The 57,671-nt window shown below is 31.4% G+C and carries 55 protein-coding genes and 1 tRNA gene (2 of these 56 cut by a window edge); 16 read left to right on the top strand and 40 right to left on the bottom strand.

The genetic code is table 11. The annotated features are described in order from the left end of the window. The 13 genes from DZ68_RS0107640 to DZ68_RS0107580 all read right to left on the bottom strand — a co-directional run. Nucleotides 1-1,055, bottom strand: the 5' portion of a protein-coding gene (locus DZ68_RS0107640; RefSeq protein WP_173391319.1) for a DUF4010 domain-containing protein. 181 nt of this gene lie to the left of the window's left edge; the window shows 1,055 of its 1,236 coding nt (coding positions 1-1,055); its start codon is at nucleotides 1,053-1,055; its stop codon lies off the left edge, out of view. After that, the gene (locus DZ68_RS0107635; RefSeq protein WP_024790954.1) at nucleotides 1,052-3,730 is read right to left on the bottom strand and encodes a plasma-membrane proton-efflux P-type ATPase; all 2,679 of its coding nucleotides are present in this window, start codon (nucleotides 3,728-3,730) and stop codon (nucleotides 1,052-1,054) included. The genes DZ68_RS0107640 and DZ68_RS0107635 overlap by 4 nt, the downstream gene beginning before the upstream one ends. Further along, nucleotides 3,730-5,019, bottom strand: a complete 1,290-nt coding sequence (locus tag DZ68_RS0107630) for an NAD(P)/FAD-dependent oxidoreductase (RefSeq protein ID WP_024790142.1) — start codon at nucleotides 5,017-5,019, stop codon at nucleotides 3,730-3,732. The genes DZ68_RS0107635 and DZ68_RS0107630 overlap by 1 nt, the downstream gene beginning before the upstream one ends. Further along, entirely contained in the window at nucleotides 5,016-6,218 is a 1,203-nt protein-coding gene (locus DZ68_RS0107625; RefSeq protein ID WP_024790141.1) for a 2-oxo acid dehydrogenase subunit E2, read from the bottom strand. The genes DZ68_RS0107630 and DZ68_RS0107625 overlap by 4 nt, the downstream gene beginning before the upstream one ends. Then, complete coding sequence (locus tag DZ68_RS0107620; protein WP_024788022.1) at nucleotides 6,208-7,182, bottom strand: alpha-ketoacid dehydrogenase subunit beta; 975 nt, start codon at nucleotides 7,180-7,182, stop codon at nucleotides 6,208-6,210. Before DZ68_RS0107620 ends, DZ68_RS0107625 begins: the two co-directional genes overlap by 11 nt. Next, nucleotides 7,169-8,140, bottom strand: coding sequence for a pyruvate dehydrogenase (acetyl-transferring) E1 component subunit alpha (gene pdhA / locus DZ68_RS0107615; RefSeq protein WP_024788021.1), 972 nt, complete (start codon nucleotides 8,138-8,140; stop codon nucleotides 7,169-7,171). The genes DZ68_RS0107620 and pdhA overlap by 14 nt, the downstream gene beginning before the upstream one ends. Continuing rightward, on the bottom strand, nucleotides 8,130-8,465 hold the full coding sequence (locus DZ68_RS0107610) for a carboxymuconolactone decarboxylase family protein (protein WP_024788020.1): 336 nt from the start codon (nucleotides 8,463-8,465) through the stop codon (nucleotides 8,130-8,132). Before DZ68_RS0107610 ends, pdhA begins: the two co-directional genes overlap by 11 nt. A gap of 60 nt (nucleotides 8,466-8,525) precedes the next feature. Continuing rightward, a complete protein-coding gene (locus tag DZ68_RS0107605) occupies nucleotides 8,526-10,403 on the bottom strand; it encodes an acetate--CoA ligase family protein (protein ID WP_024790953.1) in 1,878 nt (625 codons plus the stop codon). Beyond that, nucleotides 10,400-11,974 carry an alpha-D-glucose phosphate-specific phosphoglucomutase gene (locus DZ68_RS0107600; protein WP_024788019.1) on the bottom strand — a complete coding sequence of 525 codons (1,575 nt, stop codon included), beginning with the start codon at nucleotides 11,972-11,974 and terminating at the stop codon, nucleotides 10,400-10,402. Before DZ68_RS0107600 ends, DZ68_RS0107605 begins: the two co-directional genes overlap by 4 nt. Further along, nucleotides 11,971-12,936, bottom strand: a complete 966-nt coding sequence (locus DZ68_RS0107595; RefSeq protein WP_024788018.1) for a 6-phosphofructokinase — start codon at nucleotides 12,934-12,936, stop codon at nucleotides 11,971-11,973. Before DZ68_RS0107595 ends, DZ68_RS0107600 begins: the two co-directional genes overlap by 4 nt. A gap of 10 nt (nucleotides 12,937-12,946) precedes the next feature. Beyond that, nucleotides 12,947-13,762 carry a lipoyl synthase gene (gene lipA / locus DZ68_RS0107590; RefSeq protein ID WP_024788017.1) on the bottom strand — a complete coding sequence of 272 codons (816 nt, stop codon included), beginning with the start codon at nucleotides 13,760-13,762 and terminating at the stop codon, nucleotides 12,947-12,949. Then, nucleotides 13,752-14,231: a lipoyl(octanoyl) transferase gene (locus DZ68_RS0107585; RefSeq protein ID WP_156919585.1), complete on the bottom strand. Its 480-nt coding sequence runs from the start codon at nucleotides 14,229-14,231 to the stop codon at nucleotides 13,752-13,754. Before DZ68_RS0107585 ends, lipA begins: the two co-directional genes overlap by 11 nt. Nucleotides 14,232-14,304: 73 nt before the next feature. After that, on the bottom strand, nucleotides 14,305-15,477 hold the full coding sequence (locus tag DZ68_RS0107580) for a glucose-6-phosphate isomerase (RefSeq protein ID WP_024788015.1): 1,173 nt from the start codon (nucleotides 15,475-15,477) through the stop codon (nucleotides 14,305-14,307). 114 nt (nucleotides 15,478-15,591) lie between these two features. On the opposite strand from DZ68_RS0107580, the gene glgP reads away from it, so the two are divergent. From glgP to purH, 11 genes are read left to right on the top strand one after another with little or no spacing between them, the layout of a single operon-like run. Beyond that, on the top strand, nucleotides 15,592-17,712 hold the full coding sequence (gene glgP / locus DZ68_RS0107575) for an alpha-glucan family phosphorylase (protein WP_024790951.1): 2,121 nt from the start codon (nucleotides 15,592-15,594) through the stop codon (nucleotides 17,710-17,712). Continuing rightward, complete coding sequence (locus tag DZ68_RS0107570; RefSeq protein WP_024788013.1) at nucleotides 17,684-17,956, top strand: isoamylase early set domain-containing protein; 273 nt, start codon at nucleotides 17,684-17,686, stop codon at nucleotides 17,954-17,956. Before glgP ends, DZ68_RS0107570 begins: the two co-directional genes overlap by 29 nt. 16 nt (nucleotides 17,957-17,972) lie before the next feature. Further along, entirely contained in the window at nucleotides 17,973-20,495 is a 2,523-nt protein-coding gene (locus tag DZ68_RS0107565) for a sugar phosphate nucleotidyltransferase (RefSeq protein WP_024788012.1), read from the top strand. After that, on the top strand, nucleotides 20,483-22,249 hold the full coding sequence (locus tag DZ68_RS0107560) for a glycoside hydrolase family 57 protein (RefSeq protein WP_024790950.1): 1,767 nt from the start codon (nucleotides 20,483-20,485) through the stop codon (nucleotides 22,247-22,249). The genes DZ68_RS0107565 and DZ68_RS0107560 overlap by 13 nt, the downstream gene beginning before the upstream one ends. Then, the gene (locus DZ68_RS0107555; protein ID WP_024788010.1) at nucleotides 22,249-23,979 is read left to right on the top strand and encodes an alpha-amylase/4-alpha-glucanotransferase domain-containing protein; all 1,731 of its coding nucleotides are present in this window, start codon (nucleotides 22,249-22,251) and stop codon (nucleotides 23,977-23,979) included. Before DZ68_RS0107560 ends, DZ68_RS0107555 begins: the two co-directional genes overlap by 1 nt. After that, complete coding sequence (locus DZ68_RS0107550; RefSeq protein ID WP_024791966.1) at nucleotides 23,972-24,895, top strand: hypothetical protein; 924 nt, start codon at nucleotides 23,972-23,974, stop codon at nucleotides 24,893-24,895. The genes DZ68_RS0107555 and DZ68_RS0107550 overlap by 8 nt, the downstream gene beginning before the upstream one ends. Next, nucleotides 24,879-25,595: an ROK family protein gene (locus DZ68_RS0107545; protein ID WP_024790949.1), complete on the top strand. Its 717-nt coding sequence runs from the start codon at nucleotides 24,879-24,881 to the stop codon at nucleotides 25,593-25,595. Before DZ68_RS0107550 ends, DZ68_RS0107545 begins: the two co-directional genes overlap by 17 nt. Further along, nucleotides 25,592-27,025 (top strand): glycogen synthase, encoded by a 1,434-nt coding sequence (locus DZ68_RS0107540; protein ID WP_024788007.1) that lies wholly within the window; start codon nucleotides 25,592-25,594, stop codon nucleotides 27,023-27,025. The genes DZ68_RS0107545 and DZ68_RS0107540 overlap by 4 nt, the downstream gene beginning before the upstream one ends. Next, nucleotides 27,022-28,833 (top strand): 1,4-alpha-glucan branching protein GlgB, encoded by a 1,812-nt coding sequence (glgB, locus tag DZ68_RS0107535; RefSeq protein ID WP_024788006.1) that lies wholly within the window; start codon nucleotides 27,022-27,024, stop codon nucleotides 28,831-28,833. Before DZ68_RS0107540 ends, glgB begins: the two co-directional genes overlap by 4 nt. 21 nt (nucleotides 28,834-28,854) lie before the next feature. After that, nucleotides 28,855-30,228, top strand: coding sequence for a phosphomannomutase/phosphoglucomutase (locus DZ68_RS0107530; protein WP_156919584.1), 1,374 nt, complete (start codon nucleotides 28,855-28,857; stop codon nucleotides 30,226-30,228). A gap of 29 nt (nucleotides 30,229-30,257) precedes the next feature. Continuing rightward, entirely contained in the window at nucleotides 30,258-31,772 is a 1,515-nt protein-coding gene (purH, locus tag DZ68_RS0107525) for a bifunctional phosphoribosylaminoimidazolecarboxamide formyltransferase/IMP cyclohydrolase (RefSeq protein WP_024790948.1), read from the top strand. Between the two features lie 31 nt (nucleotides 31,773-31,803). Here purH and DZ68_RS0107520 read toward each other — a convergent pair whose 3' ends face one another. Further along, nucleotides 31,804-32,694: a YeiH family protein gene (locus tag DZ68_RS0107520; protein WP_084021804.1), complete on the bottom strand. Its 891-nt coding sequence runs from the start codon at nucleotides 32,692-32,694 to the stop codon at nucleotides 31,804-31,806. A gap of 83 nt (nucleotides 32,695-32,777) precedes the next feature. Here DZ68_RS0107520 and DZ68_RS0107515 point away from each other — a divergent pair, with 83 nt between their 5' ends. After that, complete coding sequence (locus DZ68_RS0107515) at nucleotides 32,778-33,995, top strand: IS256 family transposase (RefSeq protein WP_024788002.1); 1,218 nt, start codon at nucleotides 32,778-32,780, stop codon at nucleotides 33,993-33,995. Between the two features lie 72 nt (nucleotides 33,996-34,067). Here DZ68_RS0107515 and DZ68_RS0107510 read toward each other — a convergent pair whose 3' ends face one another. The 6 genes from DZ68_RS0107510 to DZ68_RS0107480 form a co-directional block, all read right to left on the bottom strand. Next, nucleotides 34,068-34,664 (bottom strand): Fic family protein, encoded by a 597-nt coding sequence (locus tag DZ68_RS0107510; RefSeq protein WP_024790947.1) that lies wholly within the window; start codon nucleotides 34,662-34,664, stop codon nucleotides 34,068-34,070. Further along, nucleotides 34,645-34,770 carry a hypothetical protein gene (locus DZ68_RS11245; RefSeq protein WP_255327381.1) on the bottom strand — a complete coding sequence of 42 codons (126 nt, stop codon included), beginning with the start codon at nucleotides 34,768-34,770 and terminating at the stop codon, nucleotides 34,645-34,647. Before DZ68_RS11245 ends, DZ68_RS0107510 begins: the two co-directional genes overlap by 20 nt. A 168-nt stretch (nucleotides 34,771-34,938) precedes the next feature. Continuing rightward, nucleotides 34,939-35,439: a prepilin-type N-terminal cleavage/methylation domain-containing protein gene (locus DZ68_RS0107500; RefSeq protein ID WP_024790946.1), complete on the bottom strand. Its 501-nt coding sequence runs from the start codon at nucleotides 35,437-35,439 to the stop codon at nucleotides 34,939-34,941. Nucleotides 35,440-35,501: 62 nt separating this feature from the next. Further along, complete coding sequence (locus tag DZ68_RS10630) at nucleotides 35,502-37,112, bottom strand: sensor domain-containing diguanylate cyclase (RefSeq protein WP_084021803.1); 1,611 nt, start codon at nucleotides 37,110-37,112, stop codon at nucleotides 35,502-35,504. Nucleotides 37,113-37,209: 97 nt separating this feature from the next. Beyond that, a complete protein-coding gene (locus DZ68_RS0107485; RefSeq protein ID WP_051428213.1) occupies nucleotides 37,210-37,731 on the bottom strand; it encodes a YbhB/YbcL family Raf kinase inhibitor-like protein in 522 nt (173 codons plus the stop codon). Between the two features lie 2 nt (nucleotides 37,732-37,733). Further along, a complete protein-coding gene (locus DZ68_RS0107480) occupies nucleotides 37,734-38,138 on the bottom strand; it encodes a thioesterase family protein (RefSeq protein WP_024787998.1) in 405 nt (134 codons plus the stop codon). 61 nt (nucleotides 38,139-38,199) lie between these two features. On the opposite strand from DZ68_RS0107480, the gene glyS reads away from it, so the two are divergent. Next, nucleotides 38,200-40,173, top strand: coding sequence for a glycine--tRNA ligase subunit beta (gene glyS / locus DZ68_RS0107475; RefSeq protein WP_024787997.1), 1,974 nt, complete (start codon nucleotides 38,200-38,202; stop codon nucleotides 40,171-40,173). Nucleotides 40,174-40,281: 108 nt separating this feature from the next. Beyond that, nucleotides 40,282-40,488: a sulfur carrier protein ThiS gene (thiS, locus tag DZ68_RS0107470; protein ID WP_156919583.1), complete on the top strand. Its 207-nt coding sequence runs from the start codon at nucleotides 40,282-40,284 to the stop codon at nucleotides 40,486-40,488. 93 nt (nucleotides 40,489-40,581) lie between these two features. Here thiS and DZ68_RS0107465 read toward each other — a convergent pair whose 3' ends face one another. From DZ68_RS0107465 to DZ68_RS10190, 10 genes are all read right to left on the bottom strand, one after another. Continuing rightward, nucleotides 40,582-41,088, bottom strand: coding sequence for a DUF302 domain-containing protein (locus DZ68_RS0107465; RefSeq protein ID WP_024787995.1), 507 nt, complete (start codon nucleotides 41,086-41,088; stop codon nucleotides 40,582-40,584). After that, complete coding sequence (locus DZ68_RS0107460) at nucleotides 41,089-42,042, bottom strand: SLAC1 anion channel family protein (RefSeq protein WP_024787994.1); 954 nt, start codon at nucleotides 42,040-42,042, stop codon at nucleotides 41,089-41,091. A gap of 106 nt (nucleotides 42,043-42,148) precedes the next feature. Continuing rightward, entirely contained in the window at nucleotides 42,149-43,045 is an 897-nt protein-coding gene (locus tag DZ68_RS0107455) for a cation diffusion facilitator family transporter (protein ID WP_024787993.1), read from the bottom strand. Then, a complete protein-coding gene (gene truD / locus DZ68_RS0107450; RefSeq protein ID WP_024787992.1) occupies nucleotides 43,032-44,087 on the bottom strand; it encodes a tRNA pseudouridine(13) synthase TruD in 1,056 nt (351 codons plus the stop codon). The genes DZ68_RS0107455 and truD overlap by 14 nt, the downstream gene beginning before the upstream one ends. After that, nucleotides 44,084-44,365 carry a hypothetical protein gene (locus tag DZ68_RS0107445; RefSeq protein ID WP_024787991.1) on the bottom strand — a complete coding sequence of 94 codons (282 nt, stop codon included), beginning with the start codon at nucleotides 44,363-44,365 and terminating at the stop codon, nucleotides 44,084-44,086. Before DZ68_RS0107445 ends, truD begins: the two co-directional genes overlap by 4 nt. A 9-nt stretch (nucleotides 44,366-44,374) precedes the next feature. Then, nucleotides 44,375-45,211 (bottom strand): thiamine-phosphate kinase, encoded by an 837-nt coding sequence (locus DZ68_RS0107440; protein ID WP_024787990.1) that lies wholly within the window; start codon nucleotides 45,209-45,211, stop codon nucleotides 44,375-44,377. Beyond that, nucleotides 45,208-45,756 (bottom strand): PAS domain-containing protein, encoded by a 549-nt coding sequence (locus DZ68_RS0107435; RefSeq protein ID WP_024787989.1) that lies wholly within the window; start codon nucleotides 45,754-45,756, stop codon nucleotides 45,208-45,210. The genes DZ68_RS0107440 and DZ68_RS0107435 overlap by 4 nt, the downstream gene beginning before the upstream one ends. A 76-nt stretch (nucleotides 45,757-45,832) precedes the next feature. Further along, nucleotides 45,833-46,381, bottom strand: a complete 549-nt coding sequence (locus DZ68_RS0107430) for an RIO1 family regulatory kinase/ATPase (protein ID WP_024787988.1) — start codon at nucleotides 46,379-46,381, stop codon at nucleotides 45,833-45,835. 9 nt (nucleotides 46,382-46,390) lie between these two features. Beyond that, nucleotides 46,391-47,218 carry a CoB--CoM heterodisulfide reductase iron-sulfur subunit B family protein gene (locus tag DZ68_RS0107425; protein ID WP_024787987.1) on the bottom strand — a complete coding sequence of 276 codons (828 nt, stop codon included), beginning with the start codon at nucleotides 47,216-47,218 and terminating at the stop codon, nucleotides 46,391-46,393. Beyond that, entirely contained in the window at nucleotides 47,215-48,174 is a 960-nt protein-coding gene (locus DZ68_RS10190; RefSeq protein WP_051428211.1) for a succinate dehydrogenase/fumarate reductase iron-sulfur subunit, read from the bottom strand. The genes DZ68_RS0107425 and DZ68_RS10190 overlap by 4 nt, the downstream gene beginning before the upstream one ends. A gap of 32 nt (nucleotides 48,175-48,206) precedes the next feature. Here DZ68_RS10190 and DZ68_RS0107415 point away from each other — a divergent pair. Continuing rightward, nucleotides 48,207-48,283: transfer RNA gene (locus DZ68_RS0107415), tRNA-Arg, on the top strand. A gap of 72 nt (nucleotides 48,284-48,355) precedes the next feature. Here DZ68_RS0107415 and DZ68_RS0107410 read toward each other — a convergent pair. The 10 genes from DZ68_RS0107410 to DZ68_RS0107365 form a co-directional block, all read right to left on the bottom strand. After that, on the bottom strand, nucleotides 48,356-50,062 hold the full coding sequence (locus DZ68_RS0107410) for an FAD-dependent oxidoreductase (RefSeq protein ID WP_024787985.1): 1,707 nt from the start codon (nucleotides 50,060-50,062) through the stop codon (nucleotides 48,356-48,358). A 104-nt stretch (nucleotides 50,063-50,166) separates the two neighbouring features. After that, nucleotides 50,167-51,348 (bottom strand): TolC family protein, encoded by a 1,182-nt coding sequence (locus tag DZ68_RS0107405; RefSeq protein WP_024787984.1) that lies wholly within the window; start codon nucleotides 51,346-51,348, stop codon nucleotides 50,167-50,169. Next, complete coding sequence (locus tag DZ68_RS10185; protein ID WP_035907229.1) at nucleotides 51,342-52,496, bottom strand: aspartate aminotransferase family protein; 1,155 nt, start codon at nucleotides 52,494-52,496, stop codon at nucleotides 51,342-51,344. The genes DZ68_RS0107405 and DZ68_RS10185 overlap by 7 nt, the downstream gene beginning before the upstream one ends. A 219-nt stretch (nucleotides 52,497-52,715) precedes the next feature. Beyond that, a complete protein-coding gene (locus DZ68_RS0107395) occupies nucleotides 52,716-53,204 on the bottom strand; it encodes a hypothetical protein (protein WP_024787983.1) in 489 nt (162 codons plus the stop codon). Between the two features lie 266 nt (nucleotides 53,205-53,470). Beyond that, the gene (locus tag DZ68_RS0107390; RefSeq protein ID WP_024790945.1) at nucleotides 53,471-55,273 is read right to left on the bottom strand and encodes a primosomal protein N'; all 1,803 of its coding nucleotides are present in this window, start codon (nucleotides 55,271-55,273) and stop codon (nucleotides 53,471-53,473) included. After that, nucleotides 55,273-55,707: a type II secretion system protein gene (locus DZ68_RS10505; protein ID WP_051428208.1), complete on the bottom strand. Its 435-nt coding sequence runs from the start codon at nucleotides 55,705-55,707 to the stop codon at nucleotides 55,273-55,275. The genes DZ68_RS0107390 and DZ68_RS10505 overlap by 1 nt, the downstream gene beginning before the upstream one ends. Next, entirely contained in the window at nucleotides 55,707-56,264 is a 558-nt protein-coding gene (locus DZ68_RS10500; protein ID WP_024787980.1) for a type II secretion system protein, read from the bottom strand. Before DZ68_RS10500 ends, DZ68_RS10505 begins: the two co-directional genes overlap by 1 nt. Nucleotides 56,265-56,335: 71 nt before the next feature. After that, a complete protein-coding gene (locus tag DZ68_RS0107375; protein WP_024787979.1) occupies nucleotides 56,336-56,776 on the bottom strand; it encodes a type II secretion system protein in 441 nt (146 codons plus the stop codon). Beyond that, on the bottom strand, nucleotides 56,769-56,969 hold the full coding sequence (locus tag DZ68_RS0107370; RefSeq protein ID WP_024787978.1) for a hypothetical protein: 201 nt from the start codon (nucleotides 56,967-56,969) through the stop codon (nucleotides 56,769-56,771). Before DZ68_RS0107370 ends, DZ68_RS0107375 begins: the two co-directional genes overlap by 8 nt. After that, the gene (locus DZ68_RS0107365) at nucleotides 56,966-57,187 is read right to left on the bottom strand and encodes a hypothetical protein (RefSeq protein WP_024787977.1); all 222 of its coding nucleotides are present in this window, start codon (nucleotides 57,185-57,187) and stop codon (nucleotides 56,966-56,968) included. The genes DZ68_RS0107370 and DZ68_RS0107365 overlap by 4 nt, the downstream gene beginning before the upstream one ends. A 49-nt stretch (nucleotides 57,188-57,236) precedes the next feature. Here DZ68_RS0107365 and uvrB point away from each other — a divergent pair, with 49 nt between their 5' ends. After that, on the top strand, nucleotides 57,237-57,671 hold the start of the coding sequence (gene uvrB / locus DZ68_RS0107360) for an excinuclease ABC subunit UvrB (RefSeq protein WP_024790944.1). It continues 1,593 nt past the right edge of the window; the window shows 435 of its 2,028 coding nt (coding positions 1-435); the start codon lies at nucleotides 57,237-57,239; its stop codon lies off the right edge, out of view.

The following is a 57,671-nucleotide window of genomic DNA, read 5'->3' as shown; positions in this document are numbered from 1 at the left end:
ATTAACGATAAAATAAACGGGTCTATATCCGTAAATCCCACAATAAATGAAAGAATTTTTAGCCCCAAATTACCATAATGGATTGTTACAAACTTTGTAATTAAAATCATAAAAACAAAAAGAATTGCAAACACAAAAGCTGTACCAAGTTCTAAAGGGTTTCTATCATCAATAGGAGCTTCAATATTTAGATTTGATTTATAAAGAAAAAAAGAAATAATAATTCCAGTTAAAGAAAAAATTAAAAAAGGTATTAAAAGTTTATAAAAAATATTTTGATTAAAGATAAAAGCAATTACTAAAAGTCTTAAATACATCATAGAAGTTGCTAAAATAATGGATGAATTTATAATACTCAGCACATTGTCTTTTGCATTAATACTAAAAGCTTTTTTAGAAAGAACCACCGTTGTGGCGGTGGAAGAATAAAGACCTCCGAAAATACCTGTAATTAAAAAGGATTTGTTTTTAAAAAGAAATTTCTGTGCGATATAACTGAAATATGAAATTGCAGAAATTATTACAACTACAAGCCATATTTTAAAAGCTGAAATACCAATAAACGGTAAAGGATTTTTTGGTAAAACAGGTAAAATAACCGCACTTAAAAGAATGAATTTTCCAAAAGTTTCTATTTCATTTTGATTTATTTGCGAAAAAATATTTTTGGTGTGTGATTTATAATTTAAAATAAATACAATTGAAACAAAAATTATAGCTATAGACCATATATTTTTGGTAGTAAATAAAAGTCCTGAAAAAGAGTAAACAAGTGAAATTACCAAAAAAGAAAGAATTGAAGTTCTTAAATTTTGGTTTTTAAAATAATAATGAATCGCATAAAGGAGAGTTAAAGAAAAATATCCTAAAATATAAAGATTTATATTAATTTTATAAAAAGCAAAGCCTAAAATTCCTATAAAAGTGGAAGTTCTGGCAGAGCCGAAATGGGGCTTTTGAACCTGTTTTGATAATTTATATGTTTTAAGCTCAAGTCCTGTAAGAAAAGAAAAAGACAGAATTATTAAAAAATATAATAAATCTATTGGAATCATAAAATTTCTTCACCTTTCATTTTTCTGTAATATTTAATTACAGCCATTTTAACTGCATCGTTAAAAATAAACCAAACTATTGCATAAATCCATACAAAAAGCCCCCATGCCCATCCGATAGGTGTCATAAGTCCAAATCCATAAATTGAAATAATTGTTCCAATTATTCTTGTTGAAATTGTTGCACCAAAAAGTATTGCGCTAGGATACGGTTTTTTATAAAACCAGTCGTCAATACGCGTATTGTAAATTGTTCCGTGTCCAGCAATTACAAGTTTTGCAAAAAATGCAGCCTGAACAAATCCGAGATAACTTTTAGGATCGTGTATATTTACCCACTCAGGCACCATAGGCATAAAAAATGGAGTGTCTGGATGATATTGTAAATAAGCCATTAAAAGATAAAAAAATAAAAAGCTGCTAAGCACTCCTGCAATTCCAAGCCAGCTGGAAAGAATCAGTATCTCATGCATATCCCAACGTACCGGTTTTTCACGAACTTTTGTATTATCATATGCAATTGCCAAAATTGGAATATCATTCAAAAGGGCTAAAATAATAAGCATTAAAGCTGTAACAGGATAAATATTAAATAGAACAATAGCCAGTGTCATAAAGAATATTACCCTTAGTGTTTCGGCAATTCTAAAAACAGTATAACTTTTCATTCTTTCAAATGTAATTCTGGCTTCCTTAATTGCGTCTACAATAACTTTAAGTCCAGGAGCCATAAGAATAATATCAGCAGCCGCTCTTGCCGCATCTGTTGCACCGCTTACCGCAATTCCAGTATCTGCTTTGCGAAGAGCCGGTGCGTCATTTACACCGTCTCCCGTCATACCTACGATATGGTCTGCTTTTTGAAGCTCATCCACTATAAAATATTTATCTTCAGGAAATACTTCTGCAAAACCGTTTGCTTCTTCAATAATTTTTATAATTTCACTTTCATGTCTTTTAACAGAGCCTTTAACAAGCTTTCTTGATTTTTCTATCTCTTCTTTTACAAGTTTTACTATTTCTTTTACTTTTTCATTAACTTCCTCATCACTTAGATTCATAGCTTTCAAGAGTGCTTTTGAAATTACTTCGGAAAGTATTATATATTCGTCGTTTTTTTCGTTTTTAAGGTCTCTTATAGAATATATATTTTCTCCAATTCCCAAAATTCTTGCTATATATTTTGCTACGGCAACATTATCACCCGTTACCATTTTAACTTCAACGCCTTTTGCTTTTGCTTCTTCAATTGCCTCTTTACTGTCAACTCTAGGCGGGTCAAACAGAGGAATTAGACCTACAAAATTAAAGCTGTTTTCCTCTTTTGTTTTATAGGCCACACCAAGCGTTCTAAATCCATCTTCAGCGAATCCTTCAACTTTAGCGTAAGCTTTTTTCTTCTCATCGTCGGTTAAATTGCACATTTCAATAATAACCTGAGGGGCACCTTTTGTAACTATCATTTCTTTATTATCTAATTTTAAATAGCTTTCTGTTCTTTTTCTTACAGGGTCAAATGGAATAAATTTTTCTAATGTAAATTCTGGAATTTTTAAATTGTTTTTGTCTGCCCATTCAAAAATAGGTTTTTCAATCGGGTCGTTGTTTTCTTTTTTACTTGCCAATACTGCGTAAGTAATCACTTCTTCTTGCGTATGCCCGTCTTCTGTGTAAATATTTCCTACGCTCATTTTGTTTTGTGTAAGTGTTCCCGTCTTATCAGAACACAATACATCCATTCCCGCCATTTCTTCAATAGCCGCAAGTCTTGAAACAATTGCCTGTTTTCTGGCAAGGTTCAAAGCCCCCACTGCCATTACAACCGTTAAAACTGTAGGAAGGGCTACCGGAATTGCCGCAACTGTCAAAACCAGTGAAAATTCAAGCAAATCAAAAATAGGGTCACCCCTTTTAATGCCGGCAAAGATAATAATACCTACTAAAAATACAGTAATAATTATCAAAAAGTTTCCAACTTTTATTACCATCTTTTGAAAATGGCTTCTTTGTTTTTCCTGGGCTTTTTCCACCAGTTTTACTGTTTTCCCAAAATATGTGTTAAGAGCGGTTCCAACTACAATTGCTATCATTTCACCCTGTTTTATAATAGAATTGGAATAAGCCACATCTGCCGGTTTTTTATTTACGGGCAGACTCTCACCTGTTAGGGCAGATTGGTCAACCGAAATATAATCACCTCCGCCTGTTAATTTTACATCGGCCGGGATAATGTCACCTATTTTTATTTTTATAATATCTCCGGGGACCAGTTCTTTGGCTAAAATTTCCTGCCAATTGCCATCTCTGAGAACCAGTGCTTTTCTTGCTAATTTTTTCTTTAATACTTCTATTGCGTTTAAGGCTTTGTGCTCCTGATAAAAATCAAGCCCCGCATTTACAAAAAGCATTATCATAATAATAGTAAAATCTTCCCATCTGTGAACAAGCGCACTAAGAATAGCCGCAATTTCAATCATCCAAGGAATTGGTCCCCAGAATCTCCTGAAAATTCTGTGCCACAGTGGCTCTTTATATTCGGGGATTTCATTATATCCATATTGCTTTAGTCTTTTTTTAGCTTCTTCTTCGCTAAGTCCTTTTTGCAAATCCGTTTCAAATTTTTTTGCTACTTCATCAACACTTAAATTTTTAACTTCATTAACTGGTATGGCCATTATTTAACCCTCCTTAAAACTCTGTCAATTGATTCTGAGAAAGTTGGATGAGGAAATACTGCTTTAAGCAGTGTGTCTTTATCCATCTCTCCTGCAAGGGCAGCACTTATTATTCCTATAATCTCTTCTGCATTAGGCGCTAATATTTCAGCCCCGTTTATAAAATTTTCTTCATCGGTATATAAAATTACCAGTCCGTTTTCACTGTTTAATACAGCTCCGCTTATTCCAAGACGATTTAGTGGAAAAACAGTTTTTTTACCTTCCATTTTCCCGGCAGCTGCGTAATTTAAAGGAATTGTATAGATAAATTTTGGAATATTATCAAGGCTTAGTTTTTCTTTTTTGCCCAAAATCCGGTTTGCTACATTCAGCGCCTCGGCCCTTGCTGCGTGGGCTAGCATAAGTTTTGCATTCACATCTCCAATTGCGAAAACATTTGGCAGAGTAGTTTGAAAATATTCATTTGTATCAATTCCTTTTGAAATTTTTAAATTAGGAGTTTTTATCATCCATGTATTTGGAATTCTGCCGGTTGCAACTAAAAGCAAATCAGCTTCTTTTTTGCCGTTATTCGTTTGAATTTCTACTTTTTTATTTGCAACAGCTTTGGTTATAGATGTGTTAGGAACTAAATTTATGCCTATTAACTTCAACTGCTCTTGTAGTTTTTCAACAATTTCAGGAGCTATTTTTTTAGAAATATTTTCATGTCTATAAATTAAATCAACTTTTACACCAAGTGCTGCAAAATATCCTGCAAATTCAAGCCCAATTGGGCCACTTCCGTATATTGCGATATGTTTTGGCAATTGAGTTAAAGAAAACACTTCTTTTGAAGTGATTATTTTTTTGTTATCAACTTCTATTCCATCAGGTACTCTTGGGTGAGAACCAGTCCCAATTATTATATATTTTGCTTTTAAAATTTCTCCATTTACTTCTATACCTTCATCGGTTACATATCCTTTTGCTTCTAAAACTTCTACGCCTGCGGCTTTTAACTGCATTTTAATAGCCTCAGTATTTTTTTTAATCCTATCAAATGTTTTGTTAAGTAATTTTTCTACATTAACTTTTGCCTTTTCAATAAAAACATCTTCACTTGATTCTAAAACTGTTTTAGCCCTATGAAGCATATTTTTTGAAGGAATACATCCTGCATGCAGACAATTTCCTCCTAAAAAATTTAAATCTTTTTCTATTAACGTGACTTTAAGCCCTGCTTTTGCCAAAACAACGGCGGCTGCATAATTAAGTCCGCCCCCCAAACATATTACATCTCTCATTTTATCCCTTTAATTTCATTTTTAAAATCATTTACAAATTTAGCCGCTTCCACGCCGTTTATAATTCTATGATCAAATGTAAAAGTAACTTTTATTTTTCCGTCAATTAAACTTCCAACAGCCATTATACCGCTATCTTTATCATTTATTAAAGCGCTAAATCTTTTTATATTAAACATTCCAAGATTGCTAAGTCCAAAAGTAGAGTTTGTTAAATCTTCAATAGTAAGTCTTTTTGTCTTAATTTCTTTTAACCATTCATTTATTTCATTTAAAGTTTTTTCTTCTGCTTTTTTAATTACAGCCATATAAAGTCCATCATTTCTACTAACTGCAACAGATATGTTTGAAGCAGGGTAGGTAAGTAAGCTATTGTCTTTTAAAACACTTCTTGTAAGCGGATTTTTTTGCATAGCATTTGCTAAAGCTTTAATTAAAATGGCCGTCAATTTAATGCCTTCTTTTTTTTCAATTTCTATTTCTTCAAATATAAAGAATATAGGTTTTGTAAGTGAATTTTCAACATTTTTGATAACAGCCAACTGATTTGCGTTAAGTTTTATTGTTTTTGCGATATTATTTGTTTTTATATAATTTAATACTTCAGTTTCTCTTATTTTATGGTTTAATTTGAATTCATTTATGTCTAAATTGTATTCATTTATTAATTTAGCTGCTTTTTTTGTAAAATATCTGTTTAGCAAAAATTCGTTAATATCTTTTTCGTGGGCGGGTTTTGGAAGGGCATTTTCATTTTGAAGTTTTTCTATATCAATGTTATACTCTTTTGCTTTTTTCTTTGCCACAGGTGATGCATTGCCGGAAATTGATTGTTCTGAAGAAGAAGTCAGTTCGTTAATTAATTTATCAATATCTATTTCTTCACTACTTGGCTTCTTGGAACTTAAAACTTGGCTACTTGGCTTCTTGGAACTTGAAACTTGGCTACTTGGTTCTTGCCCACTCTTCTCAATTATTGCAATAACGCTTTTTACCGGAACTTCATCCCCAACATTAGCTAAAATTTTTTTAACAACACCGTTTTCGTAGTTTTCTATATCCATGGTGGCTTTGTCGGATTCCACTTCAACTAATTTGTCGCCTTTTTTTACAATATCCCCAACACTAACATACCATTTAACAATTTTACCTTTATCCATTGTGTCGGATAAAATAGGCATTGTAACTTTATATTCCATTTTGGGCCTTCCATTTAAGGATTTTTTGAGTTATTTTATCGGGTGTAGGAATTGAAGCGAGTTCAAGTTTTCTGTTATAAGGAATAGGAACTTCTTCTCCAGCAATTCTAAGAAGTGGTGCGTCTAAATTGTAAAAACACTCTTCTATAATCTCGGCGGCTATTTCAGCTCCCATTCCGCCTGTTTTATGGTCTTCTTCTACAATTACACATTTTTTTGTTTTTTTAATAGACTCTGCTATTGTTTCAATATCTAGGGGTCTAAGAGAATTTAAATCAATAATTTCAGCGTCAATTCCTGCTTTTTCAAGCTCTTTTACAGCTTCGATTACATCATATCTCATTTTAAAATAAGTAAGTATTGTTAAATCTTTTCCCTTTTTTACAACTTCTGCTTTAAAAGGATTGAAGTTTTCAATTTCTTTAAACTCCATATCAACCGGATAAAGCAGTTCATGTTCAAGAAAAATTACGGGGTCGTTGCTGAAAATAGCCCATTTTAACGCATGGTATGCATATGTTGCATTGCTTGCACACAAAACATAAAGTCCGGGAACTGAGCTGAGCATTGTTTCATAATTTTCACTGTGCTGGGCGGCAAGCTGACGAGATACACCCCCAGCCATTCTAATAGTAAGCGGCAGGGTGATTTTTCCCCCGCTCATATATCTGAGTTTACTTGCATGATTTATAATTTGGTCAAATGCAAGAAGCGAAAAATTTTCTGTCATTATTTCGGCTATCGGCCTAAGTCCTCCTATGGCCATACCGACCGCATTTCCCACAATACTGAGTTCCGCTATAGGAGTATCGATTACCCTTTTTTTTCCGTATTTGCTGAAAAGTCCTTCGCTTACCCTGTAACTTCCCCCGTATCTTCCTACATCTTCACCGAGAATAACTATACTTTCATCTTCCGCCATTGATTCGTCAATGGCTCTGTTTAATGCCTCACGATACAACATTTTCACACTCCTTGCAATATACATCTTTATATAATTCATCTATTTCAGGTTCCGGGGAATTAGCTGCAAATTCGACGGCCTCTTCAATTTCTTTTTCTACTTTTTTATCCGTTTGATTAAAATATTCTTTTTCAACAATTCCTTCTTTTATGGCTCTGTTTTTTAGATTTTCAATAGGGTCTCTTCTTTTAAAAATATCTATTTCTTCTTCACTTCTGTATTTTCCGGCATCGCTCATAGAATGCCCTTCGTATCTGTATGTTTGGGCTTCTATAAAATAAGGTCCGAGGCCGTTTTCTATATATTCTTTTGCCTTTAAAACCTCATTATAAACCTCGCATACATCCATTCCGTCAATTCTAACGGCCGGCATATAATTTTTTGCCTTTTTGTAAAGCTCTTCAAAAGGGCTGACCCATCCGATTCTTGTGCCTATTGCGTAGAAATTATTTTCTATAAAAAATATAATCGGAAGTTTCCATGCGGCGGCTAAATTGATACTTTCAAAAAAAGCGCCTCCGTTTGTGGCTCCGTCTCCGCCTATTGCAAAAACCCCTGCATTTTCACCCTGAATTTTCCTGGCATATGCGCAGCCTACAGCCATAGGAAACTGGCCTCCTACAATTGCATCTCCTCCGTAAAAACTGAGTTTTGGCTCGAAAAGGTGCATACTTCCGCCTTTTCCTTTTGAAATTCCTGTTTTTTTACCGAAAAGTTCGGCCATTATGAGTTTAGGCTCCATCCCCCTTGCAACTGCAAGCACATGCTCACGATAATGGGTAAAAACATCACCTTTGTCAAATGCCTGCATAGTTCCGACACTCACAGCCTCCTGACCTATATCAAGATGTAAAAACCCAGCAATATTCCCTTTCATATACTCCTGTTTTGCAGCTTCTTCAAAACGGCGTCCCAGTTTCATCAGATAATAAAATGTTTTTATTTCACTAACTTTCATTTCCAAACTCCTCAATTGCTTCAAGTAGAGGTATCATATACATTAGAGCTGGACCTCCGTGCATTAAAACGGCCTGAAATCCCGCATCTAAAATTTCATCTTTTGTTGCTCCAAGATTTAGAGCGTTTTTTGTATGAAATGCTATGCACCATTGACACTGAGCCGCAACAGCCAAAGATATATTTATAAGTTCTTTGTTTTTAGCGCTAATTGCAGAATCTTTTTCAGCCCTCTGCATAAAATTTAAAAAAGACTGAATCTCTTCGGGTTTGTTTTTTTTAAGCTCTTCTAATAATTTTCCGATTTCCTGTAATTTTTCCTTCATTTTCCCTCCTTAAAAGTTTTATATCTATATTTTAACTCTTCAAACTTAAAATGAACTTAATTATAATATTTTTGCCGCCTCTTCAAGCGAAGTAAAATAGAGTCTGTTTTGATTTTCAAGATAATTTATTGTATCAAGAAAACTTTCTTTTCCAAGCAGTATAGGAATATATTTGTCATTGTTTAAAATTTTTACAATAGATAAAGCATCCGTCATATATTGAGGGGTTATAATTACAAAAATAATATCGCCCAAATTTTTTACTGTTTCAAGGGCTGCTTTGTACCTTTCATCTGTCGCATCTCCTATTACATCGATAGGGTTGTTGTGAGACCAGGTAGGAGGAAGCACTTTATTTAATTTCTCAATTGTTTTTTTATCGAGTTCTTTAATTTTAGCGTATTGACTTACCAAATCGGTAAGAATTGTTCCAGGACCTCCTGCGTTTGTAACGATAATTACTTCTTTTGCCTTATATTCCGGCGAATAAATTAAACTCTCAATAGAGTTTTTAAATACAGCTCCTGCATTTTCACTTAAAATTTTAAACATTTCAAAATCTCCTGCTAAATTTCCTGTATGGGAAAATGCAGCTTTTTTGGCGGCTTTGCTTTTTCCTGCTTTAAAAATTAAAATATCTTTTTTTGAGTTCCTAATAGCTTTTAAAAACTCTTTTCCGTATTGAATACCCTCAGCATAAATTGAAATTGTTTTACAATTTTTTTGATTATTTAATTCATTTATGGCATTTGCAAAATTAAAATCAGCCATATTTCCCATTGAAATAATATGGGAAAATCCTATTTTATTTTGGGCAGCTTTATCCATAATTGCAGTTAAAACCGCACCTGACTGGGAAATAAGCCCTATATCCCCTTTATAAATTGAGCTTTTTGCAAAGGTTAAATTAAGTTCTTTATCAGCGTTGTAAATTCCGAGACAGTTAGGTCCTACAATGTTTAAATCATATTTTATTGCCAGTTCTTTTAATTTTTTTTCAGCTTCAATATTTCCAATTTCTTTAAAGCCGGCAGAAATAATTATAAAATTTTTACAGCCTTTACATGCCATTTTTTCAACTGTGTCTAATACAAACTTGGTAGGAATTGCAATTACAGAAGTATCAATAGGAGGTAGTTCGTCAATTGATTTATAAACTCTTTTGTCAAAAAGGGTGTTTAAATGAGGGTTTACAAAATAGATGTTTGCTTTTGAATTTAGTGCATTTTTGGCTATTGCGTATCCGACTTTCTCCTCTTTGTCGGTTGCCCCAAATATTGCTATATTTTCATTTTTAAAGATTGAGTGTTTTTTAGAATAAAAAGTTTTTTTATTTTTTTTACCTTCTTTTATTCTTACATCAACTGCAATTGCACCTTTTTCATTTACGATTAAAGGATTTATGTCAAATTCTGTTATATTTTTATTGTTAAACATAATCTGAAGTTTTTTAATTACATCTATTACAGCGCCTAAATTATATTTTTTGCCCCTGAACTCAGGAAATATTTTTGAAATTTTTGTTTTTTTAATTGCCTTTGTTATTTCATTTTCATCCGCATTTGTGTCAATATAAGTTATGTCTTTTTCGATTTCTACTAATGTCCCTCCGCTTCCAAAAATTAAAACCTCTCCAAAAATTCCGTCAAATTTCCCGCCGATAATAAGTTCAATTCCTTTAACTTCTTCTTGAATTAAAAACTCACTATTTTCATCAAAAGAGATATCGTGTTTTTTAAGATTATTTAAAATTATTTCTTTTGCTTTTTTTAATTCATCATTATTTTGAATATCTGTAATTACCCCTCCAATATCACTTTTATGAACAGGTAAATCTATTTTTAAAACACAAGGAAATGTATCAAAGCTTAAAATTTCATTTATTTTTACTCTTTTTTCTTTTGGAGTGGGGATGTTATATTTTTGTATTAGATTCATTTTAATTCCTCAAATATTTTTTGCAACTCTTCTTGAATTTCTTTTATAATTGCTTCAAGATGTTCCTCTGATATAAAACTTTCGGCATAAATCTTATAAATATCCTCCGTGCCGCTCGGTCTAAACGCCATCCATGAATTTTTCGTTACAATTTTCATACCTCCGATAGGTTCGTTATTACCAGGTGCTTTTGTATAGATTTTTTCTATTTTTTCTCCGGCGAGTGTTTTTATATTTAAATGTGTAATTGATTTTAAAATTTCTTTTTGTTTCTTTGTAGCAGGGGCGTCAATTCTTTTATAATAGCTTTTGCCAAAATCTGCTTCAAATTCAGAATAAATATCTGCAATGTCTTTTTTGGTTTTTGCCATAATTTCTATTGCAAGGAGATTCATTATTATACCGTCTTTATCACTGCTCCAGGGGCTTGCATCGTATCTTAAAAAGCTGGCCCCAGCACTCTCTTCTCCGGCAAATCCGAGCTGTCCTTCGTATAAACCTTCTGCAAAATATTTAAATCCCACAGGTGTTTCATAAACTTCCACGCCAAGAGAATCTGCAACTCTATCAATCATAGAAGAAGTTACAACTGTTTTTCCTACTTTCAAATGTTTTGGCCAGTTTCTATGTTTAAAAAGATACCACATTGCAACTGTTAAATAATGGTTTGGATTAATAAGTCCTCCTTTAGGAGTTACAATTCCATGTCTGTCTGAATCGGTATCGTTTCCAAAGGCTAAATCATAATTGTCTTTTAGTTTTAAAAGATTTTTCATAGCATAAGGGCTTGAGCAGTCCATTCTTATTTTGCCGTCTTTATCAGAAGGCATAAATGAAAATGTAAAATCAACTTCACCATCTTTTATATCAAAATCGACCCCCCAGATTTCATTAATTTTTTTATATACGGGAATTGCGCTTCCTCCAAGAGGGTCTGCAGCTATTTTTAATTTTGAATTTTTAATTAAGTCCATATCAACTATTTTGTTTAAATTTTTAACATAAGGCGTTATAAAATCGTCTGTTTTTATTTTTTTGAGTGCAATTTCATAATCTATTGTTTTATAATTTTTGTTTTCCAAATAAAAATTTGCTTTTTTTTCTATTGTTTTTGTTATATTTGTTTCGCTTGCGCCTCCGTTTATGGCATTATATTTAAATCCTCCGTCTTCCGGGGGGTTATGCGAAGGCGTTATAACTATTCCGTCCGAGTTTTTATTTTTTTTGTTGTGCTCAATTATTGTGTGTGAAATTACAGGAGTAGGGGTGTAATCGTTATTTATTACAACTTCTATGTCATTTGCGCAAAGTACCCTTATAGCGCTCATTTCAGCCGGAGTAGAAAGTGCGTGGGTGTCTTTCCCTATAAATACCGCTCCTGTAATAGATTTTTCTTTTTTATAATCGGCAATTGCCTGAGCAATTGCAAAAATATGCTCTTCATTGAATGTTTTATTATTTGCACTTCCCCTGTGACCACTTGTACCAAATGAGACTCTTTCATTTTTATCTTTTGGATTTGGTTTTAGATAAAAATAGTTTGAAATAAGTTTAGGTATATTTGTTTTCATTTTTCAACTCCCATTAATGGATATGCTATTTTTAGAAGTTTTTTATCAAGTGAATATGTTGAGCTTTCAATTTCTTCTAAATCTCTTAAAATAAATTTATCATCAAAATAAGTAACAATTTTATTTGGGTTGTTTTTTATATTATCAAGTGCAGTTACTACAAATTCAGAGGCTCTTAGTCTTTCAATTACAGTAGGGCTTCCGCCTCTTTGAATATGTCCTAAAACAGTTAGACGACTTTCAAAACCTATTTCTTTTTCAAACCACTCTTTTATTTTTTCACTTATTTTAAGTCCTTCTGCAATAATCGCTATAAAATAATCTCTTCCGTTTTTTATTTCTTTTAAATATCTTTTTTTAAGATTTTCGAGATTATATTCCTCTTCTGGAATCAAGCACATTTCAGCTCCGTTTGCAACAGCGCTGGTCAGTGCTAAATATCCGCACTCCCTTCCCATTGTTTCTATTACAAAAGCCCTGCTGAATGAACTTGCCGTATCCCTTATATCATCGACGGCGTTTCTTATTATATTTAAAGCAGTATCCACCCCGATGGAGTATTCATTTAAAGGTATGTCGTTGTCAATTGTGGCAGGTATTCCCATAAACGGAACTTTAAATTCGTTATAAAAAACATTCAAAGCCCTGAAACTTCCATCACCCCCCAAAATTACAAGTGCGTCTATATTATGCTTTTTAATATTTTCAAAGGCTTTTTTTCTGTAATTTTTATCATACCATCTAATTGAGCGGGCGGATTTTATAACTGTTCCGCCTCTATATATAATTCCGCTTACATCTTTAAAAGAAGCTTTTTTTATATCTCCATCAATTAAGCCTTCTAAACCTCTGTAAACAAAATATGGTGTAAAGCCTAATTCATAAGAATATTCAACAAATTTTTTAATGGCATTGTTCATACCGCTGGAATCTCCTCCGCTGCATAAAATTGCTATATTCATTTTTTTCTCCTTATAATTTATCTGCATAGTAACTGCTTCTAACTAATTCACCACTTGCAACCGCTTCAAATCCTATTGAGTAAGCCAATTTTTCAAGAATTTTAAATTCTTCATGAGAATAATATTTTTTCACAGGATAATGATGAGGTGAGGGACGAAGATACTGGCCTATTGTAATTTGAGAAACTCCTGCATTTTGTAAATCTATTAATGTTTTTTCAATTTCTTCAAAATCCTCACCAAATCCTACTATTAAAGAAGATTTTGTTATTTTGTATTTTGAATAGAATTTAAGAATTTTTAGAGATAATTCATAAGATGATTTAGGCTTTAGTTTTTTATGGAGTCTTTTTACTGTTTCTATATTATGAGCTAATTTATCTGCACTTGAAGTAGCTAATAAAGATAAAGCCTCTATATCACCTCTGAAATCAGGTGTTAGAGCTTCTATTTTAGTTTCAGGATTAATTTCTTTTATTTTTTCAATTGTCCTGTGCCAGTGAATGCTTCCAAAATCTTCTAAATCATCCCTGTCAACCGATGTTATTACGACATATTTAAGTTTCATTTCTTTTATGGCGTTTGCTACTTTTTCAGGCTCAGCTTCATTGATTTTTTGAGGCTTTCCCTTATTAACACCGCAAAATCTGCAGTTTCTGGTGCATACATTTCCCAAAATCATAAAAGTGGCAGTGCCTCTTGCGAAGCATTCGCTTATATTCGGGCATTTTGAAGAGTAGCAGACGGTATTAACGCCGTATTTATCGATAATGTTTTTTGTAGTTGAAATTACCTCTTTGCTTGGGGCTGTAACTTTAGGCTTCATCGAAAACTTCTTTTATTATTTTTTTTAAATCTTTTTTTACTTCTTCAATTGAAATGTCAATTCCTTCATTTTTAAAGGATGTGGCTTTTATTCCTTTTAAATTGCAGGGATTTATTTTATTGAAATTATCTAAATTTGGATTTATGTGTATGGAAATCCCGTGATTTGAGCGGCATTTTTCATAATGAAACCCGAGGGACGCTATTTTTCTGTTTTGAATGTAATATCCTGGCTTTTTTTTGTCATAAAAAACGGGTTTGTCAAATTTATTGAAAAATTTGTTTAAAACTGTTCTTATTTTTTTAAAAAACAAAGGGGGGTTGTTTACATTAAATATAAAATAAAGCATCAATGTCCCTTCGTCAAAATATGTAATGCTGCCGCCTCTTTTAACGGGGGTGGCAAAAGGGAAAAGTTTTGCTTCTTTTTCTCCAACAGTATATACAGGATAATGTGTTGCAAAAAGCAAAAAATTTTCTTTTAAAGAAGTTAACTTCTCCTGTAATAATAAAAACTTATTATATTTTAGTAATCCTAAATCTTTAAAATTTATTTCTGAGAATTTGTTTTCCAAGTTCCACTCCCGGCTGATTGTATGTATTTATTCCAAGCAGGCTTCCTATGGCGCTTGTTAAAATTTCATAATACATTATTAAATTTCCCGCATTTTTTTCATTTATTTGTGAAATTGTTATTAAATCTATCGGATAATTTTTACTAAGCAGTGCTTCAAGCGTGGAGTCGCATTCTTTGTTTATCAGTTCGTTAAATGTATGGGCATTTACAAAATCTGTTGCTTCTAAATAAGGCAGATTAATATCAGGAATTGTTAATTTGCTTTGAAAATTTTCTATTTTTACAAATGTAAGTGTTTTTTTGCCCATACCTTCCATCAAAAGCTGTAAGAATGAGTGTTGGTCTATACTTCCTATGTGACCTACCGGCATTATCTCTTTGCCGTCTTTTCCCAAAGATTCGCCAAACAGCTGAACAAACCAGTCTTTAAATGAAGAGAGCATATTGGAATAGGCAAACATTACATTTATGGGATATTTTTGATAATTTTGGGCATAAAAGGCGGCTTTTTTGTTTAAATGCCATTCTTTTTTTTGAAAAAATTTTTCCCTGAATTCTTTTGCACCTTCAAGCAGATTTTTTACATTAAGCCCGGCGGCTTTAAGCGGAACAGTTCCCACTGCGCTTAGCACGGAAAATCTTCCGCCTACATTACTCGGGATATGAAATGTTTCCAGATTCCATTTCTTGGCGAATTTGTCAAGAGGAGAATTTTCGTCGGTTATTATTTTTAAATTTTTTGCATTTTTACCTAAATTGAATTTTTTTATTATTTCTTTAAAAATAGAAATTGTTTCTATTGTTTTTCCCGATTTTGAGATAACAAAAAAGAGAGGATTAGTTATTTCTTTTAATTTTTCTTCAATGTCCACAGGGTCCGGATTCTCAAGAAAAATCATTGTTTTCAGTTTTCTTTTAAAAATATTGTAAATAGCTTTCGCCCCAAGGGAGCTTCCGCCTATTCCTATTACAACCACTTCATTATATTCTGCGCCAAAGTCAATATCCAAAAATTTTTGAGAATGCTCAGGCAGACGGTAATATCCTATTTCTCTGCTTTCAAATTCTTTTAAAATATTGTCATACGCTTTTTGCTCCAACTTTTTATTGTCGTAATCAAAAAATAAACTGTAATTCATTGAACGCCCCTTCAATCATATAATTTAAAAATATTATATCACTTATTATAAACTTTGAGTAAATTTTAAGCGAAAATTAAGCAAAACTGAGTTATAATTTCCAAAAGGAAAAAAATGAAAACAAAAAACATATTACTTGAAAATTTTCCTGAGAAACTTATAAATCTTAAAGAAATAGCTCTTAATCTCTGGTGGAGCTGGAATCCAAGGGCAAGGGAATTATTTAGACAAATAGATCCATATTTATGGGAAGAGTTAGATCATAATCCTATTTCCCTTCTTAATAGGCTTGATGATAATGATTTTAAAACTCTTTTAAATAATAAAGAATTTATGAAAGAATATCATCTTGTTTCGGCGCTTTTTAAAGATTATTTAAATACTTCCAAAATTTATACAGATGAAAATACCCTTCCAGTGGCTTATTTTTGTGCGGAATTCGGTTTGCATCATTCTATCCCTATTTACAGCGGAGGCCTCGGTTTTTTGGCCGGCGATATTTTAAAAGAGGCAAGCGATATGAATCTGCCTTTTGTAGGTGTAGGATTTATGTATTCAAACGGTTATTTAAAACAGGTAATAGGAAGTGACGGATGGCAAAACAGTGAAAATCAAAATATCAATAAAGATGAAGCGCCAATTGAAAGGGTTATGGATAAAGACGGGAAACAGCTAATAATCCAGGTCCCTTTTATAGACCCTCCGATTTATACGGCTGTATGGAAAGTAAATGTAGGAAAAGTTGAACTTTATCTTTTGGATACCGATATAGAGCAAAATTCACCGTGGGACAGGGGAATAAGCTCTCATCTTTATACCCCCGATATGAATCAGAGGCTACGTCAGCAAATTGTTTTAGGAATAGGCGGCTATGCAGTTCTTGAAGCACTGGGTATTAAATATTCAATTCTACATCTAAATGAGGGTCATCCAGCATTTGCGCTGTTTGAGAGAATCAGGTATTTTATAAATCAGGGATTTAGTAAAGAAGAAGCTATACAAAAAGTAAAACAGACTTCTGTTTTTACGACTCATACGCCTCTTGCCGCTGCAACAGATATATATTCTTTTGAAAATGTGGGCAGTTATTTTAAAGATTATGTAAAAACACTTAATATGGATTTAAATGAATTTTTTTCTTTTGGAATAAATCCGGATAATCCTCATGGATTTAATATGACGATACTAGCCATGAGTTTAAGCAATAATATTAATGCGGTATCAAAAAAACATAAAAATGTAACAGAAAATATCTGGAAAAATTTTTTAATTAAAAAAAATAAAAAAATAGATTATGTAACAAACGGGATACATATTCCCACATGGATAAACTATGATTTGTATAAACATTATGATGAGATAATAGGAAGCTGGCTTGAAATACAGGATGATATAAACTGTTTTGATATGGTTGATGAAATAGATGATAAAAAACTTTGGAAAATGCATCAAAAATATAAAATAGATATGATTGAATTTATTAATGAAAAAGATAGAAATAAGTGGGAAAACGGCGCTGACCCGTTAGTTGTAATAGCCGAGGGCGCATTGCTTGACAGTGATATTTTAACCATTACTTTTGCAAGAAGAATGACAAGCTATAAAAGACCTGATTTGATATTGAAAGATATTGAAAGGCTTTATTCCATTATTCATAATCCTAAAAAGCCGATTCAAATTATTTTTGCCGGAAAGGCGCATCCTGCCGACACCCCAGGAAAACAGATAATTCAAAGAATTTTTAAAGTTTGTGAAGACCCGAGAAGCAAGGGGAGAATTGCTTTTATTGAAGATTATAATGAAGAAATTGCAAAATATTTAATAAGAGGCAGTGATATCTGGCTTAATAATCCCCTTTTGCCGCTTGAGGCAAGCGGTACAAGCGGAATGAAAGCCGGGATTAATGCAACAGTTCATTTATCTACACTTGACGGATGGTGGCCTGAGGGATACAACGGCAAAAACGGGTTTGTTATAGGGGGTGAGTCAAGCGATGATGTAAAAGATGCTGAAAGTATTTATGAAAATCTGGAAAAAATCGCCGAACTATATTATGACAGAGACGACAGCGTATATTCAAAAAAATGGATTCAGATTCAAAAAGAGGCAATAAAATCAATTACACCCAAATTTTCCGCAAGACGTATGATGAAAGATTATTTAAACAAATTTTATTTGCCAATCTCAACAAATTTAAGGAGGGAAAATGATACAGATAAAAAAAAGAAAAAATAAAGCATGGGTCAGTTTTTATTTTAATAATGAAGCAAATGAGGTTTATATAATGGGAAGCTGGAATAAGTGGGAAAAAGAACCTATGAAAAGAAAAAAAGACGGAAGCTTTTATATAAGAAAATCGCTTCCTGTTAATCAGACTTATGAATTTGGATATTTGGCAGACGGAAAATGGCTGAATGACGAAAATTGTGAGAAAATAAATTCACCGTTCGGTTCTGAAAATTCTGTATTGAAATTATGAATTATAAGGAGAAAGAATGAGAGAATATACAGCGGTTATTATGGCGGGGGGGTTTGGTACAAGAATTCAACCTTTAACACATTCAACCCCAAAACCTATGCTGCCGGTAACAAATATTCCTATGATGGAACATATTTTAGAAAAACTGGTGGATTTTGGGATGAAAGAAGTTGTGATTTTGCTTTATTATAAACCAGAAGTTATAAAAAATTATTTTGGTGACGGGAGCAGATGGGGTGTTAAAATCAATTATGTTTTGCCGGACAGTGATTATGGAACGGCGGGGGCTGTAAAAAAGGCTGAAGAATTTTTAAAAAAACCTTTTTTAATAATTAGCGGGGATTTGGTTACCGATTTTGATTTGAAAAAAATTTTTGCTTTTCATGAAGAAAAAAATTCAAAATTAACCATTACATTAACTACGGTAAATAATCCTTTGCAGTTTGGAATTGTAATAGTAAATGAAGATGGGGAGATTGAACAGTTTTTAGAAAAACCGAGCTGGGGAGAAGTTTTTAGTGATACAATCAATACTGGTATTTATATAATAGAACCTGAAATACTTGATTATATCCCTAAAAACACCCCTTTTGATTTTTCAAAAGATCTGTTTCCAAAACTTATGAGTGAAGGAATAAAACTTTATGGATATACTGCAACAGGATATTGGAGGGATGTGGGGAATCCGGATTCGTACAGAGATGTTCATATAGATATATTCAATGGAAAAGTAAAATATAACTATCCAGGGCGCAGAATAAGATATCTTGATGGAATTTTACATTTAATGGGTGAAGCTAAAATCGATAAAAGCGTAGAAATTGTAGGAGAAGTGGTGCTTGACGACGGGGTTGTTTTGGAAAAAGGGGTAAAACTTCAAAACTGCTCAATCGGTAAAAATACCAAAATAGGGATGAATTCCAAAATCAGGGATTCCGTAATATGGGAAAATGTAACTATAGGTGAAAACTGTGTATTTGATTACAGCGTAATTTGTAAAAATACAGTTATTGAAAACGATGTTGTTGCTAAAAACGGATGTGTAATTGCCGAAAATGTAAAAATAGGCAAATTAACACGTATTGAAAAAGATGTGACAATATGGCCGGATAAAGAAATTGAGCCGGCTTCCATTGTAACAAGCAATGTTGTTTTTGGCACCAAACTCAAAAACGCAATTTTTGAAAACGGAATTGCCAAAGGAAAAGTAAATACGGAAATAAGCTGTGATATGGCCTGCAGACTCGGAGAAGCGTTCGGTTCGCTTTTTCCAAAAGGCGCTAAAATAATGGTTGGAAGGGATGAAACAAGAAATGCGAGGATGCTTAAAAGAGCGTTTGTAGGGGGTCTTTTATCAACAGGAATCGATGTAATTGATTTAAAAGCCCTTCCGCCGACTGTTCTCAGATTTAATGTCAATGCTAATGATGAAATAGCGGGAGGTGCGTATTTCAGACTTGCTTTAAGTTCTCCCGGAGATATAGAAATTATTCTTTATAATGAATTTGGTCTTAGAATTAATTCCAACATATCAAAAGCATTGGAGAAAAATTATTTTAATGAAAAGTTCAGAAGGGTTGAATTCAGTGATGTAGGAATGATTCATGATTTTGATGTAAATATTTTTGAATATTGCAATAATTATGAAAATAAAATAAAAGAAATAATTGATCACCAGATAATCAAAGATAATGAGTTTAAAATTGTAATAGATTTAATGTTTGGAATAACAAAAGAAGTGTTTCCAAAATTATTGAATGAAATGAAAATAGAAAATATTATTTTGAATGCATATTCCGATGAAAACAGACTTTTAAATATTTATAATTATAAAGACAGGGCAAAAGAAGAAATAAGTAAAATTGTTACTTCACTTAAATTTGATATGGGTGCAATAATTTTCCCTCACGGCCAAAGATTAAATTTAATTACTGAAAAAGGGGAGGTGCTTGATAAAATAAAAGCATTAATTGCAGTTCTTAATTTACTCAATATTGATGCAAAATTCCAAAATAAAAAATACAAAGTGTTTTTGCCTATGTGGGCCCCTGATTATATGGATGAAAATTTCAAATATTTAGAAATAAAAAGGGGCAAATATTCAAATTTTGATTATAAAAAATTAAAAGAATATGATTTAATAGCAACAATTGACGGAAATTTTGCATTTACTGAATTTGCCCCTCACAGGGATGCTATGTTTAGTCTACTTAAAATAATGGAACTTTTAACAAGACATGACTTAAAACTCGGTGAGATTACCAGTACCGAAACAAATTTCTATTATAAAAAAGAAAAAATAGAATGCCCTCAGTTTAAAAAAGGCAAAGTGATGAAAGAGTTTTTAAAAATTGCCAAAAATAAAAAATATAAAAAAAACGGAGGAATTAAAGTTTATGAAGAAGATAATAACTGGGTCCTTTTGATTCCTGATGAAACAAGCGAACATATAAAAATTTATATTCAGGCAGAAAATTCTGAAATAGGGGAAAAAATGTTTGAACATTATAAAGGTCTGATAAATAAATGGATAGCATAAGCATTCTTTGGCATATGCATCAGCCTTTTTATTACTATAAAAATAAAATTTATCTTCCCTGGGTTTTTTTGCATGCAATTAAAGATTATTACGATATGGCCAATATAGCAGGCAAATACAATGTAAAAACAAGCTTTAATCTTACACCTTCATTATTAATACAATTAAACGAAATAGACGAAAAAAAAGATTATTTTATTTCTCTTTTGCTTAAAAGAAATTTGCAAGATTATGAAAAAAACTTTATTTTAAATATTATAAAAAGCGTTTATGTTGATACAATGGTAAAACCGTATAAGAGGTTTTATGAGCTTTTTAACAAAAAAGATTTGAGTGATAGCGAATTTAATGATTTAGAGGTTTTTTATCTTTTGGGATGGTGCGGGGAAGAGCTTAAAAATAGGAAATTTATTCAAAATTATTTAAATAAAGATACTTTTACTTATGAAGAAAAAGAAGAGCTTGTTTTTTATCTTTTGGAATTTGTAAAAAAAATTATCCCTTTTTATAAATTTTTGCAAGACAGCGGAAAAATTCAAATTACTACAACACCTTTTTCACATCCAATTTTGCCTCTTTTATTTAATATGGAAAATGCAAAAAAAGCAAATCCTTTTGCCGTTTTGCCAAAAATTTATTTTTCACTTAAAGATGATGCAATTATGCATATTAAAAAAGCAAAAGAGGTTTATAAAAAGTTTTTTGGAGTTTATCCAAAAGCCTTTTGGCCGGCTGAGGGGGCTATAAGTGAAGAGGTTATAAAAGCTTTTAAAGAAGAGGGGATTGAAATAACTTTCAGCGGAGATGACGTTTTAAAAAAAGTAGCTGATGATATTTATACCCCTTATGAATTTGAAGGGGTAAAACTCTTTTTTAGAGACAGATATTTAAGCGATTTGATAGGGTTTAATTATAAATATTTTGAAGCTGACGCGGCAGTGAGTCATTTTGAGAGAGAAATAGAAAGCAGAAGCGGAAATATAACTGTTATTTTAGACGGTGAAAATGCATGGGAATATTACAAAAAACCGTATGAATTTTTGCATAAGTTTTATCAGATGCTGGAAAATGAAAATACAAAATTTTTTGATGAGGTTGATAAAACAAAAAAACTAAATAAAATAATTCCAGGCAGCTGGATAAACGGCGATTTTAACACATGGGTCGGAGACGAAGAGAAAAACAGGGCTTGGGAGATGCTTTTTTTATCCAAAAAAGAAATTCCTGAAGATGAGAATTATTTATATGCCGAGGGGAGCGACTGGTTCTGGTGGTATGGAAAAGGGCATACATCTATTCAAAATGAAATTTATGATGAAATATTCAGAAATTATCTAATTGATATTTTTAAAAAACACAACAGGGAGATTCCCGCATACCTGCTTATTAAAAATTTCAATAAAAAACAGTATTTTAAACCCCAAAAGTTTTTATTAACCCCAAAAATAGACGGAAAAACCGATTTTTTTGAATGGGTTGGAAGCGGAGAAATTGAAGAAAATTTTGGGGCTTTGGCTTCAAGTTTACCTAAAATATATTATGCGATTGATGAAAATAATCTTTATTTGAGAATCGATGATACAAATTATCTTTTTGAAGGATTTAAAAATATAAAAGGAAAGATTATTGAAGCGGTTGGTAAAAAAAAAGAATTTTTAAAATTTATTTTAAAAAGTAAAAATTTTGAAATGATTCTTCCAAGTGAAATAATAAAACTTGATATAAATGAAATTTACAAAAACTGGTTTGTATAATGCTTTTTGGGGTACATTTACATCAGCCGGTTGATAATTTTGATAATGTTATAGAAAAAGCTGTAAATGAATGTTATGGCCCTTTTTTTGAGCTTCTTAGCAGATATCCCGAATTTAAATTTTCTTTTCATTCAAGCGGCTGGATTTTTGAAAAAATCAAAAATAATTATTCAGATGTATTTGAAAATATAAAAAAATGCAATATTGAATTTTTTACAGGCGGATTTTATGAGCCGATTTTAGTTTCAATTCCAAGTGAAGATAGAATTTATCAGATTCATAAATTGAATATATTTTTAAAAGAAAATTTTAATGCCACTCCTTCAGGACTTTGGTTAACTGAAAGGGTTTGGGATGATGAAATAGTAAGGGAACTTAAAAAATGCGGTATTGAATATGCAATTGTTGATGATTATCATTTTAAAGCCAGCGGATATAAAGAAATAAATGGATATTATTTAACAGGTATGTTTGAAAAACTTGCACTTTTTCCTATTTCAAAAGAACTTCGTTATGCAATGCCTTTTAAAGAGGTGAATGAAGCTGTTAATTTACTTGAAAATAATCTTGTTATGTTTGATGATATAGAAAAATTCGGTCTTTGGCCGGGAACCAATAAACTTGTTTATAAACAGGGATGGCTAAAAGAATTTATTGAAAAAACAGTTGATGAGTCTTTGCATTTCAGTGAATTTTATAAAAATAACGCTCCAATAGATTATGCATTTATTGAAAACCTCTCATATGAAGAGATGACAGAATGGGCATTGGATGCTAATGATATAATTGAACTTCAAAAAGAAAAAAAACACTGCCGCTTTGCAAAAGGGAGTATTTGGAAAAGATTTTTTTATAAATATAAAGAAAGCAATTATCTGCATAAAAGGATGTTAAGTTGTGTTAAAAATGAGAGTTATTACAAGCTTCAGACAAACGATGTTTACTGGCACGGGATTTTTGGTGGAATTTATTTACCAAATCTAAGGGATAATGCTTATAGGTATTTAATTGAATGTGATAATTTAAAAGGTGAAATTAAAGATATTGATTTTGATGGAAACAGGGAAATAAAAAAAGTTTTTGAAAATTCAATTTTTGTTTTTAATAGTAGTGGCGAACTTATAGAATTTGATGATAGGAAAAATAAATTTAATTTTTTAAATACCATAAAAAGATATAAAGAGTTTTATCATTTACTAAATGAAGAAAAAAAAGATGATAATAAAAAAGTAAAAACAATTCATGAAATGGAAATTAAAAAACCTGAAAATATATATTTTGATGATTATTTCAGGTACTCTTTTGTATTAAGAAAAAAAGACAATATAAATTTAGATAAACTTATAAAAAATGAAATTTCTTATTTAGAGTTAGAATATTATGTTAAGTCTAAGGAAAATGAATTGATTTTTGATACTAAAGAGGGAATCAGTAAAAAATTTAGATTGTTTGATAAAAAAATAGAGTATGAAATTGAAGGTGAGTGCGTTTTAGAATTTAACTTGCATTTTTCAAACTATAATATTGAAGAAGGTGAATTTGAAAGAGATGAGTTTAGTTATTTTGATGAGTATACAAAAAGAAAAGTCACAATTAAATTTAACAGCTCAAAATATTTTGTATATTTAATTAAAACATACAATTTAACAGAAAACGGATTAAATGAAACAATCCAAGGAGTTAGTATTGTAATTGAAAATCCTAAAAAAGGAGAAATTTATTTTGAATAGTTTAAGGTATGATTTATTAAGAGATGAATATGTAATAATTGCTCCAAACAGACTCCATCGTCCTGATATGGTTTATGAAATAAAAACAAAATATCCAAAAATCTGTCCTTTTTGTCCGGGAAATGAAGATATGAGTGAAAAGGATATTTTAAGATTTGAAAAAAACGGCAAATGGGTTTTAAGGGTTGTGCCTAATAAATTCAGAAGTCTTGCAATTGAAAATCCATATTATTTTAAAGAATATGAAGCCGGAAGCTATGGAGCTCACGAAATTATTATAGATACTTCTAGACACATAAAATTTTTTGAATTTGAAAAAGAAGAATTTATAAATTTATTTAAAGCAATAAAATTTAGATTTTATGATTTAAAAAAAGATCAAAAATTAAAATATTTTACCTGCTTTAAAAATGAGGGAATAAAAGCAGGAGCAACTCAGCCTCATCCTCATACACAAATTTTAGCGCTTCCGCTTATTCCAATTAATAAAATAAGAGAAATTGAAAGATATAAAAGATTTTTTGAAGAAAATGCAAAAACAATTTTTGAAAAGTATTTAGAAATAGAAAATTTAAAAATTTTTGAAAATGATGAATTTTGTGCGCTTTTGCCAAAAGCTAGTAAATTTGCTTTTGAAGTGAGGATAATTAGTAAAAAAAGAGGAAATGATTTTGATGAAGATAAACTTTCAGAAGTTTTTGAATATCTAAAAATTATGCCAAAAATTATAGGGGAGTTTGATTTTAATATTGTTTTTAATTTTTTGCCTTTTGAAGAAGGAGGAGAGTGGTTTAATTTTAATATAGAAATACTTCCAAGGCTATTTAATATAGCAGGAGGAGAACTTAGCGGGATTTATACGAATGTAGTTGCTCCTGAAATTGCAAAAAAGGCGTTTGATGATTTTAGCAGTTGATATAGGAGGGACGTTTTTCAGGTATAAGTTTAGAGAAATTTTTGAGGTTAAAAATACAAAAGAGATTGATGTTTTAAAAGAGATTTTAAATTTAATTGAAAAATACAAACCTTCAAAACTTGGAATTTCTTTTGCCGGACAGGTAGATAATGGCAAAATCCTTTCATCACCAAATATCGATATAAAAAGCATTGATTTAAAAGAGTATATAAAAATACCTTTTATTTTAGAAAATGATTTAAATTGTGCTGCAGTTGCTGAGAGCAGATATTGGAAAAGTAAATTTTTAGTTGCACTCTATTCAGGCACTGGACTTGGGGCTGGAATAATTGAAAATGGAAAATTAGTTAGAGGTTATATGAATTTAGCAGGGGAAATTGGACATATTCCTTATAAAAAAACTAAATTTGTTTGTGCTTGTGGAAAAAATGATTGTTTAGAATTTTATGCCAGTTCTAAAATTGAAAAAATTGGAGGTAAATTTCAAGAGTATAAAGAGGCTTTAAATAAAGCAGTTGGAACTATGGCAAGTTTATTTAATCCTGAAATTATTGTTTTAGGAGGAGGCTATTATTTACATCATAAATTTGAAATAGATAAAAAATATATTCCAAATTTTGATAAAGTAGAAATTAAAATTACAAAATTAAAAGATGCTTCGTTAATAGGGGCCGAAATTTTAGCAAAGGAAGAGTTATGAATATAATGTTTGCAAGCAGTGAAGTTACACCTTTTGCCAAAACAGGAGGCTTGGCAGATGTAAGTGCCGCTTTGCCTAAGGCTTTAAGTAAGTTAGGGCATAATGTAAAAATAGTAATGCCTAGATATTATAGTATAAATCCAGCAAATTTAGAAAAACTCCCATTTAGTATAGGGGTGCATGTTGGAGGTCTTGGGACACTTTGGGCTGGAGTTTATAAAAGTATTTTACCTAATACAAATGTGGAAGTCTATTTTATAGATTATGAGGAGTTTTTTGGAAGAAAAGGAATATATACTGATTATAACGGATATTCATATCCTGATAACGATAAAAGATTTATATTTTTTACAATAGCTGTATTTGAACTTGCACTTGCTCTTAAATTTGATGTTGATATTTTTCATTTTAACGATTGGCAAACTGCAAGTGGTACAGCTTTACTTAAATATAGATACAATTGGCTTTTTCCAAAAAGTAAAAGCGTTTTAACAATTCATAATCTTGAACATCAGGGAGTTTGTAGTAAAGAAGCGTTTAATTACCTGATGATAGACTGGAAGCATTTTAATTTGTATGAATTTGAAGCAATGGGTCTTACAAATTTATTAAAAGGAGGTATTGCAGCGGCTGATAAAATAACAACTGTTTCACCTACCTATGCAAAAGAGATACAGACCCCTGAATTTGGATTTGGTCTTGAAGAACATATAAAAGCGCATTCTCATAAACTTGTTGGAATATTAAACGGGGTTGATTATGATGAATGGAACCCAAAAACAGATAAACTGATACCTTTTAATTATGATATTGAAAATATTGAAGTTAAAAAACTAAATAAATTAGCTCTTCAAGAGAGAATGGGACTGGAGAAAAACGAAAAAAAGTGCCTAATAGGTTTAGTAAGCCGCTTTGCAAAACAAAAGGGAATAGAACTTATTGCACAGGCTATGGAAGGGCTTTTAGGATTGAGTGCAGATTTTGTTTTCCTTGGAAGTGGTGAAAAATGGGCTGAGCGGTTTTTTAGCGATGTAAGTAGTAGATATCCAAATTTCAGGATATGGGTAGGGTATAATAATGAACTTGCACATTTAATAGAAGCAGGAAGTGATTTGTTTTTGATGCCAAGTCTTTTTGAACCGTGCGGGCTTAATCAGATGTATTCTCTGCGTTATGGAACTCCTCCTATTGTAAGGGCTATAGGTGGGCTTAATGACACGATTGAAAATTATAATCCTTTTACAAAAGAAGGTGATGGTTTTAAATTCTGGGAGCCTTCAAAAGATGCTTTATGCAATACTGTAAAATGGGCTGTTGATACATATTACACTGATGATTATAAAATTATTCAAAAAAGAGGAATGAAAAAAAGATTTTCTTGGCAGAGAAGTGCAAAAGAGTATGAAAAAATTTATAAAGAGGTATTATGAAAGAGCTTGATTTATATCTGTTTAAAGAAGGGACACACAGATATCTTTATAAACATTTAGGGAGTTTTATAAAGAAAAACGGAGTGTTTTTCAGGGTATGGGCTCCGCATGCAAAAAATGTAAGTGTAATGGGTGATTTTAATAATTGGGACAAAAATGCAAATCCTTTAACTAAAAACGGAGAATTTTGGGAAGGATTTGTTGAAAATGCAAAAAAAGGCGATAAATATAAATATTTTATAATCGGGGCTTATAATCAGGAATTGGAAAAAATAGACCCATTTGCAAGATATTTTGAAAAACCTCCAAAATCTGCAAGTATTATTTGGGAAGATAATTACAAATTTAATGATGAAAAATGGCTTAAAAAAAGAAATCAAAATTTTGATAAACCTTTTAGCATTTATGAAGTTCATCTAGGAAGCTGGAATAAAGAGTATGATAATTATGTAGATTTAGCACATGCATTAAGTAAATATGTAAAAGAGATGGGCTATACACATATTGAGCTTATGCCTATAACAGAATATCCATTTGATGGGTCATGGGGATATCAAGCAGTGGGGTATTTCGCACCTACGGCAAGATATGGAAAGCCGGAAGAATTTAAAAAATTTGTTGATATTATGCATCAAAATGATATTGGAGTTATACTTGATTGGGTGCCAAGCCATTTTGCTGTTGATGGGCATGGGCTTATTACATATGATGGAACAGCTTTATATGAACACCCTTCACCCCTAAAAGGATACCATCCAGAATGGAAAAGCCATATTTTTGATTATGAAAAAGGGGAAGTTCGATCATTTCTAATAAGCTCTGCAATATTTTGGCTAAAAGAATACCATATTGATGCAATTAGGGTTGATGCAGTTGCTTCTATGATATATCTTGATTATGCAAGAGATGAATGGATTCCAAATAAATATGGAGGAAATGAAAATCTTGATGCTATACACTTTTTAAAAAATCTTAATAAATCATGCTATGAAGAAGTACCAGGAATTACAATGATAGCAGAAGAATCAACTGCCTATCCAGCAGTTACAAAACCAGATGGACTTGGTTTTGGATACAAATGGAATATGGGTTGGATGAATGATACACTTAAATATTTTGATTATGAGCCAATTTACAGGCAATATCATCATCACGAGCTTACTTTTTCTTTTGTATATATGTTTAGCGAAAATTATATTTTGCCTCTTTCACATGATGAAGTGGTCCATGGTAAAAAATCGCTTATCGGTAAAATGCCAGGTAGTTATGAAGAAAAATTTGCAAATTTAAGGGCGCTTTTTGCATATATGTATGCACATCCTGGGAAAAAACTTTTATTTATGGGCGGAGAAATTGCGCAGTTTAAAGAGTGGGCTTATAAAGAGAGTATTGAATGGTTTTTACTTAAATATGAGAAACACAGAGGCGTTCAAAATTTAATAAAAGAGCTTAATAAAATATACAATAATGAAAAAGCTTTATGGGTTGATTGCAACCCAGATGGATTTGAATGGATAAACGAACTTGATTATCAAAGAAATGTAATTTCATTTATCAGAAAAAATAAAAATGAAAAAATGATAATAGTATGTAATTTCTCAGGTGCAAAATATCAAAATTATTTAATAGGTGCTCCTAATGGGGAATATAAAGAAATTTTAAATTCAAATAGCAAAAAATTTGGCGGATGGATAGAAGATAAAGAAAGACTTTATAAAACTTTTAGTAAAGAATGTTGTGGCAGAGAATATTCAATTGAGCTGGATTTAGAGCCTTTTAGTATAGTTTATCTTAAAAAGATAATATAATTTTATTAAAAAGGAGAAAACATGGATATTAAACATATTTTTAGAGAATATGACATAAGAGGAATTTTTGAAAAAGATTTGAATGAAAAAGTTGTAAAGTTAATAGGATTTTTCTTAGGTGAAAGAGTAAAAGGTGAATATGTTTTAGTAAGTTATGATGCAAGGACACATTCTCCTACACTCATAAATTGGTTAGTAAGTGGGCTTAATAAAGCTGGTAAAAAGATAATAAATGCAGGAATGCTTCCAACAGGAGTTAATTATTTTGGAAATTTTGTGCCTTTATGTTTAGATGGGGTTGGAAAAATTAATATAGGAGGAAGTATACAAATTACCGGTTCACATAACCCACCTGAGTATAATGGATTTAAAATAACAATTGATAAAAAGCCTTTTTTTGGTAAAAGTATTTATGAACTTGGTGATGAAATTATTAAAAATTTTGATTTAGAGATAGAAGATAATTTTGAAGCAATTGAGTATGATTTAAAAAGTGATTATATAAATTATATAGCAAATCAATTTTCCCATTTAAAAAATTTAGAGTTAAATGCTGTTTTTGACTGTGGAAACGGAGTTGCGGGAGTTGTTTTAAGAGATATTTTAGAAAGACTTAATATAAAAAATTATGAAATTTTATTTGAAGAACCTGACGGAACTTTTCCAAATCATCATCCAGACCCAACTATTGAAGAAAATTTAAAATGGGTAAAAGAGGCCATTAAAAACGGAAGGAATTATGCTTTTGCATATGACGGGGATGCAGACAGGATTGCGTTTTTAGATAAAAAATATAACTATAAAGGAGATATTTTACTTTACTTTTTTGCAAAAAATATGAAAAATCCATGCGTTATAAGCGAAGTAAAAGCCTCTCAAATTGTATATGATGAAATTGATAAATTTGGAAAAGCCATAATGTATAAAACAGGTCATAGTAATTTAAAAACTTTGCTTTATGAAAAAAACTGCGATATGGCAGCAGAAGTTAGCGGGCATATTTTCTTTAATGATAGATATTTTGGTGTAGATGATGCAATTTATGTAACATTTAGGATAATGGAACTAATTGATAAGGGATTTGATTTTATTGCTGAATTTGAAAAACTTCCTCTTATTTACAATACAGATGAAATTAAAATAAAAACAACAGAGGATAAAAAATTTGAAATAATAGAAAAAATTAAAAAATATTTAAATGAAAATAAAGAAAAACTTAAAATTAAAAAAATTATTGATATTGACGGAGTAAGGGTAGTGTTTGAAGATGGATGGGGGCTTATTAGAGCAAGTAATACAACACCTGTTCTTGTTACAAGATTTGAAGCTTCTTCATATGATGCACTTGAGAAAATAGAAAAAACTATGATGGAAATAATTAATAAATTTTTATAATGTTATAATTTCAATAAAAAAGGAAGTTAATGAGAGCATTACTAAGTGTATCTGATAAAACTGGAATTGTTGAATTTGCTAAAGGTCTTGAAGAGCTTGGATTTGAAATTATTTCAACTGGCGGGACAAGAAAAGTTTTAGAAGAAAATAAAATAAAAGTTATTGATATTAGTGAAATTACAAAATTCCCTGAATGTTTTGGAGGAAGGGTAAAAACGCTTAATCCTTATGTTCATGGCGGTATTTTATACAGAAGTGGGATTGATGATGAGGAAGCCAAAGAACTTGGGATTGAGAGAATTGATTTAGTTTGTGTTAATTTATATCCTTTTAAAGAGACAACTCAAAGGACTGATGATTTTGATGAAATTATTGAAAATATCGATATTGGCGGTCCTACAATGGTTAGAAGCGCGGCTAAAAACTTTAAAGATGTAATTATTGTAACTGACCCGAATGATTATGATAAAGTAATTGAAGCTCTTAAAAACAATAAAAACACGCTAGAATTTAGAAGAGATTTGATGATAAAAGCATTTGAACATACTGCGGCATATGATAGTATGATAACAAATTATATGAATGAAAGATTTAACAGTGGTTTTGGTGAAAAAAGATTTATTGTAGGAAGTAAAGTATTTAATACAAGATATGGTGAAAATCCTCATCAAAGAGGGGCTTTGTATGAATTTGAAGATTTTTATAAAAATTTAAATATTTTAAAAGGTGAGATAAGCTTTAATAATCTAACTGACATAAACGGAGCGGTTAAAATTGCCGTTAGTTTAGGTAAGGGTGCAATAAGCATTATTAAACATGCAAATCCTTGCGGGGCTGCAAGGAAAGGCGATTTAATCACCACTTGGCAAAAAGCTCTTGAATGTGACCCTATCAGTGCTTATGGAGGAGTTGTTGCCGTAAACGGAATTGTAGATAAAAATTTGGCGGAGGAAATTAATAAAATTTTTGTTGAGGTTTTAATTGCCGGAAAAATTACAGACGAAGCTGTTAAAGTATTTGAGAAGAAAAAAAGAATAAAACTTTTTGACCTTGGTAAACCTCATTTGGAAATTGCCGGGGATAAATGGGATTTTAAACATATTGAAGGCGGATTTGTATTCCAGGATGCAGACAGGGTCAGTGATGATGAAGTGGCAAATGCCGAGTGTGTAACCGAAAAATGTACAGATGATAAAAGAGATTTGGAAATAGCCTGGAAAATTGCGGCACTTACCAAATCAAACTGCGTAGTGTTTGTAAAAGATTCTCAAATGGTGGCAATTGGTATGGGAATGACAAGTAGGGTGGATGCTACAAGATGTGCTGTTGAAAAAGCAAAATCTTTAGGACTAAATATTGAAGGTGCATCACTTGCCAGCGAAGCATTCTTTCCATTCAGAGACAGTGTGGATTATGCCGCTGAGGTAGGTATAAAATCTATAATCCAACCTGGTGGAAGCATCAGGGACAATGAAGTTATAGAAGCTGCAAACGAACACGGCATTGCAATGTATTTTACCGGGAAAAGGCACTTTTTACATTAAGACTTAAAGCAACAAAATTAAATTTGTTGCTTTAAAGATTTATACTGATTTTTGTTATGAAATATCCTCCAACAATCAGCCAGATAAATAAAATTCCAGCTAAATAAATCGCTTTAAGTCCCACACCTTTAAATTTATTGATGTTTGTCTCCATTCCAAGTGCTGTCATTGCCATTGTAAGTGCAAAAGTATCAAGCGTATTGACAGTATCTACAATTTTTAAAGGCAGTAAATTTAATGAATTAAAACCTGCAACAACAATAAACCAGACGGCAAACCATGGAATTGTTATTTTTGTTTTTTCATTTTTTATTTTGTTTTTTGCCGTTTTTGCAAGAAAAATGCCTAAAATTATTAAAAACGGTGAAATCAGCATAACCCTTATCATTTTTACAATTACGCCTTCTTTTGCGACTTCAGGTGAAATGGCGCTTCCGGCACCTACCACATGTGCCACCTCATGAATGGTTGAACCTATGTATATTCCCATTTCGTTTGGCGTAAAATGTAAAATTCCGCTTTTATAAGCAATAGGATATAAAAACATAGCTGTTGTTCCAAATAAAATAACCGTAGCTACGGCAATTGCACTTTTATAAGCTTCTGCCTTTACAACCGGTTCGGTAGCTAAAACTGCGGCGGCCCCGCAGATTGAACTCCCGGCACTTGTCAGTATGGTAGTGTCTCTGTCAAGTTTTAAGATTTTAGTCCCTACAATATAACCGATAATAAATGTAAAAGTTACAATCATAGTAGATGCGAAAATTCCAGGAATTCCTACAGCCGCTATGTTTTGAAATGTGATTCTGAATCCGTAAAATATGATAGCGGCCCTAAGCAGGGTTTTTGTTGAAAAATTAATTCCAGGATTCCATTCTTGGGGCAGATGATTTCTCAAGGTATTTGCATAAAAAGCTCCTATGGCCCCATCAAAAAAACTGTGTAAATCCTAATATAGATGTTGAGAGATGATAAAATAAAAAAATAAAAGTAAAGGATTTACACATGAGTATTTTAAACATTGAAGAATATAAAAGAAGATTAAAATCAGGAAATCCAGTGACAATTGAAGAGCTTGAAAATGAATTAAAAAATTTAATCAAAGAGATGATAGAAACAGCAACCCAAAGTGAAATGACAAACCATTTAGGTTATGAGAAAAATGAAAAATCTGATAATAGCAATTACAGAAATGGATACTCTACAAAGAATTTAAAATCTAAATATGGAGAAATTGAAGTAAATATTCCAAGGGACAGAAATTCAACATTTGAGCCTAAAATTGTAAAAAAAAGACAAAGACTTTTAGATGGGACGGAAGATTTAATTTTATCTTTATATGCAAAAGGAATGAGTGTAAAAGATATTCAGCACCATCTTGATGATTTATACGGATATGAGCTTTCAACTGAAACCATATTAAATATTACTGAAAAAATCTTAGAAAAAGCTATTGAATGGCAGAATAGACCTTTGGAAAGTATTTATCCTATAATTTTTATGGATGCAACCGTATTAAAAATAAAGGTTGAGAGAAATATAAAAAATACAGCCTGTTATATAATGCTGGGAATCACTATAGAAGGTAAAAAAGATATTTTAGGTATATGGATAAGTGAAGAGAATGAAACTTCTAAATATTGGCTCTCAATACTTAATGAAATAAAAAACAGAGGTGTAGAAGATGTTTTAATATTTTCAATAGACGGACTAAACGGATTTAATGAAGCTATTAAAGCCGTATATCCAAAAGCTGAAATTCAAAGATGTGTAGTTCATCAGATAAGAAACTCTTTAAAATTTGTCTCTTACAAAGACAGAAAAGAAATTGCAAAGGATTTAAAATCAGTATATCAAGCTGATACTGAGGATTTAGCCATTCAAAATCTTGAATATTTCAATGAAAAATGGGGCAAAAGATACCCTCATATTTATGATTTATGGAAAAGAAACTGGGATGAGCTTGCTACTTTTTTTAAGTATCCAAAAGAACTTAGAAAGCTTATTTATACAACAAATCCAATTGAATCTTTAAATTCTATCATAAAAAGAAAAACAAAATCTAAAGGCTCATTCCCTTCAAAAGAAGCAGCTTTTAAAGTCCTTTTTACTTCAACACAGGAGGTTATGCAAAAATGGAAAAACAGTAGGATTAGAAACTGGTCGGAAATTTATCCTCAACTTGTGATATATTTCCAAGATATTTTAGTAAAATATCTTTAAAGTTTTAGTCTTTGGTTTTTATTTACACAGTTAATTTGATGGGCTCAATAAATTAGAGGAAGGTAGAAGAATCTAAAATTTATTTATACTACTTTTTATTATTTCTTCAAAACAATCATAATTAGCATTTTGAACACACTCTATTGCACATTTTATATACTCTTCTTCAGTTATATTAGCATAATCAATTACATCATATCCAGCATTTATAGATAAAATATCAATAAAAAATCTAATAATTCTTCCGTTTAATTCTAAAAAAGGATGAATAGCTATTAACTCACATTTATAATAGGCTAATTTATGAGCAAAAGTTTCTTTTTCTAAATTTTTTAAAAATCTATCTTTTTTCAACTTAGCAAAAATTTTTTTCATTTCTTGAGTTACATAAATTCCTCTACAAAAAAGAGTATCACCTTTTGCTATATCAACATCTCTATAAACACCTGCCCATTCATATAAATCTTGAAAAGTTTTTTTATGAAGATTTTTAAAAAAGTATTCATCTAATTCAACATCAAGTTTTTTTGCAAACTTTTCGTAAGATTCTAACAAAAGAAGATGCTCTATTTTTATTAATTCATTTTCATCTTTAATGTCAAGTTTATTTTTAGGAATAGAAGTGTTAGAATAATAAATATCACTAATTTTAAACGTGTACTTTGACATTATATTTAGATTTTATCTCTTTTAATTTTTTTTCCTCTAAATTAACTTTATACCCCTCTAGTCTCATAGAGTGATAAACAATTTTTTTTAATTTAGATTTTTTCATATTTTTCCTTTTACAAAAACTTTATATAATAATTATACCATAAAAATACTTTGTCAAATCCTTTGACAGAACCTAGGTAGGATTTTTAAGTAAGAGTTTTTTAGAGGTTTATTAAAAATAAAATATCTGAATATGACGAGCCTATTTATAAAAATTACTTGAAATTAATCAATATATAGCGCCCGAAGGTTCAATACTCAGATTTTCTTCTCTCTTAGAGTCGCTTAATGTAATTTTTTGAGGTGTTTTAATTAAATTTTGCATTGATAAATTATTTTCAAACAAATCACCGTTTGGGGAAAAACATATTTTCGTAAATGTTGCGGAAATGTTGGATTGAAATTTTGTATTATTTATTTCTTTATTCTGATTGGTCGGGTCTTTTAAAAATTCCTTTGAATTATCCCATTTCTGAATATAGGCTGATACAGAATTATTAGAACTGTTTACTTCAAAACATACCGCCGCCACTTTTGATTTTGAAGGATTATATCCGTCCCATTTTAAGCCAATATTGTCTGCATACATAAAATATTGTTTTATTCTGTCTTTTTCAAGTGCAAGGGTGTTCGGTTTTAAATTAAAGCTTACAGAAGATATTATAATTCCGATAATAATAATCACAATTAATAATTCTATTAAAGTAAACGCTTTTAAATTTTTTTTCATTTTAAATCTTTCATTATGTTTTTTTTAATATTTTATTAAAAATTTTAAAAAATAGGAAGATATTATAAATACTTGGCTATTAAATTAATCTGATAAACAACCGTGTTTTTACCCATTTTTTTAGCCTGATATAATTTATCGTCAACATCTTTTAATAATTCATCAATTTTTATATTTTCATCATTATACTCTGATATTCCGACACTTATAGTAACTTTTCTGTCAATTCCGAAATTATGACTTTCTATTTTTTTTCTCAGCCTCTGTGCTGTTTGTATACCTTCTTTCAAAAATGTGTTGGGACATATTATCATAAATTCCTCTCCTCCCCACCTGGATGCGATATCTGTTTTACGTATTGTTTGTGTAGTAATTTTTGCAATCTCTTTTAAGACTTTATCTCCCATATCGTGCCCGTATGTATCATTAAGCTGTTTAAAATTATCAATATCGAACATTATCAAACAAAAAGGATTTTTATATCTTTTAAATCTTTCTATTTCTTTTTTAAGCTCTTCATTAAATTTATATCTGTTGTAAAGCCCTGTTAATTTATCCGTTAATGCCATTTTTTTTAACAATGCATTTAATTCCTGCAATTCTTTATTTTTTTTATAAAGTGCGTTTTTTGTTAAATTTTCTATATTTTCTTTAATTTCGGCAAATTCTTTGAATGGATATTCCGCTTTTTTGATATTCTCAACGTTTCCGTTTACAATTTCTCTGACATTGGAGTGTAATATGTCAAGTGAACTTAATATTTCTTTATAAATGATATGGGTGTAAAATATACCCAATATTACAGAAATAATTGACACTATTAAAAATATAAAAATAATTTTTTTTATAATCGGCAATAGCACTGTATTTTTATCAATTACAGTAATAACTATCCATCCTAAATTTTTCAATTTGGTGAAATAAGCCAGAATTTTTATGTGGTTTTTATAATATTCAAAAAAACCGTTTGATTTATTAAAAATTTTTCTCTCAACATTATGTTCACCAATAAAATTTTTATTTAAATTAAATTTATTATGACAGACAATGATTAATCCATCGTCTCTTATAATAAAATTTGATAAATTCAAAAAACTTTTTTCATTTAATTTTTTAATAATCTTATTTATTGAAGTATCTATAGAAATTACCCCGGTTATTTTCCCCCTGTCATCAACCAAAGCTTTGGAAATAGATACCAGCCACTCTTTTGTTTTAATTTCCCTGTAAGGAATTCCCTGAGAAATATTGGGAAAAGATTTAATTGCCGCACGATACCAGGGTCTAATTGTCGGGTCAAAACCGGGAGGAGGTGTGTAATTGTTTATAAGCAGCATTTTATTTTTATACCCGGAATATACGTAATTTATATTTTTATCAATTTCTTGAAACAATTTAAACGCATACAATGCCTTTTTACGCTCTTTTTTACTTAAAAAAGGCGCAAACCTCACTTCTTTTAATCTGCTGAGATATTCAACCTCAATATAAAATTTTTTAAAATAAGCCCTTATAAAATTACTTACGTCACTATTTTTTGTTTTTAGTAAATTAAATGTATTTTTTATTCTGTATTGATAAAAAAACAGTGATGTCAATATTCCAAAAATTGATATCATTAACAATATTAAAATAATCGTTCTTTTAAAGATTTCTTTTTTTAAACTTTTCATTTTACCTCTGTTTTTATATTTTTTTATAATATTATAACACAAAATTGATATTTATTAAAATAATATTAATTAATGGGATAACAGCAGAAAAAAGAGGCTATTTCCATCCCCTTGCATAAAGTCCTTTTATTGAAGCTTTGTCAATTGTATGCTCTTCTATGGCCTCTGCTAATATTTGAGGATTTACATTTATATCAACATCAAACCCTTCAGCATCCAGGGCATAAACGGTAATAATATATCTGTGCGGCTTTCCGGGAGGCGGACACGGTCCCCCATATCCCACCTCTTTGTAATCATTTATGGTTTGTAACCCTAAATCAAAATACTCACTCTGCGGATTTCCCGCATTTCTTGGAAATTTATTGATGTTTGCGGGAATATTCACCACTATCCAGTGCCACCACCCGTGATCAGTCGGAGCATCCGGATCAAACATCGTAATGGCAAACGATTTTGTGTTTTTTGGAGCATTTTCCCATATAAGTTCGGGTGAAATATTTGCCCCGCCGCAGGCGGGATAAACCTGTTCAATTGAAATTTTTTCACCAAAATCCGGCGAAGTTAAAGTCAACGCATACATTATTACACCTCCTATTAATAATAAAAATTTTCTCATATTCAAACCTCAAAATATTTTTTTATTACCTCATCAGAAATTTTTTTTGGTCTGTGTGTTTTATAATCCACATATACCCACTCTGTCTCTCCAAAACAAATCAGTTTGTCATTTTTATAGATTTCATATTTTCTTTTTGATGTTATCTTTTTAACATCGTCAACCCATGTTTTTATAATTAATTCATCACCTTCAAATGCCGGAAGTTTATATTCTATATGATGTGATTTTGCAAACCATGTTGCACCTATTTTTTCATAGGTTTGGGGATTAAAGCCCAATTTTTCGGAGTGTTCGAAAGCACACTCTATCATCCATTCAAGATATTTCAAATTATTTACATGAGAGTTAAAATCTATATCTTTTTTTGAAACTGTAATCTTTTTTTTAAAGACATTTGGTTTCATGTCAACTCTTTTTTATTTATTATAGCACATTTTGATAAAATTACACAAAAAAAGGAAACTAATGTTAAAACCTCTTCTTATAGAAATAGGCGTTGAAGAACTGCCTGCGATTCCTTTATTAAAAGAACTTTCAAATATTGAAAAAAGCTGGTTAAATATTTTAGAAGAATATAATTTAAAAACAGATTTCAATTTTTATTATACGCCAAGAAGACTGACTCTCTGGCACAGAGAATTTCCTACAAAACAGGAAGATAAAACAGAAGAAATTTGGGGTGCGCCTAAAGCAATAGCCGAAAAAAACCTAAAAGCTGTAGAAGGGTTTGCCAAAAAATGTGGAATACTGCCAAATGAAGTGGAATATAAAACAAAAGGAAATCAGGAATTTTTATATTTTAAAAAAGAGGTAAAAGGAAAAGAAGCCAAAAAACTGCTTCCTGAAATGATTGAAAAATGGCTTAAAAGTATGAATTTCGGTAAAAATATGAAATGGGGAAGCTGCAGGGAGGAATTTATTAGACCTCTCAGATGGATTTTGGCAATAATTGAAGATGAATCTATAATTTTTAACAAATACTGTGTAACTTCAAGCAATTTCACATACGGACACAGATTCTTTAAAGATAAAATTTTTATAGATTTTGTGGGAAAATATTTCTACGAACTTGATAAAAAAGGGGTAATTTTATATCCGGACGAAAGAAGGAAAAAAATATTACAGGGAATTGAAAAAATAGAACAAAAAACCGGTGTAAAAGTTGAAATCGATGAAGATTTGCTTGAAGAAATAGTAGCTATTACAGAATATCCGACCCCGCTTCTTGGAAAATTTGATGAAGAATTTTTAGTTCTGCCTCCGGAAGTTATTATTACCTCTATGAAAGAGAATCAAAGATATTTTCCCGTGTTTAAAAATAATAAATTAACTAATGCATTTGTTGTGGTAAGCAATGCGTATACAAAAGATTTTTCTAAAATTATCAACGGAAATGAAAGGGTACTTAGAGCAAGGCTAAAAGATGCCCTGTTTTTCTATGAAAACGATTTGAAAAACGGATTGTCAATTGAAGGGCTTAAAGATATAGTTTATATGGACAATCTGGGAAGTCTTTATGACAAAGTTAAAAGAGAAGAAAAAATTGGGGAAATTCTGGCTGAAAAATTTAATGTGGCTAAAGAAAAAGTAAATAAGGCTATAAATTTAGCAAAAGCAGATTTACTGACCGAAATGGTATATGAATTTACAGAGCTTCAGGGAATCATGGGATATTATTACGCAAAAGCCCAGGGAATTGATGAAGAAATTGCAGTTGCTATAAAAGAGCAATACAGCGACAGCGCCAGCAATAAAATTTCGGCACTTCTAAATATTGCAAGGAATTTGGATACGCTCGCAGGACTTTTCAGCATAGGTAAAATTCCAAAAGGAAATAAAGACCCGTTTGGATTAAGGAGAGCCGCAAATTATATTATAAAAATATCTCTGGAAAACAGCATAGCGCTTGATTTTAAAGAAATTTTAGAAAAAATAAAACCGTTTTATAAAAATCTGGATACAGATAAACTGCTTGAATTCATCTATGAAAGATTTTATAAATTTTATAATGTCAATCCGTCCGTTATCAGGGCTGTTCTTGCCACAGATGAAAGTAATATACTCGAAATAGACAAAAAAATAAAATTAATGAATGAAATTGTTAAAAGCAGTGATTTTAAAGATTTATCCGTTACATTCAAAAGAGTCGGGAATATAGTAAAAGATTTTGATTTGAATACAATTAAAGTAAATGAAAAACTTTTTGAAAAAGAAGAAGAAAAAAAATTATGGGATGAATTCAAAAAAGTCAAAAATTATACTGATTTAGAAAAAAAACTTGATTTTCTAATTTCACTGAAACCTTTAATAGATAATTTTTTTGATAATGTAATGGTAAATGTGGAAGATGAAAAAACAAGACACAACAGAAAAAGTATGATTGCTTCAATTTACAAAGAATTTTTGGATATTGCGGATATCAAGGAAATCACTATTTAATGGGGAATGGAAAATGGAAAATGAAAAATGAGTGAAAATGAGCAAAGCGAATTAAACTCACCTGGCCGTTTGAAAAACGGCTATGGTGAAAAGTTAAAAAGGATGATAATGAAAATAAAAATTAAAATAAACGGAATTGAAAAAGAAATTCCCGAAAATACTACAATTTCAGAGCTTTTAAGCTCTCTTAATATCCTTGACAAAACAATGGCGGTGGCTGTAAATATGAAAATAGTTAAAAAAGATGACTGGAAAAATTATAAATTACAAGATGGTGATAAAATAGAAGCGCTTAATTTTGTAGGCGGAGGATAATTTTTATAATTAAAAATGGATAATGTAAAATGTAAAATGAATTAAAATAAAAAAACTCATTGTGGCTGATTTTAACAGCCACAATGAAAATAATTAGAAGATTGTATATCTGAAATGAACAAATGATAATATACTTTCTATATCTCTGACAACCAATTCCATAATTTTACCCTCTTTTGTACCGCTAAGCATTCTTGTTAACAGATATCCGTTCATTAAAGAAATAAAAACCTGACCTTTTGAATCTTCATATACGGCAATTGACAAAGGCATTTTTACAGCCATAAATTTAGTATCGTCATCGCTTAGCATTTTTCCTGCAAGCTTAGCATTACAAAATTTAATAATAGCAACTTTTCCCACATCAGGACCACCGTATTTTTTGATTTCTTCTTCTTGGTTGATAATTGTTACAATATGCCATCCAGGCTGATTAGCAATACTGTTTGCTAACAAATTAACAGTTTTTTCAAAACTGTAAGGGCTTTTTATTTGTTTAAAAAGCATATTTTCAGCCGATAATTTAAAAAACAAAGGTATTAAAAATACCGCTACAACAAAACCTATTATAAATCCGCCTATCAAACTTCTTTTATTCATTTATTCCTCCTCTGGTATACAAATTTTTTCTGCTTTTATAGCCAAATATGTTTTATATGCGACATAAAACACAACAACGGTAACTATTGCTAACAGTAATAATGAAAACCAATACATTGAGCAGTTTTTAAAACTGCTGTAAATTAAAGTGGTGGCAATTGTAATTGCCGCAAGCGGGAATGTATATGCCCACCATGAAATAAAAAACGGTATTTGCGTATATAAACTTTTTTTTGCAATTAAAAGTAAAAAAGTAAACAATCCGATTAAATATAATATCATACTAAATATATCGATACTTCCGAATGTTATTCTAAAATAGCTGATAAATCCCACTGCAGGCGGCGCTATTAAAATAAAAAATGTAGGTATCAGTTTTTTAGGCAACGGATGATGGAAAATCATTCTGTATGTTACTATTGTAAATAAAACAATCCAGTAAAAAATTCCCAAAGTAAAGAAAAACAGGTTAATGTATTCATTCACCACATCAACTCCGGCAACAGGCACCAATACATTACCTACAATAGGAATAAACCATGCTGGACTTATCATTTTTACATCAAAACTGTGTCTTATCCAAAATTTAATTACGCTGAATGTAAAAAACAGATGAAGCCAAGCACCTATCCACCAAAATGTTACACTGATAGTAGGGGCATAATCCATATATGCAATGGAAATAAGCAAAAAGCTGATTGAAATAGCCGGAATAAAAGAACTTTTTACAGGATGATTAATCTCAGCCTTTATTGCATCCGGATATTTTATCCATTTAATCATATAAGTAATAAAAATACAAAAAAATGCCGCTGTATCTAAAATAAGCAATATAAAGTAGGGCCAATACGGCAAATGTAAAAAATGAAACGCTTTTGCATATGCAATGGTTAAACCTGAAAGACCCATTACAACCGCAAAAAGCTGAACTGGAAAATATTGTAAACTTCTCATTTATGCCTCCTCTTTTTGAGCAAATGTTCAAAACGAATTGTATAAAAAAAATTTTTTAATTACAATAATTATAAGAAAAAATTATATGAAATATTAAAATTTCTTATTAATCGCACTCTTCTTGAAGTTTGTTTATAAAAGAATCGTCATAAGGGTCGGCATGAATATTAATCACCCAAACTTTTTCAGGCTCTAATTTTCTGATTTTTTCTTCAACATTTTCTATTATTGTATGGGCGAGTTTCAGTTTCATATCAGGCGTCAATACCAAATGCACATCCACAAAATTTCTGTTTCCGGCTTTTCTGGTTCTTAAGCAGTGATAATCAAGTACAAGAGGCTCTTTTTTAATAATCTGCTTTATAGCTTCAACAGTTTTAAAATCAAGTGAAACATCTAAAAGTATTTCAAAACCCTCTTTTACAATTTCACTGGCTTCACGGATAATATAAACGCCTATTAAAACAGATAAAATATAATCAATATAAACAAATCCCGTAAATTTTACAATTATTAAAGATATTAAAACAGAGAGGTTTGTAATTAAATCTGTCTTATAATGTAGTAAATCTGATTTTATAACCAGATGATTTGTTTTTTTTATCACGTAATATAAAAAACTGACAAGCCCTCCTGTCAAAACAATGGAAAAAAGCATTACATAAATAGAAATATCAAGATGGGTTATAACCTCTTTGTGAACTGCTTTGTTAACGGCTTCGTACATAATAAAAATGCCGCTTAATATAATGATTGTTCCTTCAAACAGAGCCGCCAACGCCTCGACTTTTCCTTTTCCGTAATTGAATTTTTCGCTAGGCCTTTCTTCACTGACCCTTATTGCAATATTATTAAATATACTCACCGCCATATCCAAAACACTGTCCAGAGCACTTGCTATAACCGCAACGCTTCCGCTCATAAAACCTACGGTTAATTTTGCAATTGCCAGCGTAAAAGCGGTGATTGTGGCAATAAAAGTTGCCTGTTTAGGCAAGTTCATTGATATTTCCTTTTAAAATATCAATTAAAACAGTTGCATAACTGCCTTTTGGCAAAATAAAGCTGAATTCATACCAGGCTTTTTCTTTAATATAATTTTTATCGATTATTTCAGGAAAAATCCAGGCAATTCTCCTGTCTCCGTTTGCCGGAATCAGTTCATCGTATTTTTCTTCTATACGCCCGGCGAAATCTTTTGCCCTCGTAGCTTTTTTACCCGGCATAAGCCCAGTCGGGGAAATGTCTTTATTATAAAACCTTTTTGTATCTTTTTTATCTTCCAAATAAAAAAGCCTTCCGAGCGGATAATGGCTCATTACATCCCCGGGCAAAAGTTTAAAAGGATGCTCTTGAGATTTAACAAAATCAATCAGATTTTTTTCATATCCCAAATTTATAAGTTCATTTTTACTCAATTCAAAAATATTACTGAGTTTTATCCTATCCATCAGCCATTCGTTAAAAAGTTTTGACTGATAAGCACTTATCAAAAATTTCTCAAGCCTTCTGTTTTTTATAAATTTTTTACCTTCGATTAATTCTTTTGCCTGTGCGACGTTATCTTCCCTTCCAAATCTCTGATATCCGAAAAAATTAGGGATTCCGTTTTTCTTTATATCGATTAAAATTCTTTCTATTTTTTTTGCATCCACAAGAAGAACTTTTTTAAGCCTTACAAAAAATTTGTTTGCTTTCAAATGACCTATTTTAAGCTTGTTTCTGTGTAAATCCTGCTGTAAAATTTTTATTTTTTTATCTTCGAACCTGTTTATTTCATCTCTGTATTTACGTGGGACACTTATCCACTGGATTGTCAGTGCGTCTTTGTCTTTTAGCCCCGCATAACCTATTTCATTTCTTTTTATTCCGGTTTTTTTTGAAATTATATCTATCATCTGGGGGGTTGTTAAATCTTTTTTTCTTATTTTAAGCATCAGCCAGTTACCGGTATGTTCAAACGAATAAAGCGGAATTTCCTCAACAAAAAAATTTTCGCTGTTTTTATTAAAATGAAAATTTACAGGGCTGTGTGAATATATCATCTGTTTCCTTTACATTGTTTCAGTACAAAATGTGCCATAATTATTAATTGAAAAGTATATCCAAAAATAGAAACAATGGGAACAAAATATATAAAATTACTTAAAAATATCAGTAATTTTTCTCCAAACGGAAGATATAAAATATATGAATTTATAAAAGTGTAAATCAAATTTTTAAATAAAAAAAACACTGTTCCCCAAAAAATTATAGAAATAATAAACGGTAAAACCGTGTATTTTAAAATTTTCCAATCAAACAAATCTCTTAGCAAATTCATATAATTTCCTTAAAAATGGTTTTCAGGACAGATACTTTTAAATCTGCCTCTTTTAGTCACGGCAAAAACGCTTATCGGGGTTCTTGTCAGTTTTGAAATGTTTTTTATGACAGAGAGATTTTTTTTTGGAAAAGTAAAAAGTATTTCATACTCTTCCCCGCTGCAGCCTGTTCTTTTATCAAATTTTTTAAAAAATTCAAAATCAACATTTGAAATTTTACTGATTCGCTCAAGCTCTTTAAAAAGCCCGTCGCTTATATCGCATGCCGCTGTTATATATTTTGAAGCTTTATAAAAAAATTTATCTCTTAAACGGGGTTTTATAAATTTGGAATTTTTAGATATTTTTCCGCCTCTAAGTAGTATCTTCAAATCTTTTTTTACACTTCCCAAATCCCCGGTAAAAGCAACATATTCATTAAGTCCTGCTTTTCTAAAAACGGGCCTGTTACTTACTCCCATAAATGTCATCGATATGGCTATTTTATCGTTTCTTATGGTGTCTCCGCCAATTATTTCGTAATTATACTCATCCGCTGCTTTTTTAAATCCGTTAGCAAGCAGTTCAATTTCTTTCAAACTCAAACTTTTAGGAAACCCTATATTTATTAAAGCATATTTTGGCTTGGCATTCATAACAATAATATCACTGATATTTACCAGACTTGCTTTATAACTTATTTCATCCAAACGAAACCATTTTCTTTTAAAATGAATATTCTCAAAAAAAGAATCACTCGCAACTATCCATTTTCCATTTTCCATTTTCCATTTTTCATTTATAATTGCCCCGTCATCCCCGATATATTTATTTTTAAACTGTTTTATAAAAAACTCTTCTTTCATTTATTAGCCAATAAATCTTCCGCATTTTTAGGTAATTTGTCGAGTTTTAACAAAAGTTCTCTTTCCCATTCTTTAAGGGCTTTTTTTTCTAAAAGTTCAGATTTCCTCAAAGCTTTATATAATTCATAAGCCTGCTGTATTTCATCTCTGCTGGGCTCTCTTCTGATAGCTAAATATCCGGCTATTTTATTTGGATCATGAACAATGCCGCCTTCTTTATCTATCGGATCGCAGTTTACTTCCACCCAGTAATGATTTGAATCTTTTCTTAAATTCATAACCATTCCGCTCCAGTGCTCACCTCTTTGAATTGTATCCCACATATCCTTAAAGGCGGCTTCAGGCATAAAAGGATGTCTTACAATTGAATGGGGAGAGCCCACTAAATCGCTTTTTGTAAATTTTGTCATCTGTCTGTAAGCATGGGAAGCGAAAGTAATAATACCCTTTAAATCGGTCCTTGTTATAAGAGCCCTTGCATCAAGCCCTTCGTCTTTAAAAGTAATTTCTTTCCAAGAAGGTATGGTATAGGGTTTGGCAGCCATTTTATACTCCTTAAAATTTTATTAATATTATCTTACAAAAAAAATTTATTGTCAAATTTATATCACATTAAATATTTTAAAAAATTTCATCAATCATTTTAAGAGACAAATTCAAAGCTTTTAATTTATCTTTTTTGTATAAATCAATTATTTTATTTAACTTACTTTTATCAAATTTTTCATCCCTGTTTAAATAATATCCGATTATCTGCAAAAAATTACGGGAATTTTTAGTTAATTTTGCCCTCTCAAAATCCAAAAATTTAATATCTTTTTTTCTTTTAATTATATGATAATATCTTCCAAGCTGGGTATGGTATATATGTTTTTTATCAAGCTCGTATGCTCCAATTAAAGTTTCTTTTAAAGTTTCATAATATTGTTTTGTATTAATTAACTCTTTAAGAGGCTTTCCAACAACCAGTTCCATTATAAAATAATGTTTTCCGAGAAAAAGGGGTTTTGGTGCATAAAAACCGTCTAAAAGTCTTAAAAATCCATACTCTTTTTTGGCTAAATCGCTTTTAAGCCATTTAAGTGCCGCAGTTTCACCGTTTTCCAACTTAACTTTAAAAACTTCCCCCCTGTTTCCCTCACCTATTTTTTCAATTATTTCATAATTCATAAACAAAAGTTAAATTGAGAGTTTAACTTCTGTTTTATTAAGATTAATGGCTGTATCTTCCGGGCTCATTCCACAGGCTACATTTATAAGCTGGGTCACCTGCAATATAGGTTCTTCCTTACCGTCCATGGCTTTATGGCATAACGGACACGGGGTAGCCACAATATCTGCCCCGGCTTCTTTTGCCCCCTCAAGAGGTTTTATTGCAAGTCTTTCTTTTTGATTTTTATCTGTATAACTTGCATGATATCCGCAGCATGTATTTTCATTTTTATAACCTTCAATTATTTCAACACCAAGCGGCTCAAGAATTTCTTTTAAAATGGTAGGATTATCCACATCATCAAGCGCCACTTCGTTTGGAGCAAGCACATGACACCCGTAATAAGGAGCTACTTTTACTCCACTGATTTGTCTTTTTAGTCTTTTTTTATATTCGTCAAGCCCTATAAAATCCCTTATTAAATTTAATGTATGATAAATTTTTGCCTCACCTTTATACTCCAGCCCTTCATCAGAGAGTATTTTATTTACTTTTTCTTTAAGTTCAGGGTCACTGTCTAGTGCGAGTTTTGTTTTTGCAATGACCATATAGCAGGTATTGCAGGGAGTGTATAAATCCACACCTTTTTCTTCAGCCAAAGCGATATTTCTTGCATTTAGGCCATACACAATTATTTTATTCGTTTCATCAATAACTCCTCCTCCGCAACAGGCAGCCCTTTCAAGCAGCACACCTTCAACTCCCATATTTTCAAGAAAACTCATTGTAATATCATAATTATGGACATCGGCTCCCTGAAAACAGCATCCCGGATAAATTCCTATTTTTTTCATTTAAGTTCCTTTTGCAGTTTTTTAATAAAGTTTTGAAAATCTTTAATACCATTAAACGGTTTTGGTCCAAATTCGTCTTCTTTAAGCCCTCTTTCTCTAAATTCTTTTTCCAAATTTTGTTTTATTTCTTCCCCTTCATCCTCAAGAACTACAACCGGCAGGTTAAATTTGTCAATCTGTCCTGTTTCGTAAACTGTCTGGAACCAGAATCTTGCCCTTCTTGTAGCAGGCGTATCAACTCCTACATCTTTTGCAATACGTCTTAGCTGAAGTATGTCTTCTGCCGGTTTAATTCCCTTAGGACATGCAGCAAGACACATCTGGCACTGCACACACTCATATATTCCGCTGTTTTCAACCAGTTTTATTCTTTCTTCAACATCCATTCCGTCACGGCTGTCCATTATAAACCTAAACGCTTTTGTAAGTTGAAAGGGACCTAAATATTTTTCATCGCCTTCAAGTGCATTACATTGACCGTAACATGCCATACATAAAATACAGTCCGTCTGTTTGTCATACATTGCAAATTCTTCAGGGCTGACCAAAGATTCACTTTTTAGATTATCGGGCACTTTTTTTGGATCAGGTTCAAGATATGGTTTTATTTCTTTTAGTTTATCAAAAGCGGGTTCCTGGTCTACCACCAAATCTTTTATTACCGGCAAATGATGAAGCGGTTCAATTTTAATTACACCGTTTCTTATTTTATCTTTTGCCTGAACTTTACACGCAAGGGTGCTTCTGCCGTTAACAATCATTGCACAGCTGCCGCAGATTGCGCTTCTGCAAAAAGCCCTGAATGTAAGGCTTGAATCAATTTTATCTTTTATATGCATTAATAATTCAAGCACAGTCAATGTATCTTCAACTTCGACTTCAAAATCTTGCCAGTAACTCTCATTTTTTTCAGGATTATATCTTTTTATTTTTGCAATATATTTTATTTTTTTCATTTTAAATCCTTTTTGGTATAATTACATTCCTTCTCCCGGTAGCTCAGTAGGATAGAGCGTCGGATTCCTAATCCGAAGGTCGTGGGTTCGAATCCCCCCCGGGAGACCAATTTAAGTTAACAAGTTCCAAATTGCCAGGTTCTAAGTAATTACTTGTAACTTTGGAATTTAGAACTTACAACTAATATTTACGCTCAGCCGGTTCATATAAACTTATATCAACTTCACCTTTTTTATAATCAAAACTTCCGTCAGTATTTTTACTAACCATTGAATGGTATAAAAAGTTTTCATCGTCTCTTGTTGGATAATCATCCCTGTAAAAACTACCGCGTGATTCTTTTCTCTGAAGTGAAGCGTAGGCCAAAACATCGGCAATATCGAGTAAATTGAAAAATTCAAGTGTTGATTGCAAGTCAAGATTAAAAACTTTTGATTTATCTTCGACCCCGAGATTATTATGCGCTCTTTCAATTAATTTTTTTAATTTATCATAACCTTCAAGCATTTCAGATTCATTTTTAAACACACCGAAATGTTTAAACATAATTTCACCAAGTTCGCCTCTTAAATCTCCCAAAGTTTCTTTGCTTTCTTTATTCATAAGTTCGTTTATTTTTCTTTTTTCATCTTCTACTAAACTCTCACCGCCTTCTTCAAAATCCACCCCTTCGGCATATCTTACCGCCTCAAGTCCTGCAACATGGCCGAAAACCACTATATCAAGCAGGGAATTTCCCCCTAATCTGTTTGAGCCGTGAACACTGACACACTGAGCCTCGCCAGCTGCAAAAATCCCTTCAATCGGTGTTTCGCATTTTACATTTGTATGAATACCTCCCATTGCGTAATGGGCTGTTGGTTTTATCGGAATAGGCTCTTTTATAGGGTCTATCCCTTCAAAATCGATTGCAAGTTCTCTTATTTGAGGCAGTCTCTCTTTTATTTTTTTTGCCCCCAAATGGGTCAAATCAAGATGGACATATTCTCTTCCCTCTTCATCTTTAAATCCTCTGCCCTGTCTAATTTCCTGAACTATGCTTCTACTGACCAGATCCCTGGGTCCCAGTTCCATTTTTTTCGGGGCATATTTACTCATAAACCTTTCACCTAAACTGTTTTTAAGATGCCCGCCTTCTCCTCTTGCCGCTTCTGTAACCAAAATTGCGGATTTTCTAAGTCCTGTGGGGTGAAACTGCAAAAATTCCATATCTTTAAGAGGAAGCCCCGCTCTTAAAGCGGCGGCCGTACCGTCCCCTGTGCAGCCGAGTGCGTTTGAGGTATATCCCCAGTAAATCCTGCTGTGACCGCCTGTTGCAAGAATAATGGCTTTTGTTTTAATAAATTTAATTTCTCCGGTTGCTATATTTATGGCGCTGATTCCCTGTACTCTCTCCCCGTTATGGGCTACATTTAATAAAAACCATTCATTTAAAAATTGAACATCATTTTTTATACACTGCTCAAATAATGTATGAAGCATTACATGACCCATTTTATCCGCACTGTAACATGTTCTGTCTTTACTTGCCCCTCCAAAAGGTCTTTGGGCTATTTTTCCGTTGTTAAGCCTGGAAAAAGGAACCCCCATATGCTCCATTTCCCGAATAATTCTCGGAGCTTCAAAACACATATATTTTACCGCCCTCTGATCTGCAAGATAATCGCTACCTTTTATTGTATCGAATGTATGAAGTTTTTCATTGTCACTCGGGTCTACATTTGCAAGAGCCGCATTTATACCCCCCTGGGCCGCACCTGTGTGAGAGCGGGTGGGATAAACTTTGCTCATTACCGCCACATTAAGCCCTTTTGCCTCTTTTGCGGCGCTCAAAGCGGCATAAAGCCCTGCCCCTCCGGCACCGATAATTAAAACATCTACTTTCATAACGCTCCTTTCAAATTTATTATTAAATTATAACTAAAAGTTATATTAATAAAAAGAGATTAATACTCCTATAATATTGAAAGTTACTAAAAGAAACAGAAAAATTAAAAATTGGATAAATTATAAAAAAGTTCTAACAATATTTTCTGTTTTTGAAGTTTTAAAATTTTTATATTCAACTCTGATGTCTTTTGGGAATTTTCCATAATGTCCAAATCAAGCCCGGTTGCATCGCCTCCTTTTATGGCGTCTTTTGTTGAGGCTATAAGGGAATTGTATATTTTTATGTTTTCTTTATATATTTTAATTTTTTGGTCTATAATTTTTATCTCTTTCAACAAAGCCGCATAATCTTTGCTTAATTCATTTTTTTTGTCGTTAAGCTCGATTCTTGATTTTAAATAATTTATTTTTGATTTTTGAATTTTGTTTAATGCGTTAAAATTAAACGGCCAATTCAGACTTATTCCGATATTATAATAATTATAAGTGCTTTCATCCAGAGTGGGCAGGTTTTCTTTATAAGAGTTTTTTACTATATTGTAATTTCCGTTTACATTCAAGCTCAAAAGGCTGTTTCCGACATTCATTTTATACAAATCTTTTTGTATTTTTATATTATATCTCTCAGAACTTATTTCAAGATTTTTGTTTACATAATCATTTTTACAAATAAGTTTCAACTTTGGCAGATTTACTTTTGTAATATCAAGATTTGATATTTTTTCAAAATTTTTTTTAAGTTTAAAAAGCGCCAAATCAATATCGGTCAAATTTAATTTTAAAGAATTAAGCTTTAAAACAGCATCGTTAAGAAGTGTGGAATCCCCCACCCCGTTTAAAAAAGCCTCCTTTTTTTTCTCTATGTCTATTTTTGTGTTTTTTATGTTAAGTTTTATAATGTTTTTGTTTATTAAATTTATTTTATAATCAATTGCAAGCTCAAGCGCCTGTTTTACAAGTTCTCTTTTTTTAAGTTCAATATTAATTAAATTAAAATTTTTTAAATTTTTTGCATATTTTATGGAATAATAAATTGCTCCGCTTTTAAAAATAGGCTGATTAACGCTTATTGAAAAATTTTTACTAACACGCTTGGGGTTTAAATTTGTTTTATTTATCGAATAGCTGAAATTAACCGGACTCATCCAGGATTTGCTCAAATCTTTTGAATTTTCGATAGAATAATTCTTTTCGTAATCAAACTCCCGGTTTTTTAAATTATTTAGTAAATTATCATAAGAAAAAAGAGCAATAGGGGCTAAAAAAAGAAGTTTTTTCAGCATAAAGCGGCCTTTAATCTGTCAAAACCTTCGTCTGTTTCTTCCTTTGTAATGGTTAAAGGAGGCAAAAACCTAACAGAAACACTGCCCGCTTTTAAAACCAGAAGTTTTTTCTCAAAAGCTTTTTTTACCACCTCATCCCTTATTTCGGTGTTGTGGCATTTAAGTGCCCGCATAAGTCCGTATCCCGCCACATTATCAAATTTTTCGGGATATTCTTTTGCTATTTCAACCAGTTTGTCTTCAAAATAATTACACATTTCATCAAGTCTTCCGCTTTTTTTATATTCGTCCAAAATTTCAATCACCTCAATTCCGGCTCTTGTGGAAAGATAATTTCCCCCGAATGTGCTTCCGTGATCCCCCGGTTTTAACACATCCCTAAGCGTAGTGATAACAGCCCCTATCGGAACGCCTCCTCCAAGACCTTTCGCAAGGGTTATAATATCCGGTTTTATTCCGTAAAGTTCGCTTGCAAAAAATTCTCCCGTTCGATAAATTCCGGTCTGAACCTCATCCACAATTAACAAAACACCTTTATCTTTTAGCATTTTAGCCAAAGCTTTAATTTCGTTTTTATCAAAAGGATTGACCCCGCCTTCGCCCTGAATCAGTTCAATCATCACCCCAACCGTTTTATCGTCTATTTTATTTTCAATATCGGCTATATTTTTGGCATATGTAAATCCGTCAGGAAAAGGACCGAAATACTGGTGAAATTTAGGCTGTCCCGTTGCTTTGAGGGTGGAAATAGTCCTTCCGTGAAATGAATTTTCAAGTGTTATTATTTTATATTTTTTAATTTCTCCGTTTATTTCCCCGTATTTTCTTGCAATTTTAAGAGCTGTTTCATTTGCCTCCGCTCCGCTGTTGCAAAAAAAAACACCCGCATTTAAACCTGTTTTTTCAACAAGCATTTTTGCAAGAATTTCCTGAGGAGGTATTCTGTAAATATTTGAAATATGAATAATGTTTCTGGCCTGCTCACAGATTGCATTTACAAATCTTTCATTGCCGTGTCCCACGCTTACCACGCCTATACCAGCCGTGAAATCTATATATTCATTACTGTTTTTATCCCAAAGCGTAGCATTTTTCCCTTTTACAAATTCTACATCAAATCTGTTGTATGTATTTAAAAGACAGTTCATTTTTTTTCCTTTTTATTAATATTATTTAAGCACTGACTAAATAAAGCGAAATAATTGCAAATTTTAGCATAGTAAAAGCGTTAAAAAAAGTGCACTTAACCCGTAGGGCAGCGTAGATGTTTGCACTTTTTAGCTTTTACGAAACGTTAAAAAATTTGCACTCTTGTTGAGTGCATTTAGTCAGTGCTAATAATTTTAATCTTTTTATAAATAAAATAATCATATTCCGTAAAATTCAACATCAATTAAAGGTGTTTTAGCAAAAATTCCTATTTCTTTATCAAGCATTTTAACAAAACTCATCAGATTTTCCATCTCAACTTCGTCTATTTCGCCTATAATAAAAGAAATTTTTTTGGCATTGTCTATTAAATACAAAAGCCCCGCTATCTCTTCAAGGGTTGTTGTGTGTTTTTGAATATTCTGTTTTACCCTTACGGATTTTAAAACTATTTCAACAAAATCTTCAAAATCGCCATCATTTTTTAGTTTTTCATCATATATTTCAAATACATAGGCGAGTCTGGCGAGCAGTAGAGGCAGTTTTTCACTGCGCTTGGGAATATCCACTCTTGAAAATTCGTCGCTTCCGCCTATAACCGCATATTTTTTTGCAAGTTTAACGGGTAATTCTGCCCAAAAAATCACCAAATCGCTTTCTTTTAAAAATTCTTCATCTTTGTTTGTATAATAATTTTGTAAATCCATCTGATACCTTGTTAGACAATTAATTTTGCAAAATTATAACGCAAAAAATTGGTACTGAATAAATAACGAAAAAGTAAAAATATTACAGCGTTGTGAAATTTAGCGAAAATTTTGCGTTTAAAAAATTGCACTTAACCCGCAAGGGCTGCGTAGCTGTTTGCAATTTTTAGCAAAATTTGAGTGATGCGATAGCAAAATGGAGCACTGAGCTGTAATATTTTTACTTTGTAGTTTTTTTATTATTTGCATATAATTAACAAAAAAATTTAAATAAAACTTACGGGGTCCATATCAACTTTTGCTTTTGCCAAATCAATACAGGGATAAATAATTTTATGAAGATTTTTACCTTTAAAAAGGGCAAAATAGCGGTATCTGTTTTTAAGCTTAAAAATCGGGGCTTCTCCAAAACCAATTAATTCCTCTTTTTCTCCTATACATTTAATAAATTCTTCTAAATTTTTTTGTGCAACTTCTTTTTTCTTATCAGTAAATTCGACTTTTGCAAGTCTTGAAAAAGGGGGATACCCCAAATCTTTTCTGTATTCTATTTCCTCAGCAAAAAATTCTTCATAACTTTTATTAAAAAATTCTTTATTTTGGGTAATGACAATAACCTCTCCGTCTTCTTTTCTACCCGCTCTTCCTTCAACCTGTCCGGCTAAGGAAAAAGCCCTCTCCCTCGCCCTGAAATCAGGTGTATTCAAAATAAAATCAATATCCGTTACTATACTCAAAGCCACATCCGGATAATCATGCCCTTTTGCAAGCATCTGCGTACCCACCAATATATCAATTTCACGGTTTTCAAATCTTTTCAGCAGTTTGTCTATTCTGCTTTTTGAAGTTATTATGTCCCTGTCAAACTTTTCTATTTTTGCATTTGGAAAAATAACTTTTAACTCTTGCGCAATTTCACTTGTACCTTTTCTCTCGTTTATAAATTCATCTCCCCCGCACTTTGGGCATGTTTTTGGAATAGGGGAGGTATATCCGCAGTAATGGCATACAAGAGCCCTTTTGTCTTTGTGAATACTCATGGCAATATCACAGTTTTTGCATTTTACAGCTTCGCCGCAGTTTTTGCAAATCATAAATTTAAAATTAGCCCTCGTCGGGACAAAAACAATCACCTGTCTGTTTTGATTTAATTTTTCAGATATTTTTTTTATGGTAAATTCATCAAAACTTTCCCTGAAATAACGTATTTTCTTTGAACCGTAAAAAGTGCCTTTAAGTCTAAAATAAGGAAATTTGTATAAGTCGCTTACAAGCGGTGTTGCACTTCCCAAAACCACTTTTGCATTAAATGTTTTGCCAAAAGCAACCGCCAAATCTTTGGCGTTGTATTTTGGAGTTTGCTCCGATTTATACGAATCATCATGCGCTTCGTCCACAATTATAAGCCCCAGGTTTTCAAAAGGCAGAAACAAAGCGCTTCTTGCGCCTACGATTACTTTTATATTATCCAGAGTGTTTAGGATTTGCTCTTTTTTCTTTTTTGTAATTTTACTGTGCCAGATTGCAAGAGAATCTTTAAAATATTTTTTAAGTCTTTTTTCCATCTGGGAGGTAATTGCAATTTCCGGAAGTAAAAAAAGGGCTTTTTTACCCTGATTTATAGTCTCTTCAATAAGTTTAATATAAATTTCTGTTTTTCCGCTTCCAGTATCTCCAAAAAGAATAGAAACATTTTCTTTTTTTAAAAATTCAAGCGCTTCTTTTTGTTTTTTGCTAAGTTTTATATCTACCTCAAACTTTTCACTTTTCACTTTACATTTTTCACTTTTTTCCATTGTCCATTGAAATAAACCCGCCGCCTCTCCGACTCTGCAAAAATAATATTTAGATATAAATTCAATAATTTTCTGATATTTTTCATTAAAATGAAATTTTTTATCAATTATTTCTTTACATTCATAATCCGGTTTTTCTACTGTTTTTAAAACATACCCGTAAGTTATTCTGTTTTTGAGGGAGATTTCGACAATATCGCCTTTTTGAAAATATTTATCGTATTTGTAAGTAAAAATATTCGGGGCGTTAAGAATTGCTATTTCATAATACATTACCGAAAAATTGAGCAGTTAAAATCGTTTGATGTAGAGGCAGTTGAATTACATTCAAATTTACATCCATTATCTGTATTTTTATCATAATAAAAATAAATCGTTTTACCCTGATATGTGACATTATAATCAGTTCCGTTCCCGTCCCACTTCAGCATATTGTCTGTTTTGGAAACAGGATAAGTCAAAATATTTTCAAAAAAAGTATTGTCTGTTGTAGATTTTTCCAGATCCGGGCAGGTATTGTTACCTTCCAAAATCAGTTTTGTATATTTAGAAGAAATTGCGGCTCTTATTGTAGAAACCTCTGTTTTTACTTTTGCCTTTACGGCATCATCCACACCTGTAAATAGGCGGGGCAGGGCAACCCCCGCCAGTATGCCTATAACAATGATTACAAAAATAAGTTCAAGAAGTGTGAATGATGGTTTCATTATTTAAGTAATGTTCCTTCTTCATTAGGGCTACCAGAATATTTATCTACTTCACCATTTGTTCCATTTACATCACTAATATTATGATCACCTAAATTAGTTATTTTCAATTCTGTTGTTGGAGCTGTTTGTTTATATAAAATAAAATTTGGTGACTGATTTGCATTACCATTTTTACAAACTATAAAATAATTTGCTCCTGCTGTGTCTTTGTCTGCAAATCCTACAATTGTATAATTAACTTCATCATTACATTTAGATAAATTCAAATCTTTTACTTCTTTTGGAATATCTGTATATGTAGTCAAATTATTTTCATTGTTTCCTTTAAAATATTCTAAATCTGAATAATCAATATTACCGCTATGGCCTTCTGCAATTGAAGTACTCCACAATGTTGGTCCCACACTTCTGTTTAATGTTCCGACAAACGCTTTTAAATTAGCTTCATGGGCCTGTTGTGCAACACCCAGGAATTTTGGAAGTGCAACTGCCGCTAAAATACCTAAAATTACAATAACGAAAACCAGCTCTATCATAGTAAACGCTTTTTTCATATTATCTCCTTAATTTTGTTTTAAAAATTATAACATAAATTTTTGCATTTGTATACAAATAATTGTTTATTCTAATCTCGATTGACTAAAATTTTATTATCCTCAACTCTGATTAATCTAAAATATGGAGCACTTTTTGCGGTTCCGTCTTTACATTCAATTTTGTATAATTTTTGAGTTACTCTTACATTTGATTCAGCTATCACATTATATTCGGTTGTTGAATTACAATCTTTCAGATTAATATCACTGCCGTTAATTTCAGGAGGTAAAGTTATCCTATCTTTTATTGAATGAATATAGCTTATATCCCCGTGATGACCTTCACTTATACTTTTTGCCCACAAATCTTCACCAGTAGTTCTGTTTAATGTTCTTACAAATGAAATCAAATTTGCTTCATGAGCCTGCTGACCAATTGCAAAATATCTTGGAAGTGCAACTGCTGCTAAAATACCCAAAATAACTAAAACAAAAATCATTTCAAGCATAGTGAAGGCCGTTTTATTCATCCTCTCTCCTATATTTTTCAATTTTTTTTAGTATTTCATACTCTTTTTTGTCTTTCTCCAGTATCAAAAACAGAAGCTCTTTTGGAGTGGAGTTTTGAAGTTTGATTAAATCTTCTTTTACATATTCAAAAAATTCATTCTCCAGGTTTATTTCAAATTTTTCCCCCAGAATATTTAAAGAAATTTTTTTCATTTACCGAGTATTGCTTCAATTTTTCCAACAACTTCTTCAAGTTCAAGTTCTTTAAGTGCGATATTTTCCCTGCATTCAAGAAGCTCGCTCTCCGTTTGAGATAGTTTTTCTTTTATATTTTCAAGTTCTATTTTTAAATTTTCATTCTCTTTGGTAAGTTCCTCGTATTTTTGAAGCAGTCCGTCTATTTTTTCGTTTAATTTTGTAAGTAAGTCCATAATATCCCTTTAATGTTGATTTGATATAATTATAATAAAAAGGAGAGATTTGTTCAAATTAAATTCCAAATTCGCTCCAACCGGCGACCAGCCAAAAGCAATAGGAAAAATAACCGGATGCATTAAAAAAGGAAGCCGATACAATACATTAATAGGTGTTACGGGAAGCGGCAAAACATTCACAATGGCAAATATAATTAAAAATCTGCAAATTCCCACTTTAATACTTACACACAATAAAACACTCGCAGCCCAGCTGTACAGTGAATTTAAAGATTTTTTCCCAGAAAATCATGTGGAATATTTTATAAGCTATTATGATTATTACCAGCCGGAGGCATATCTGCCAAGACAGGATTTATATATAGAAAAAGACAGCTCCATCAATGCGGAGCTTGAAAGGCTCAGGGTTTCAGCCACGGCAAGCTTATTGGAATACGACGATGTTATAGTGGTGGCAAGCGTATCCGCGCTTTACGGCCTC

Origin of the sequence: Lebetimonas sp. JS085 (assembly GCF_000523295.1) — a bacterium.
Lineage (GTDB): Bacteria > Campylobacterota > Campylobacteria > Campylobacterales > Nautiliaceae > Lebetimonas.
The sequence above is the reverse complement of the archived record's forward strand: the minus strand, read 5'-3'. Positions and strand labels throughout refer to the sequence as shown.

Coding starts and splice junctions, on each gene's coding strand:
- DZ68_RS0107390 (WP_024790945.1), bottom strand. CDS start 55,273: ATGTATTATGAAATAGCAATTCTTAACGCCCCGAATATTTTTACTTAC.
- DZ68_RS0107430 (WP_024787988.1), bottom strand. CDS start 46,381: ATGAATTATGAAATAATTGAAAAAATAGGTGAGGGAAACAGGGGGGAA.
- DZ68_RS0107480 (WP_024787998.1), bottom strand. CDS start 38,138: ATGAAACCAAATGTCTTTAAAAAAAAGATTACAGTTTCAAAAAAAGAT.
- DZ68_RS0107485 (WP_051428213.1), bottom strand. CDS start 37,731: ATGAGAAAATTTTTATTATTAATAGGAGGTGTAATAATGTATGCGTTG.
- DZ68_RS0107635 (WP_024790954.1), bottom strand. CDS start 3,730: ATGGCCATACCAGTTAATGAAGTTAAAAATTTAAGTGTTGATGAAGTA.
- DZ68_RS0107455 (WP_024787993.1), bottom strand. CDS start 43,045: ATGAACTTGCCTAAACAGGCAACTTTTATTGCCACAATCACCGCTTTT.
- DZ68_RS10185 (WP_035907229.1), bottom strand. CDS start 52,496: ATGAACTGTCTTTTAAATACATACAACAGATTTGATGTAGAATTTGTA.
- DZ68_RS0107375 (WP_024787979.1), bottom strand. CDS start 56,776: ATGAATAAAACGGCCTTCACTATGCTTGAAATGATTTTTGTTTTAGTT.
- thiS (WP_156919583.1), top strand. CDS start 40,282: ATGAAAATAAAAATTAAAATAAACGGAATTGAAAAAGAAATTCCCGAA.
- truD (WP_024787992.1), bottom strand. CDS start 44,087: ATGATATATTCACACAGCCCTGTAAATTTTCATTTTAATAAAAACAGC.
- DZ68_RS10630 (WP_084021803.1), bottom strand. CDS start 37,112: ATGAAAAGTTTAAAAAAAGAAATCTTTAAAAGAACGATTATTTTAATA.
- glgP (WP_024790951.1), top strand. CDS start 15,592: ATGAAAACAAAAAACATATTACTTGAAAATTTTCCTGAGAAACTTATA.
- DZ68_RS0107515 (WP_024788002.1), top strand. CDS start 32,778: ATGAGTATTTTAAACATTGAAGAATATAAAAGAAGATTAAAATCAGGA.
- DZ68_RS0107465 (WP_024787995.1), bottom strand. CDS start 41,088: ATGAATAAAAGAAGTTTGATAGGCGGATTTATAATAGGTTTTGTTGTA.
- DZ68_RS0107395 (WP_024787983.1), bottom strand. CDS start 53,204: ATGGATTTACAAAATTATTATACAAACAAAGATGAAGAATTTTTAAAA.
- DZ68_RS0107440 (WP_024787990.1), bottom strand. CDS start 45,211: ATGAAAGAAGAGTTTTTTATAAAACAGTTTAAAAATAAATATATCGGG.
- DZ68_RS0107405 (WP_024787984.1), bottom strand. CDS start 51,348: ATGCTGAAAAAACTTCTTTTTTTAGCCCCTATTGCTCTTTTTTCTTAT.
- DZ68_RS0107500 (WP_024790946.1), bottom strand. CDS start 35,439: ATGAAAAAAAATTTAAAAGCGTTTACTTTAATAGAATTATTAATTGTG.
- DZ68_RS11245 (WP_255327381.1), bottom strand. CDS start 34,770: ATGAAAAAATCTAAATTAAAAAAAATTGTTTATCACTCTATGAGACTA.
- glyS (WP_024787997.1), top strand. CDS start 38,200: ATGTTAAAACCTCTTCTTATAGAAATAGGCGTTGAAGAACTGCCTGCG.
- DZ68_RS10500 (WP_024787980.1), bottom strand. CDS start 56,264: ATGAAAAAAGCGTTTACTATGATAGAGCTGGTTTTCGTTATTGTAATT.
- DZ68_RS0107620 (WP_024788022.1), bottom strand. CDS start 7,182: ATGTTGTATCGTGAGGCATTAAACAGAGCCATTGACGAATCAATGGCG.
- DZ68_RS0107370 (WP_024787978.1), bottom strand. CDS start 56,969: ATGAAAAAAATTTCTTTAAATATTCTGGGGGAAAAATTTGAAATAAAC.
- DZ68_RS0107445 (WP_024787991.1), bottom strand. CDS start 44,365: ATGAATTTGCTAAGAGATTTGTTTGATTGGAAAATTTTAAAATACACG.
- purH (WP_024790948.1), top strand. CDS start 30,258: ATGAGAGCATTACTAAGTGTATCTGATAAAACTGGAATTGTTGAATTT.
- lipA (WP_024788017.1), bottom strand. CDS start 13,762: ATGAAGCCTAAAGTTACAGCCCCAAGCAAAGAGGTAATTTCAACTACA.
- DZ68_RS10190 (WP_051428211.1), bottom strand. CDS start 48,174: ATGAAAAAAATAAAATATATTGCAAAAATAAAAAGATATAATCCTGAA.
- DZ68_RS0107630 (WP_024790142.1), bottom strand. CDS start 5,019: ATGAGAGATGTAATATGTTTGGGGGGCGGACTTAATTATGCAGCCGCC.
- DZ68_RS0107435 (WP_024787989.1), bottom strand. CDS start 45,756: ATGGCTGCCAAACCCTATACCATACCTTCTTGGAAAGAAATTACTTTT.
- DZ68_RS0107460 (WP_024787994.1), bottom strand. CDS start 42,042: ATGAGAAGTTTACAATATTTTCCAGTTCAGCTTTTTGCGGTTGTAATG.
- DZ68_RS0107565 (WP_024788012.1), top strand. CDS start 17,973: ATGAGAGAATATACAGCGGTTATTATGGCGGGGGGGTTTGGTACAAGA.
- DZ68_RS0107540 (WP_024788007.1), top strand. CDS start 25,592: ATGAATATAATGTTTGCAAGCAGTGAAGTTACACCTTTTGCCAAAACA.
- DZ68_RS0107425 (WP_024787987.1), bottom strand. CDS start 47,218: ATGAAAAAAATAGGAATTTATCCGGGATGCTGTTTTCAGGGAGCCGAT.
- DZ68_RS0107625 (WP_024790141.1), bottom strand. CDS start 6,218: ATGGAATATAAAGTTACAATGCCTATTTTATCCGACACAATGGATAAA.
- DZ68_RS0107595 (WP_024788018.1), bottom strand. CDS start 12,936: ATGAATATAGCAATTTTATGCAGCGGAGGAGATTCCAGCGGTATGAAC.
- DZ68_RS0107580 (WP_024788015.1), bottom strand. CDS start 15,477: ATGAATTACAGTTTATTTTTTGATTACGACAATAAAAAGTTGGAGCAA.
- DZ68_RS0107610 (WP_024788020.1), bottom strand. CDS start 8,465: ATGAAGGAAAAATTACAGGAAATCGGAAAATTATTAGAAGAGCTTAAA.
- DZ68_RS0107545 (WP_024790949.1), top strand. CDS start 24,879: ATGATTTTAGCAGTTGATATAGGAGGGACGTTTTTCAGGTATAAGTTT.
- glgB (WP_024788006.1), top strand. CDS start 27,022: ATGAAAGAGCTTGATTTATATCTGTTTAAAGAAGGGACACACAGATAT.
- DZ68_RS0107555 (WP_024788010.1), top strand. CDS start 22,249: ATGCTTTTTGGGGTACATTTACATCAGCCGGTTGATAATTTTGATAAT.
- pdhA (WP_024788021.1), bottom strand. CDS start 8,140: ATGAAAGTTAGTGAAATAAAAACATTTTATTATCTGATGAAACTGGGA.
- DZ68_RS0107570 (WP_024788013.1), top strand. CDS start 17,684: ATGATACAGATAAAAAAAAGAAAAAATAAAGCATGGGTCAGTTTTTAT.
- DZ68_RS0107365 (WP_024787977.1), bottom strand. CDS start 57,187: ATGGACTTACTTACAAAATTAAACGAAAAAATAGACGGACTGCTTCAA.
- DZ68_RS10505 (WP_051428208.1), bottom strand. CDS start 55,707: ATGAAACCATCATTCACACTTCTTGAACTTATTTTTGTAATCATTGTT.
- DZ68_RS0107605 (WP_024790953.1), bottom strand. CDS start 10,403: ATGAATCTAATACAAAAATATAACATCCCCACTCCAAAAGAAAAAAGA.
- DZ68_RS0107530 (WP_156919584.1), top strand. CDS start 28,855: ATGGATATTAAACATATTTTTAGAGAATATGACATAAGAGGAATTTTT.
- DZ68_RS0107560 (WP_024790950.1), top strand. CDS start 20,483: ATGGATAGCATAAGCATTCTTTGGCATATGCATCAGCCTTTTTATTAC.
- DZ68_RS0107600 (WP_024788019.1), bottom strand. CDS start 11,974: ATGAAAACAAATATACCTAAACTTATTTCAAACTATTTTTATCTAAAA.
- DZ68_RS0107410 (WP_024787985.1), bottom strand. CDS start 50,062: ATGAAAGTAGATGTTTTAATTATCGGTGCCGGAGGGGCAGGGCTTTAT.
- DZ68_RS0107510 (WP_024790947.1), bottom strand. CDS start 34,664: ATGTCAAAGTACACGTTTAAAATTAGTGATATTTATTATTCTAACACT.